We start from the raw sequence: 57671 nt of genomic DNA on the forward strand, positions 1-57671 counted from the left end.
GCGGCACGATCGACGGCCCCGGCACGATCGACGTCGCCGGCGCCAGCACGATCGATGGCGGCGCGACGCTGAGCACGAGCACGGTCACTGTCGGGAACGGCATCGCGCTGACGCTCGATGGCATGACGGTGTCGGGCTCGACGATCAGCGGCGGCGGCAGCGTGGTGCTGAAGGGCACCGTGCAACTGGCTGGCAACGCCAAGATCGAGGACGGCCCGATCACCAACACCGGCACGCTGGAGATTGCCGGCGCGGCGACGCTGCTCAACGACGTCCTCACCAATACCGGCCACACCGTCCATGTCGACGGCGGCAAGACCCTGACGCTGTCCGGTACCGAGATCACAGGCGGCACGATCGACGGCCCCGGCACGATCGACGTCGCCGGCGCCAGCACGATCGATGGCGGCGCGACGCTGAGCACGGCCGCAGTTAGCGCTAATGCCAAGCTGACGCTGGACGGCATCACAGTGTCGGGCTCGACGATCACGGACAATGCCGGCATCGAGCTCGACAACAGCGTCAAGCTCAAGGACGGCGCCACGGTCCAGGGGGCCTCAGCTGCGTCCAAGGGTGCGATCACCAACAACGGCACGTTGGAGATCGCCGGCGCGGCGACGCTGCTCAACGACATCCTGACCAACACCAGCCATACCGTCACGATCGATGATGGACAGACGCTGACGCTGGCCGGCACCGAGATATCAGGCGGCACCATCAACAATTTCAACGGTGCGTCCGGCGGCACGCTCAACGTCGCCGGCGACAGCAAGATCGATGGCAACGCGGCGCTGAACAAGGGCGCCATCACGGTCGAAAACGGCATCACGCTGACGCTCGACGACGCCACGGTGACCGGCAGCGCGATCGCCAACGGCGGCATTGTCAAGGTCGATGCAACCAAGAAGCTAACGCTGGCGGGTGCGACCCTGACCGGCGGCACGCTCACCGTCGTCGGTACGCTTGCTTCCTCCGGCGCCACGACCATCATCGACGCCAATATCTCGAACGGCAATCTGCTCGAGTCGACCCTCGGCGGCCTGCTGGCGCTGGTGGCGACGACTCCCGCTACCACCATCACGAACAGCGGCATGATCCGGGCCAGCAACGCCGAGCTCGACATCAGCGGAGAGGCCGTCACCAACACGGGCACGCTTGCAGCCATCAATAGCGGCACGCTGAAGCTGACCTCGAACACGGTGGTCAACGATGGCGGCATCGTCTCGGTCGAGTCCGGCTCGACACTCGATCTCCAGGGCGCGACCATCGACGGCGGCACGGTGACGATTGCCGGTACGCTGGAATCGACTGGCACGAGCGCGATCAACAACGCCGACATCACCAACACCGGCACGATCACGGTGACCAGCGGTACGCTGACGATAGATCCTGCCATCCTCCACACCATCACCAATCACAATCTGATTCAGGCGAACGGTGGTGAACTCGATATTTCCGGTGACCTGATCGTCAACTCCGCCGATATCATGGCGGTCCATGGCGGCACGCTGAAGCTTGCGAGCGTCATCGTCGCCAATTCCGGCGGGACGATTGCGGTCGACGGCACCTCAAAGCTCTATCTGACCGACGTCTCGATCAACGGCGGCAGCCTGAGCAATGCCGGCAATCTCTACGGCGTATCCGGCTCCAACACCGTTTCGGCGATGGTCACGAACACCGGCACCATCGAGGTGCAGGCCGGCACGCTCAACCTCGCCGGCGGCCTCAGCGGTGTCGGCTCGGTCATCATCGATAAGGGCGCGACACTTGAGCTCGCGGGGGCGACGGCGCAGACCATTGCCTTTGCCGGCGGCGCCGATACGCTCCAGCTCGACAAGGTGGCGGGCCAGAGCTTCACCGGCACCATTGCCGGTCAGTCGACGAAAGCCGGCACGTTCACGATCAAGGGCGCGGCCGATATCACGACATCGAGCGGCGATGCACTCGACTTCACCGCATCGGGCGGCACATCCGCAACGCCCGCCAAGATCGTTCTCACGCCCACCGGTGCACTGACTGGCGCGGCCAACGGCGTCGCCGTCACTCAGAACGGTACCGGCGATATCTCGTTCACGGCGACCGGCGACATCAAGGGCCTCGCCGGCCACGGCATCTGGTTGCGCGACAGCGCGACCGGCGCCGGCGATATCACTGTCAACAATCTCACCGGCCAGGCGACCGGCACCGGCGCGAATTCGGTCGGCGTTCTTGTCGAGAATTTGAACAGCGCCAGCGCCGGCGGCATTTCGATCACCCAGCTCGGCGGCGCTATTGGCGGCGCATACGGCATCGACGCGACCACGCAGGGCAACGGGGACATCGCCGTTGACGCCGGCGGTACCGTCACCGGCAGCTCCGTCTACGGTATCCGCGCGCGCAGCTATGGCAGCGGCAGCGAGACCGTCACGACGGAGGCCGGAAGCGTCGTCACGTCGGGCAGCTCGGCCATCATCGCGGTCAATCGAGCAAATTCGATCGACGCCTCGGACGGCAGCACCATCACCGTCACGACCTACGGCACGATCAATTCCGGCAGCACCCTGAACCAGAGCGGCAACACGCCGGCGGGCATTCAGGCCGGCTACACCGGTGCCACGACCGGATCGAGCGCCAATACCAACGTCAACGGCACCGTCATCATCAGCAATCACGCCAACATCAACGCCGCGGCGGGCTATGGCATCGACGCCTACAATTACGGCAATGGCGACGTCAGGGTGACCAGCTTCGCCGGGACCACGATTTCGGTCTCCGGTACCCAAAGCGTCGGTATCAACGCCTCGGCATTGAGCGGCGGCACTGGCGACGTGACGGTCACGCTTGGCGCAAATGTTACGATCTCGGGTGCGACGAGCTACGGCATCAGGGCTTACAGCATCGATGCGGGCGACGTCAGCGTTACCATGGCGAATGGCGACAGCATCACGTCTGGCAGCACCGGCATCGTGGCGGTCAACTACGCCACCGCGATCGCTGGGGGCATCGGCAGTACGATCTCGGTCGAGGCCCATGGCACGATCCACTCCGGCTCGACCTCGAATAACGACGGCACCACTCCCGGCGGGATCATCGCCGGCTATAAGCCCGGCGGGGCCGGAACGTTCTCGAATGCAGTCAAGGGCGACGTCACCGTCACGAGCGATGCAACGATTATCGCCGATGCGGGCTACGGCATCGAGGCGTTCACCTGGGGTGTCGGCAACCTCACAGTCACGACCGGCGCGACCTCCTCGATTACGGCCGCCGGTACCGCTATCGGCGCCTTCGATCACGGTGGGGGCGACGTCAGCGTCACCAATAATGGCTCCGCCATCGGTGCGGTCGGCGTGTCTGCCATCGCCAACGGCAGCGGCGACGTCACCATCGTCAATCACGGCGGTATCACCAGCACGAGCCTCGCCGGCATCAGTGTGGCGCAGAACGAAGTCGGTGCGACCGGCTCGACCCATATCACCAATACCGGATCGATCGTGGCCCCGAGCGCCCATGCGGCGATCTTCATCCAGGAGAACGCGAGCGGCATCGCGCAGATCGACAATTCCGCCACCGGAACGATCGGACCAGCCGTCGCCTCGACCGTGACCGCTGCGACCTATGCCATCGTCGAGACCGGCGGCGCTATCACGATCAACAATGGCGGCCACATCAACGGCAATATCTCGGTTGCTACCGCGACGTTCAACAACGAGTCCGGCGGCACCTGGACGGTCGCCGGCTCGGGCGTCTTCGGCAACGCGTCGTCCATCGTCAACCACGGTGCCATCGACCTGCATGGCGCGTCGATCTCCGGGACCGGGCTGAGCGTCGAGAATTGCGCGACCATCGACAGCTGGGGCACGGCGTCGATCACGGGTACCATCGCCAATGCCGGCAGCATCGAGGTCCATGACGGGGCGCTGACGCTGTTCGGCTCGGTGTCGGGCTCGGGCTCGGTCACCGTCGACGTCGGCGCGTTGCTGAAGCTCGACGGTACGGTCACCGCCACGCAAACGATCACGCTCGACGGCGACGGCGCCCATCTTCAGATCGATGCGTCGACCTTCGGCGGATCGATCGCGGCGTTGTCCGCGCATGATACGATCGATCTGTCGAGCATTGTTTATGATGACGGCACGTCGGCGACCTATAACGCCGCGACCAGCGAACTCATCGTGAGCGACGCTCACAATCATACGATTACGCTGAAACTCGCGGCCGGCGTCGACTATAGCAATTATCATTTCGCCGGCAGCGACGACGGCCATGGCGGCACGCTGATCACGATCAATCCGAATGACGACAAGCCGGCGTTCGATACGGCAACGGCAACGCTGACCGCGACTGTCCCCGAACGCGAGAACACCACCGGCTCTTCGGCACTCGACCCGACGCCCACGGCCGCGACCGGCTCGATCGATTTCAAGGACGTCGATCTCACCGATCGGCCGACGGCGGAGATCACAGGTCAATCCGTGACCTGGCTCGATACCGACGGCACGACTCCGTTGACGCTGACGGGCCAGGAAGCCGCGCTCGAACACGCCCTGACCCTTCTGCCGCAGATCGGCAAGAACAACGGCACGGTCTCCTGGAGCTATTCGATCGCCGACGGAGCGCTGGACTTCCTCGGCGAGAACCAGAGCGCCAAGGTAGTCTCTACCGTCACCCTTGATGACCATCACGGCAAGACCGATACAGCCGAGGTCACGGTCACGATCATGGGCAAGAACGATGCGCCCGCGATCACGGCGGAAACGGACGACCATTCCGGCGCGGATCTGCTCGAGACGAATACGGAATTGGTGAAGCATGGTACGCTGACGGTTTCGGATGCCGATGCCACCGATCACGTGACGGTCGCGGTCGATCATCTCGATATCTATTTTGACGGTGTGCCCCAGACCGACTACGTCGGCGAGCCCTCGAGCGCGACGCTGCTCAACTATCTGGCCGTGCAGCCCGGGGACATTCTCGATGGCACCGCCACCCACGCCACGTTTACGTGGGACTTCAATTCAGGCAGCGAGACCTTCGACTTCCTTGCCGCCGGCCACACGCTGTCGCTACAATACACGATCGTGCCGGACGACGGCCATACGCCGACCGGAGCCGGTAACAGCGTCATCGTCATCAACATCGCCGGCAGCAACGATGCCCCGACTCTGGGTGACGCGACGCTGGCGTCGGTCAGTGGAGATAACACCGACCCAGGTGGCACCAAGGTCAGCGCTCTCTTCGACGGCAAGTTCGACGACGCCGACGACAGCGCGAGCTTCCAGGCCATCGCGGTTAGCGCGGATAGTGCCACCTCGGATCAGGGCGTCTGGCAGTACGAGCTCGTCGGCACCGATCAATGGGTTGATGTCGGGGCGGTCAGCAACACGAGTGCGCTGGTGCTGAGCCTGGATACGCTGATCCGCTTCGTGCCGGCCGACGGCTTCACCGGGACGCCGGATGCGTTGGGCGTGCATGCCCTCGACGACACCTATATCGGTGCAATCACCGATTCCTCGTCGCCCGCGACGATCGATCTCACGGCGACGGGCACCGGCGGCACGACGCCTGTCTCGCACGACCTCACCACTATCGATACGAAAGTGACGGCGCCTCCCGACAATGGCCCGGTCATCAACACCGATCACTTCCAGGTCTCGCACAGCAACGAGCTCAACACCGACACCATCACCGGTCTCTTGGTCGTCGACACCGATTCCGGTGCTGCGACGGACGACTTCAAGATGACGGCCGTAACCGGGCATGACCCGGACAGCAGTGTCGATCCGGGGGCGGCTTGCGGCAACCTCGACGATATCAACTCGGCCCTCGCAGATGGGGTCACCTACATTCCAGGAGCCACCCCGCCCGCGACCGACCAGATCACACTGACGGTGACGGACAAGACCACGGGCCTGTTCGACACCGTCCACTTCATCTTCAACGAGGCCGGCGACACCAGCGAGGGGATCAGCCTGCAAGGCGCCGGCGGCAAGGACGTCATTTTCGCCACCGATACCAACGACACGCTGACCGGCGGCGGTGGCAAGGATCAGTTCGTGTTCGCGCCGGCTGCGATCGGGTATGACCATAACGGGCATCCCGTCACCGATTTCTCGCACACCATCAACGACTTCACGATCGATCTGGACAAGATCGACCTGCGGCAGTTCTCGGATGTCGGCTCCATGGACGATCTTTCCTTCACGCCGCAGTCCGGCGACACGCTGGTGTCCTGGAGCCACGAAATCGGTCAGCATGAGGGAGAGCCTGTCCTGGAGCAGGAGTCGATCCTGCTGAAGAGCGTGACCGCAAATCTCAAGGCCAGCGATTTTATCTTCCACGTCAATTGACGGCCCGGTACGCAGCTGGCTCATCGGCGACCGCCACGGGTCTTGACCGCAGCAAAAAATCCATACTCCTCCGCATCCAGGGAATGGCCAACCGCGCACGGACGCTCCATTATCGCCGCGCACGGCGCGGTGCGGGTTTGCAGGAAGTCCTACTGAAATGAAACGTCTCAAGATCCTGCGGCGGTGGTTTGCGCGGAAGTTGGGGTTTGCGCGGCTGATGTGCCTTGCGCTGCTCGTCGTATTTGCCGGCGCTCGCCTCTGGGATCCGCCGCCGATCCAGGAACTGCGGTTGCGCACCTTCGACATGTTTCAGTTGATCGATCCGCGCCACAAGGCGGCGCGGCCGGTCACGATCGTCGACATCGACGACAAGAGCCTCGCCAAGCTCGGCCAATGGCCCTGGCCGCGGACGCGGATCGCCGACCTGATCCAGAACCTCACCAGTCACGGCGCGGTCGCAATCGGTTTCGACGTGGTGTTCTCGGAGGCTGATCGGCTCAATCCGGATCTGGTCGCGAGCCAGATGCGGTACCTGGACGACGCCACCCGCGCCAGGCTGCGCGAGCTGCCGAGCAACGACCAGATCCTCTCCGAAGCGATCAAGCGCTCGCGCGTGATCCTGGGCGAGACCGGGCAGCGGGCGATTTCGTCCGAGGTCGACAAGTCGCTGCCCTTCACCGGCGTCGCGACGGTCGGCGAGGAGGGCGCTGAACGCTTCCTGTTCGAATTTCCCGGGCTGTTGCGCAACGTGCCCGAGATCGAGAAGGTCGCGGCCGGCCGCGGCCTGTTCTCGATCAAGACCGAGCGCGACGGCCTGATCCGACGCGTGCCGATGATCATGCGCGCCCAGGGCATGGTCATGCCCTCGCTCAGCCTCGAGATTTTGCGCGTCGTCACGGGCACGCCGACGCTGCTGGTTCGGACCGACAAGACCGGCGTGCGGGCCGTGCGTCTCAAGGGCGTGGAGATCCCAACCGACAGGAACGGTCAGCTCTGGGTGCATTATGCGCGCCAGGATCCCTCGATCTACGTCTCGGCTGCCGACGTGCTCGACAATACCGTGCCGCCGAACAAGATCGCCGGCAAGCTGGTGCTGATCGGCACCTCCGCGGTTGGGCTCAATGACATCAAGACCACGCCGGTGTCCTCAAACATGCCTGGCGTCGAGATCCACGCCCAGGTGCTGGAGAGCGTGCTGAGCGGCGCGGTGATATCCCAGCCGAACTATGCGCTCGGCGTCGAGCTGCTCGCCGCGCTCGTCATCGGCTTGCTCGTCATCATCTTCACGCCGAACCTCGGACCGGTCCGCCTCGTGCTCGCCGGCGCGACCTTCGCCGCGATCCTGATCGGAGTGTCCTGGTTCTTCTATGCGCAGCACCGCTATCTGATCGACTTCACGTATCCGCTGCTCTCGACCACCGCGATCTATCTGACGCTGATCTTCGCGAGCTTCGTGCGCGAGCAGCGGCAGCGCGTGCAGATCCGCGGCATGTTCGCGCAATACATGTCGCCGGTGCTGGTCGAGCAACTCGCGCAGTCACCGGAAAAGCTCGTCCTCGGCGGCGAGGAGCGCGAAATGACGATCATGTTCTCCGACGTGCGCGGCTTCACCACCATATCGGAAACCTACAAGCACGATCCGCAAGGCCTCATCGCGCTGATGAACCGTTTCCTGACTCCGCTGACCGACGTGATCATCGATCAGAAGGGCTATATCGACAAATATATGGGCGACGCCATCATGGCGTTCTGGAACGCGCCGCTCGACGATGCCGAGCACGAGGTCAACGCCTGTGAGGCGGCGATCCAGATGCTGGAGAAGATCGATGCGGTGAACAAGGACCGCGAGCAGGAAGCCATCGATGGCGGCCACGTCTACATCCCGCTCAATGTCGGTATCGGTCTCAACACCGGCATCGGCGTGGTCGGCAACATGGGCTCCGACCTGAAGAAGAACTATTCCGTGCTCGGCGACAGCGTCAACCTGGCGTCGCGCCTCGAAGGCCAGTCGAAGGAGTACGGCTTTCCCATTATCGTCGGCTCGAGGACCGCGCTCGCGGCCAAGGACAAGTTCGCGATTCTCGAGCTCGACTTCATCATGGTCAAGGGCAAGACCGAGCCGGAAGTGATCTACGCCATCGCCGGCCGCGCGGACGTGATGCATTCGGGCGCGTTCCAGCGGCTGCGCAACGTCACCATCGAAATGCTCGCCTGCTACCGCAGCCGCGACTGGCAGGGCGCGCTGGACGCGATCGAACGCGGCCGCAGGAGCGAAGATGCCGACACGCTGGAAAAGCTGTTCAAGCTCTATGAAGTGCGTATCAAGGAATTCCAGGTCAATCCACCGGCGGAAGGCTGGACCGGGGCTTATGCGCTGCTGACGAAGTAGCGGAGCAGATGCGCGGTTTGAAGCTAACCACACCCTCGCTGTCGTCCTGGCGAAGGCCAGGACCCATTACCCCAGGCAGAAGTCGTTACGGCGAGCGGCCAACCACCAAACTTCGCCAAACGAAATTCGGTGGTTATGGGTCCTGGCTTTCGCCAGGACGACAGTGGTGTTTGCGGAAGCGGAGTGCCGACCTTTGGCTCTCACTCCGCCCCGATCGTCGTCAGGTCCTGGAACCAGTGCTGCGCCTGCACGAACTGCTTGACCTTGGGCGACAGCGCGTGCGGGTTGGTGTCGTGCACCACCCATACCAGCGTGGCGTCGTCGACGATCAGCGCGTGCGCCTGCGCCAGCAGCTCGTCCTGCTTGGTGCTGTCGAAGGTCTGCTTGGCCTCGTCGATTAGTGCGTCGACCTTCGGATTTTTATAGCCGCCCCAGTTGACGCCGACCGGCGCGATCTGGCTCGAATGGAAGAAGCGGACGATGGCGTAGAGCGGGTCGGAGGTGACGTAGGCGATGTTGTTGGCGGTAATGCCTGCGTTCATCTCGTCGGCCGCGCCCTTGCGCCAGTGCGTATAGAGTGTCTCGAGCTCAACGACCTTGAAATCGATGTCGATGCCGATCTCCTTGAAGCTCTGCTGCAAGAATTCGTTCATCGGCAGCGACAGCATCTGGCCGGTGCCGCCCTGTGCGATGATGAAGGTGGCCTTCAACGGCTTCGCCTTGGAGTAGCCGGCTTCCTCGACCAGCTTCTTGGCGGCTGCGACATCGTATTTCAGCTCGAAGCTCGGCTTGCCGAACCAGGGGCTCGACGGATCGACCTGTCCCTTTGCGGGTTTCGCAAGGCCATTCATCAGACCCACCACGGCTTCACGATCGATCGCGAGGTTCAGCGCCTTGCGCAGGCGGATGTCGGTCCAGGGCGAACCCGGCAGCACGCTCAGATGATAATTCCAGACATGCGGCGTGACGTTGTCGACGAGCTTCATGCCGGCGGCCTTGAGCTGCGGCACGGCATCCGGCGCCGGCGTTTCGATCAGATCGACTTGCCCGGCCAGCAGCGCATTGGTGCGCGTCAGCGCTTCCGGCATCGGCACCAGCACGAGCTTGTCGACCTTGGGAATGCGCTTCTTGTTCCAGTAATCCGGATTCTTCGTGAGCTCGGCGAGCTCGCGCGGCACCAGTTTTGTCAATTTGAACGGGCCGGTCCCCGAAGGCTGGCTCGCGAACTTGTCCCAGTCCTTGCCGAGCTTCTCGTATTGCGTCGGGCTCGACACCAGGAACCACAGCATCTGATAGGGAAAGAAGGAATCGACCGTCTTGGTGGTGATCTCCACCGTGGAGTCGTCGATCTTGGCGTAGCTCGCGACCGAGGGCAGGCGGGTCTTGACCTGGGCGCTCTGGCGCTTGTCGAATTGCGGCGCCTTGTCGTTGAGCACCTTGTCCAGATTCCAGATCACGGCATCGGCGTTGAACTCGCTGCCGTCGTGAAACTTCACGCCCTTGCGCAAGGTGAAGCGCCATTTGGTCTTGTTCTCGGCATCGACTTTCCACTCGGTGGCCAGTCCCGGCACCAGCTTTCCCGGCCGGTCGGCGACGTCCATTTCCCAGGCCACGAGCGGATCGTAGATGGTGTAGGCCGTGAACTGGTAGGCGCCGGCGCCGCGATCGGGCTGGCCGGTGGTCAGCGGGATGTCCGCCATCGAGATGCCGTAGCGCAGCACCGTCTCGGCGCCCGCGGGAATCGCGGACAACGCCAGCACAAGCACGGCGAAACACGTCGATAGTCGGATACGCATGGGCCAAAACTCCAGGGAAGGCTTCAAGGACAATCGGAGCCAAACCTGCAATCTTGATGCCAGAATAGGCAGCAAGGTGCTTTCACCCAGGCGTCATCACAAGGACTTGTCGTCGCAGGGGCAATTTGCAGAATAAGTTTCCCCATTGGCATAGGCATTGCATACGATTGCATCAAAATTAGTCATCGAAGCCGGAAAAGGATTGAGTCAATGCTTATCAACAAGAACAAGACCCGCGCGGCGCTGATCGCGTTGCTGGCGCTCAGTAGCGCGGCTGCGTGGCCGCGCGCGGCCAGTGCCGAAACCGTGCTGCGCATCGCCATGACTGCTGCCGATATTCCGCGCACGCTGGGCCAGCCCGATCAGGGCTTTGAGGGCAACCGCTTCACCGGCCTCACCATGTATGACGCGCTCACCGGCTGGGACCTGTCCTCGGCCGACAAGGCGAGCGTGGTGATCCCCGGCCTTGCCACCGAGTGGAAGGTCGACGATGCCGACAAGACCAAATGGACTTTCAAGCTACGCCCCGGCGTCACCTTCCATGACGGCTCGCCGTTCAACGCGGACGCCGTGGTGTGGAATGTCGAGAAGGTGCTGAAGCAGGATGCGCCGCAATTCGACGCCAGCCAGGTCGGCGTCACGGCCTCGCGCATGCCGACGCTGGCGTCGGCGAAGAAGATCGACGACATGACGGTCGAGCTCACCACCAAGGAGCCCGACAGCTTCCTGCCGATCAACCTCACCAATCTCTTCATGGCGAGCCCGGCGAAGTGGCAGCATTTCTACGAAAAGGCGGAAGGCGCTGACGCCAAGGCGAAATCGCAGGCCGCGTGGACCGCGTTTGCCAAGGACGCCGCGGGCACCGGCCCGTGGAAGATGGCCGCGTTCACCCCGCGCGAGCGGCTCGAGCTGGTCAAGAATGCGAGCTACTGGAACAAGGACCGCGTGCCCAAGGTCGACAAAATGGTGCTCCTCCCGATGCCGGAAGCAAATGCGCGCACCGCGGCGCTGCTCTCCGGGCAGGTCGATTGGGTCGAGGCACCGGCGCCGGACGCGTTGCCCGAATTAAAGCAGCGCGGCTTCAAGCTCTACGCCAACGAGCAGCCGCATGTCTGGCCGTGGCAGTTCTCGCGCGTCGAGGGCTCGCCATGGAACGACATCCGCGTGCGTAAGGCGGCAAACCTCTGCGTTGATCGCGAAGGCCTCAAGGATGGCCTGCTCGCGGGGCTGATGGTGCCGGCGACCGGCACCTTCGAGCCCGGCCATCCCTGGCGCGGCAAGCCGACCTTCGAGATCAAGTACGACAAGGCTGCTGCGCAGAAGCTGATGCAGGAGGCAGGATTCGGCCCGAACAAGAAGCTGACGGTGAAGACCCAGACCTCGGCGTCCGGCTCGGGACAGATGCAGCCGCTGCCGATGAACGAATATCTGCAGCAGGCGCTGGCCGAATGCTATTTTGATGTGCAGCTCGACGTCATCGAGTGGAATACGCTGTTCACCAATTGGCGCCGCGGCGCCAAGGACCCCAGCGCCAACGGCTCGAACGCGACCAACGTCACCTACGCGGCGATGGATCCGTTCTTCGCGCTGGTGCGCTTCCTGCAATCGGGCATGGCCCCGCCGGTCTCGAACAATTGGGGTTTCATCAACAATCCCAAGTTCGACGAGCTCGTGAAGAAGGCGCGGCAGACCTTCGATCCCGCCGCGCGTGACGCCGCGCTCGCCGAACTGCACGCGGCCTCCGTCGACGACGCAGCCTTCCTCTATGTCGCCCACGACGTCGGCCCCCGTGCCATCAGCCCGAAGGTGACGGGCGTCGTGCAGCCGAAGAGCTGGTTCATCGACTTCTCGCTGGTGTCGATGCAATAGTTCTCTCAGCTTGCTCAGTGCACCCTCTCCCCTTGCGGGAGAGGGTGGCTTCGCGGATAGCGAAGCCGGGTGAGGGGTCTCTCTCCGCGGATGCGGACCTCTCGGCCGATGCAGTATCATTCGCGGAAACAACCCCTCATCCGGCGCTTCGCGCCACCTTCTCCCGCAAGGGGAGAAGGAAAGAAAAGAAACAACGTGCTCGCCTATATCGCCAGACGCATCGTCTACGTCGTTCCGATCGTCATCAGCGTCGCGCTGGTGTGTTTTCTGCTCGTGCACATCACGCCGGGCGATCCGCTGGTGGCCGTGCTGCCGGCCGACGCCTCGCAGGAGCTCGCCGCGCAGCTCCGCACCGCCTACGGTTTCGACCGCCCGCTGCCGGTGCAGTTCGGGCTTTGGCTGCTCCGCGCGCTTCATGGCGATCTCGGCAATTCCATCGCCACGGGCCGCCCGGTGCTGGCCGAGGTCATGCGTGCAGTCAGCAACACCGTCACGCTGGCGATTGCGGCGGCGATCATCGGCTTCACCATGGGCATCCTGCTCGGCCTGATCGCCGGCTATTTCCGCGAAACCTGGGTCGACAAGCTGGCGACGTCGTTTGCCATCGCCGGCGTTTCGGTGCCGCATTATTGGCTCGGTATGGTGCTCGTCATCATCTTCTCGGTCCAGTTGAACTGGCTGCCCGCCGTCGGCGCCGGACCCGGCGGCTCGGCCGCCTGGGCCTGGGACTGGGCGCATTTGCAATATCTCGTGCTGCCGGCGATCACGACCTCGGTGATCCCGATGGGCATCGTCACCCGCACGGTGCGCGCGCTGACCGGCGACATTCTCAGCCAGGATTTCGTCGAGGCGCTGCGTGCAAAAGGCCTGCATGAGCGCGGCGTGTTCCGTCACGTCATCAAGAACGCCGCGCCCACCGCGCTCGCGGTGATGGGACTTCAATTGGGTTACATGCTCGGCGGCTCGATCCTGATCGAGACCGTGTTCTCCTGGCCGGGCTCGGGCTTCCTGCTCAACTCGGCGATCTTCCAGCGCGACCTGCCGCTGCTCCAGGGCACGATCCTGATCCTGGCGCTGTTCTTCGTCTTCCTCAATCTGCTGGTCGATATCGCGCAAGCCGCGATCGACCCGCGCATCAAGCGGGGTTAGCGATGACCGATCTTCCGCTCTCCGTCACCTCCGACGCCGCGCTTCAGTCCGCGCCCGCGACCAAGGCGCGCGGCTATTGGGCGACCGTGGGCCGTCGTATCCGGCGCGACAAGGTCAGCATGGTCTGCGCGCTGGTGCTGCTGCTGATCTTCCTGTCCGCGATCGTTGCGCCGTGGCTCGGTCTGGAAGATCCGTACAAGGGCTCGATGATCCGGCGCCTTCGGCACATCGGCACATCAGGCTACCCGCTCGGCACCGACGAGCTCGGTCGCGACATGCTGGCGCGACTGATCTATGGCGGCCGGCTGTCGCTTCTCATCGGCATTTTGCCCGTGATCCTCGCCTTCTGCATCGGCACGTCGCTCGGCCTCGTTGCCGGCTATGTCGGCGGCAAGCTCAACACCGCGATCATGCGCACGATCGACGTGTTCTATGCCTTTCCGTCCGTGCTGCTGGCGATCGCGATCTCTGGCGCGCTGGGCGCGGGCATCCTCAATTCCATCGTGTCGTTGACGGTCGTGTTCGTGCCGCAGATCACCCGCGTCGCCGAAAGCGTCACGACGGGCGTGCGCAACATGGACTTCGTCGATGCCGCGCGCGCCTCCGGTGCCGGTCCATTCACCATCATGCGCGTGCATATCCTCGGCAATGTGCTCGGTTCGATCTTCGTCTATGCGACCAGCCTCATCTCGGTCTCGATGATCCTCGCGGCAGGCCTGTCCTTCCTGGGTCTCGGCACCAAACCGCCGGAGCCGGAATGGGGCCTGATGTTGAATACCTTGCGGACCGCGATCTATGTCAATCCCTGGGTCGCCGCGCTCCCCGGTGCGATGATCTTCGCGGTCTCGATCTGCTTCAACCTGCTCTCGGACGGCCTGCGCAGCGCCATGGACATCAGGAACTAGCCATGAGCGAAACCAACGCGTCCGTCACGATGCTGGAGCCGATCGAAGACCTCGGCGGCGTCGCCCAACCGCTGCTTCAGGTCAACGGCCTGACCAAGCATTTTCCGGTGCGAGGCGGCCTGTTCGCCGCAAAGCGCACCGTGCGTGCCGTCGACAATGTTTCCTTCTCTGTCGCCAAGGGCGAGACCGTCGGCATCGTCGGCGAGTCCGGTTGCGGCAAATCGACCACCGCGCGGCTGCTCATGCATCTGATGCCGCGCGACACCGGCGACATCATCTATGACGGCATGAGCGTCGGCCAGTCGCTCTCCCTGCGCGAGCTGCGCCGCGGCATGCAGATGGTGTTCCAGGACTCCTACGCCTCGCTCAATCCGCGCCTGACAATTGAGGAATCGATCGCCTTCGGCCCAAAGGTGCACGGTATGGCCGACGGCGCTGCGCGCGTGCTGGCGCGCGAGCTGCTGGGCAAGGTGGGCCTGGTTCCCGCAAACTTCGCCAACCGCTACCCCCATGAGATATCCGGTGGCCAGCGCCAGCGCGTCAACATCGCGCGTGCGTTGGCCCTATCGCCGCGTCTAGTGATTCTCGACGAAGCGGTCTCCGCGCTCGACAAATCTGTCGAGGCGCAGGTGCTCAATTTGCTCGCCGATCTCAAGAGCGAGTTCGGCCTGACCTATCTCTTCATCAGCCACGATCTCAACGTCGTCCGCTACATCAGCGATCGTGTGCTGGTGATGTATCTCGGCGAGGTCGTCGAGCTCGGCCCGGTCGACGAGGTCTGGGACCAGCCGGCACATCCCTATACGCGCGCACTCCTTGCCGCGATGCCGTCTTCGGATCCGGATCGTCGCACCGAGACGCCGCCGATCACGGGCGATCCGCCCAATCCGATCGATCCACCCTCGGGCTGCCGCTTCCATACCCGTTGCCCGTTTGCGGAGCCGCTCTGCGCAAATGCGACACCAAAACTCACCGCGCTGGATAATATGGGCCATGAGGCCGCGTGCTACATGGCGATCCCGGGTTCAGGCCATAGCCGCGCGCCGAAGGAGGAAACCGCATGACGAGACCGACGACAAAAGAGATCAAGGCGACGGCACAGGTCGCAGGTGTTCCCGTCGACGATGAGATTGCGACGCGCATCTCCAATTCCATCGGACCGGCCTTCGAGGGCTTTGCGGCCATTGCCGGCACGTTGCCGTTCGATCTAGAGCCCGCGTTCTATCCGATCGCGCAGACTGCCAAGGTCTCGAAATGAGCACCGAGCCTGCATTGATGACGCTCACCGAGGTCGCGCGCGCAATCGCGATGAAGCAGGTGTCCTCGCATGAGGTGACGCGCGCGCTGCTGCATCGCATCGCGCAATGGCAGCCGCATCTCAACGCTTTCATGTCGATCGAGGCAGAGGCGGCGCTGAAGGCCGCCGATGCCGCCGACGCCGAACTCGCCAAGGGCGAAGTCCGCGGTCCGTTGCACGGCGTGCCGCTCGCGCACAAGGATATGTACTACGACGCAGGGCACATCGCGACCTGCGGCTCGCTGATCCGCCGCGATTTCGTTCCGACCGTCACCTCGACTGCCTTGCAGCGGCTGAAGGACGCCGGCCAGGTTCGGCTCGGCACGTTGCATCTGGCCGAATTCGCCTATGGCCCGACTGGCCACAACGCCCATTACGGTCCGGTGCGCAATCCCTGGAACGTGGCGCACATTACCGGCGGCTCGTCGTCCGGCTCCGGCTCGGCGGTCGCGGGGCGATTGACCTATGCCGCGCTTGGCTCCGACACCGGCGGCTCGATCCGCATGCCCGCGCATTTCTGCGGCGTCACGGGATTGAAGACCACGGTCGGCCGCGTCAGCCGCGCCGGCGCGATGCCGCTGTCGCAGTCGCTCGACACGGTCGGCCCGCTCGCCCGCACCGCCGAGGATTGCGCGCTGCTGCTGGCGCTGATGGCCGGCCCTGATCCCGAGGATTCGACCGCGAGCCGTGAGCCGCTGTCTGACTATGTCGGCGCGACCAAGGGCTCGCTGAAGGGCCTCAAGGTCGGCGTCCCCTCATCCTTCTATGTCGACGATCTCGACGGCGAGGTCGCGCGCGTGCTGGACGAGACCATCGCGGTCCTCAAGCGCGAAGGCGCCGACATTGTCACGGTCGAGCTGCCCGATCAGCGGCAATTGTCCTCGGCAAGCCAGCTCGTGCTTGCAGCCGAAGCCGCCGCCTTCCACAAGCGCTGGATGATCGAGCGGCCGCAGGATTACGGCCCACAGGTATTGATGCGGCTCCAGAACGGGCTCGCGGTCCCCGCCATCACCTATCTCGAGGCAATGCGCTGGCGCGGACCTGCGCTCGCCGCGCACAACGCTGCGACATCGGGTGTCGATGCGATCATCGCGCCGGCGTCCCCGGTGCCGGCGCCGACGATCGAGGAGAGCGACGTCGGCGGCGGGCCGAACGCGCCGGCGCTATTGCAGCGGCTGACGCTGTTCACCCGTCCGGTGAATTACCTCGGCCTGCCGTCGCTCACGGTGCCCTCGGGCTTCACCAAAAGCGGCCTTCCGATCGGCATGCAGCTGATCGGCCGCTCCTTCGATGAGGCGACCTTGCTCACCATCGGTGCCGCATTCCAGCGCGCCACCGACTACCACGACAGGCTGCCGAAACTTCCGTCATGACAAAGCTCGTCGAGATCGCAGGCCTCAACATCCGCTTCACCGGCGAGCGTACGGTCTATGCCGTGAACGATCTCAGCCTCTCGCTCGGCGACGGCGAGGTGCTGGGCCTGCTCGGAGAGTCCGGCTCAGGCAAGAGCGTGACCTTGCGTGCATTGATGCGGCTGTTGCCGAAGAAGCGCACGCAGATCACGGGCAAGGTCAACGTCATGGGCCGCGACGTGCTCGCCATGAACGACGAGCAGCTGTCGTCGTTTCGCGGCCAGACCGTGTCGATGATCTTTCAGGAGCCGGCGCTCGCGCTCGACCCGGTCTACACCATTGGCGCGCAGATCGCCGAAAGCGTGGTGCGTCACGAGGGCAAGTCTTATGCGGAGGGCAGGGCGCGCGCACTCGAAATGCTCGACGTCGTGCGCATTCCTTCCGCAAAACGCCGGCTCGATGCCTATCCGCATGAGATGTCCGGCGGCATGCGTCAGCGCGCCATGATCGCGCTGGCGCTCGCCTGTCGTCCCAAGATATTGCTCGCGGACGAGCCGACCACGGCGCTCGATGCCACCGTGCAGATCCAGATCCTGCTGCTGTTGCGTGAATTGCAGCGCGAGTTCGGCATGTCCGTCATCTTCGTCACCCATGACATCGGGGTCGCCATCGAGATCTGCGACCGGGTCGCGGTGATGTATGCCGGCCAGATCGTGGAGCAGGGCACGCTTCGCGACATCGTCCGGTCGCCGGTGCATCCCTACGCCAAGGGTCTGCTCGCCTCGACCGTCCACGGGGCCAAGCGGGGACAGCGGCTCGAGACCATCCCCGGCACCCCGCCGTCGCTCGGCGAGAAGCCGCACAACTGCTCCTTTGCGCCCCGCTGCGCCGTAGCCCAGCCGCGCTGTCTGGAGCAGCTGCCTGGGAGCGTGGAGGTCGGGCCGGGCCGGGCGGCACGGTGCGTGCTGGCGGAGCCGGTCACCGCGCTGTCGTGATTTTGGACTCCAAGCGGCGAGCGGCGAACAGCATTCAGACCTCGTTCATCCCGGTTCCGCTTCCATGGAACCGTTCACGGAGAGGGACCTCACTTATGTACATTTCCAATGAAGGCCTGCTTGTCATCCTGTTCGTCGGCCTGGTGGCTGGTTGGTTGGCCGGCAAGGTGGTGCGCGGAACCGGGTTCGGCATCATCGGCGACATCGTGGTCGGCATCGCCGGCGCGCTGGTGGCAAGCTTCCTGTTTCCGAAGCTTGGCATTCACATCGGCACCGGACTGATCTCGGAGATCATATATTCCGCGATCGGCGCGGTCATCCTGCTGCTGGTGGTGCGGCTGGTCCGCGGCGGCGGCCGGTTCTAATGGCGCCCGAGTTCAATTGATCGAACTTTTGACCTCTCCCCGCCCGGGGAGAGGTGACATGTCTGCAAGAAAAAGCCGCAAGATCGTGGGATTCCGGACTTGCGTGCAAGGCCGGTCGCGGGTGATGTGGGCTATAGGGGTCCCGGGTGTTCGACTGCGTTGGGCGATGAGCGCAAACGCGATGTTAATCCGGGTCAATTACTCCTGAATTTGCCTTTGAAATCAGGGGCTTTGGCCCCTACCCGAAAGAGATCAGACTGATGGCAGCCGTTCCCGGCGTCCGCCGCTCAGAGCTCGGTGATGCGCTGCGCGCCTGTCGCACGGCGTTTGTCGGCGTCGGCTTGATGAGCTGCATGATCAACCTGCTCTATCTGACCGGGTCGATCTTCATGCTGGAGGTCTACGACCGGGTGCTGCCGAGCCGCAGCATTCCGACCCTGGTCGGCCTGATTGTCCTCGCCAGTTTCCTCTATATGGCGCAGGGCGTGCTGGACATGATCCGCAATCGGATCCTGGGCCGGGTCGGCACCGCGCTGGACGAAGCCCTGAACAAGCGGGTGTTCGACACCATCGTGCGCCTGCCGCTGCTGGTCGGCAGCCGCAACGAGGGGCTTCAGCCGCTGCGCGATCTCGACAATGTCCGCTCCTTTCTTGGCGGCATGGGCCCGAGCGCGTTCTTCGACCTGCCCTGGCTGCCGCTCTATCTCGCCATCTGCTTCGCCTTCCACGTCATGATTGGCGTCACCGCGCTGGTCGGCGCCGTCATCCTGGTCGGGCTGACGCTGGTCACCGAGTTCATGTCCCGCCAGCCGGCGAAAGAGGCGATGGGGCTTGCCGCCCAGCGCAACGATCTCGCCCAGGCCAGCCGCCGCAATGCCGAAGTCATGGTGTCGATGGGCATGGCCGGCCGGATGAACGCGCGCTGGAGCGAGGCCAACGAAAAATATCTCGACGGCAACCAGCGTGCGAGCGACGTCGCCGGCGGTCTCGGCGCGGTCGCAAAAGTTCTGCGCATGATGTTGCAATCGGCCGTGCTCGCGGTCGGCGCCTATCTGGTCATCCACCAGGAAGCGACCGCCGGCATCATCATCGCCGGCTCGATCCTCTCAGCCCGTGCGCTTGCGCCGGTCGACCTCGCGATCGCGCACTGGAAATCCTTTGTCGCGGCACGCCAGAGCTGGCACCGCCTGACCCGCCTTCTGGAGCAGATGCCGGCGCAGACGATGCCGACTCAGTTACAGGCGCCCACCAGCCGCCTCTCGGTCGAAGGCATCGCCATGGTGCCGCCGGGCGACCAGCGTCTCATCGTGCAGGACATCACCTTTGCGCTCGAAGCCGGCAACGGCCTCGGCGTGATCGGACCGAGCGGCTCCGGCAAGTCGTCGCTGATCCGCGCGCTGGTCGGCGTCTGGCAACCGGTCCGCGGAAAGGTACGGCTCGACGGTGCGGCGCTCGACCAGTGGTCGTCGGACGTGCTTGGCCGCCATATCGGCTATCTGCCGCAGGACGTCGAATTATTCGGCGGCACGATCGCGCAGAACATCAGCCGCTTCGATCCCGAGGCCAACTCTGACGGCATCATCGCTGCCGCCAAGGAAGCCGGCGTGCACGAGATGATCATCAAGATGCGCGAGGGCTACAACACCCAGGTCGGAGAGCAGGGCACGGCGCTCTCCGCGGGCCAGGCACAGCGCGTGGCGCTGGCGCGCGCGCTCTATGGCAACCCGTTCCTGATCGTGCTCGACGAGCCCAATTCCAATCTCGATACCGAAGGCGACGAAGCGCTGACCCGCGCCATCCGCGCGGCGCGCGAGCGCGGCGCCATCGTCATCGTGGTGGCGCACCGTCCGATCGGCGTGGAAGCGGTCGACCAGATCCTGGTGCTGCGCGACGGCCGCATGCAGGCCTTCGGGCCGAAGGAGCAGGTGCTCGCCCAGGTGCTTCAGCCGCGCGTGACGCCGCCGGCGCCGATCAAGATCGTTAGCGAAGGCGGAGCCAAGGCATGAGCACGATGGCGCTCGGCGGGGCGAAGCCCGCCGCGAAGCGGACCGTACGGCAGTCGATCCGGTTCCACCTGATGCTCGGGCTTGGGATCGTGCTGGTCCTCCTGGTCGGCCTCGGCGGCTGGGCTTCGACGGTGCAAATTTCCGGCGCGCTGATCGCGCCGGGTCAGATCGTGGTCGAATCCAACGTCAAGAAAGTGCAGCATCCGACCGGCGGCGTCGTCGGCGAGGTGCGTGCTCGCGACGGCGACGTGGTCAAGTCCGGCGACATCGTGGTGCGGCTCGACGACACCGTCACCAAGGCCAATCTCGCCATCGTCACCAAGAATCTCGACGCGGCGCAGGCGCGTGCGGCGCGGCTCCAGGCCGAGCAGCGCGGGATCGACAGGATCGACTACCCGCAAGCGCTGCTCGATCGCGGCAACGATCCCGACGTCAAGGCGCTGCTCTCCGCCGAAACCAAGCTGTTCGACGTCCGCGTCAACGGACGTGCCGGCCAGAAGGCGCAGCTGCGCGAGCGCATCCAGCAGCTCAACGAGGAGATCGAGGGCCTCTCCGCGCAGGAGCGGGCCAAGGACAGGGAAATCTCACTGGTGCAGCAGGAGCTCGTGGGTGTCCGCGATCTCTATGACAAGCACCTGGTGCAGATCTCGCGCCTGACCACGCTCGAACGCGATAGCGCCCGCCTCAACGGCGAGCGCGCGCAATACATCGCCTCGCGCGCGCAGGCCAAGGGCAAGATCACCGAGACCGAGCTCCAGATCATCCAGGTCGACAAGGACATGGTCAGCGAGGTCTCGAAGGACCTGCGCGAGACCAACGACAAGATCGGCGAAATGATCGAGCGCAAGGTCGCCGCCGAGGACCAGCTTCGCCGCGTCGACATCCGCGCGCCGCAGGACGGCATGGTGCTGCAATCGACGGTGCATACCGTTGGTGGTGTCATCACCGCCGGCGACGCCCTCATGCTGATCGTGCCGCAGGCCGACGATCTCCAGGTCGAAGCCAAGGTCAATCCGGTCGATATCGACAAGCTGCAGATCGGTCAGAAGACTCTGCTGCGCCTGTCCGCCTTCAACCAGCGCACTACGCCCGAGCTCAACGGCGTCGTCAGCCGCGTCTCGCCCGACGTCACCACCGATCAGCGCACCGGCCAGAGCTACTACACCATCCGCGTCTCGCTGTCCGCAGAGGAGGTCGCCAAGCTCGGTGATTCCAGGCTGATCCCCGGCATGCCCGCGGAAGCCTTCGTCCAGACCGGCGACCGCACCATGCTGTCCTATCTGATGAAGCCGCTGCACGACCAGTTCATGCGGGCGTTCAGGGAGAAGTGACGCGCGGAAGCGCATCCTCGCCTCCTTTCGTCATTGCGAGCGTATTGAAGCAATCCAGGTTGCCTCCGCGGCGGGATTTCTGGATTGCTTCGCTACGCTCGCAGTGACGGGCGGCTTCTTTTTTGCTTTAGTTTTCTTGCTATAGTTCGATTCAGCCCCAGCAACCCGGCGTCGAACAATGCAATCCATCCAATCCCCACCCTCCGTCGCGACCGAGTCCTTTTCCGAGGCTGGCCTCGCCGTCGCCCGCCTCGAAGAGATCTACGAGCGCAACACGAAGTTCCTGCGTGACCGGTTCGAAGCTTACGTCAACGGCGAGGCAATCACGACGCGGGTGCGGGCCTTCTATCCCTTCGTCCGTGTCACCACCGCGACGCATGCGCGGCTGGATTCGCGTCTCGCCTACGGCTTCGTCGCGCGGCCCGGGGTGCACGAGACCAGCGTCACGCGTCCCGATCTGTTCCGGACCTATCTCACCGAGCAGATCGGGCTGTTGATCCAGAACCACGGCGTCCCGGTCGAAATCGGCGAGTCCAGCGAACCGATCCCCGTTCACTTCGCCTACCGCCGCGACATCAACATCGAAGCCGCCATCACCACCAGCGAGAATTCGTCGGTGACGCGGTCGCTGCGCGATGCGTTCGACGTGCCGGATCTGGCCACCATGGACGATGCCATCGCCGATGGCACTTTCGAGCTTCAGCCCGGCGCGCCCGAGCCGCTGTCCCTGTTTCGGGCAGCCCGCGTCGATTACTCGCTGCGCCGGCTCTACCATTACACGGGCACGGACCCCGAATATTTCCAGAACTTCGTGATCTTCACCAACTACCAGTTCTACGTCGACGCCTTCGCGCAGCTCTGCCAGCAGCGGCTTCAGGCTGGCGAGGCCGGCCTCGACGCTTTCGTTGCTCCAGGCAACGTGATCACGCGCAGCGGCGGCGCGACGACAGGCGTTGCGCCCGCGCGGGCGCCGCAGATGCCGGCCTTTCATCTGGTCGCGCCCGGCTATCGCGGCATCACCCTGATCAACATCGGCACCGGTCCGTCGAACGCGCGCAACGTCACCGACCATGTCGCCGTGCTGCGGCCCCATGCCTGGCTGATGCTCGGCCATTGCGCGGGCCTGCGCAACACGCAGCGGCTCGGCGACTACGTGCTCGCGCATGGCTATGTGCGCGAGGACCATGTGCTCGATCGTGAGTTGCCGCTGTGGGTGCCGATCCCGGCGCTCGCGGAGATGCAGGTGGCGCTCGAGGAGGCCGTCGAGGACGTCACCGGGCTCGAAGGTTTCGAGCTCAAGCGCCTGATGCGTACCGGCACCGTCGCGAGCGTCGACAACCGCAATTGGGAGATCAGCGGGCCCGATGTCATTCGCCGCTTGTCGCAGTCGCGCGCGGTTGCGCTCGACATGGAATCGGCCGCGATTGCCGCCAACGGTTACCGCTTTCGCGTGCCCTACGGCACGCTGCTGTGCGTCTCCGACAAGCCGCTGCACGGCGAGATCAAGCTCGCGGGCATGGCCAGCGAATTCTACCGCCGCCGCGTCGGCCAGCATCTCGAGATCGGTTTGAAGGCGCTGGAACGGCTCAAGCAGCAGGAATCCGAGCGACTGCATTCGCGAAAGCTCCGCAGTTTCGCCGAAGTTGCGTTTCAGTAGGCGATGGATTGCCTTTGCTGCTGACAAGCAGCGGGATTTTCGGCATTTTCGGCGCGGGGGTCGACCGGGACGACTTGATGCCACTCATGCGCGACAGGATCATTGGCCATGATCTCGAACGGCTCGCCTTTCGCTTCACCATGCTGAACGACGGCGAGGTCGTGCAGTGCCAGATCAGCGACGCCGCGATGGACGAGCTTGCGGGCATGCAGGGCACCGAAAGCAGCGCCCGGCAGGCCCAGTTCCTGTCGCTGCGCGCGACCATCGAGCGGCTTGCGTCAGACCTCTACGACGAGGCGCCGCGGGTCAGGGGTCATGTGGTGCGGATCTTTACGCGACATTTACAGCCGTAGTTCCGCCTCCGGCCTCCGCAATCATGCTCCGGGGCAGTTCATCGGTTGGTCAAGATCTAGGGTGCGTACTTAGAAAATCTGGTGCTAAGAGTAGGCGCGCGTGATGTCCGCTTGTCCTCCAACAGCGGCGCGAAAGCGGACGTTGTCGGACTTCCAAGAAGGACCGCTTGCGGACATGCGACTCGTGCAGTTGGCTTTGTATAGACGCGACGAAGCCGGAGAAAAGGCGCTTCCACGTAAACGAAACTGATGATCCCGATCGGAATCATCAGGGTGAAGCAGGCGAATGACCACGCCAATGCGACGTAGAAGTTCGAAATGTCCATGACGTGGCGTTGAACGAACTCCGCTAGTTCGACCACGAAGAACGTATGCAGCAGGTAGATCGAATAGCTATATTCGCCAATCTTCGAGAACGCCCATGAAAGGCCAGCGTTCCTCAGCCTGAAACTGGTGTCATAGTAGGCGACAAGCGACGAGTAAGCGACGGCTTCGGCGGTCGGGAGGATTATCCATAGCGGATTGCGCTCTGTTCCGTAGTAGCCACCGGCAATGTCGAACATCCAGAACCCCACAGTGAACGCTGTGAGTATTCCAATGGCGGAAAGGTGTCTTCCGGTGAAAATGTGTCGATAGCTGAACGCGGTGATGCCCAAAGCGAACTGATCTATGCGGCCAATGATCGTGTAGTACGCGAAATATTCTACTTCGCCGACCAATAGGAAGATGATGGAGCGTAGGGCAATTGCTGCTCCCACGAAGATGAGTGGTGTCCACTTATGGCGCCTGCTCGCGTAGATCAGAAAGGGCAGCGCGATATAGAAATGCATTTCGATGGTGATGGACCACGCGCCATTCGGCCAAGCTGGGACCACGAATCCCTTCGCTAGATCTGCGAGGTATCCACCAAGCCTCTCGCCCTCCGCATGCCTGATGATCCCGATCAGGATGAGGACGAGGACCAGGAGCGGGGCGAGCCGGATCAAACGGTTCCAGAAAAATGCACGGTAGTTTATCGTTTTGCCGTCAAGCAACTTCGCGAACAGATATCCGCTGAGCGTCATGAAAAGCGCCACTCCGGTGTGACCTTCGTCAAACAGGGCCAGCGGAAACACAGCCGGGGCGCCCTCGAAGGTTTCAGGATAAGCACCAGCGGCATGCGTGAAGTGCCAAGCGAAAACCATGAGCACCGCGACTGCCCGAACGTGGTCAAGCCCGATAAAGTGCAAACCTGCTGATGACTTCAATTTTATCCTTCAAGTCTCGAAAGACTTAGACCGTGCGAGGGCCAAATCGCGCCTAGAGATAGATGAGCAAAGCAACCACTGGTTAAAACTCGGTTGCTCACGGAGAAGGAGTTGTTCAGTTTTCAGCAATCGGGCGGCTATGCGATTGCACGCGACTATGGGTAATCCACGATCGAAACGCCGAAAGAACCGCCGTCTCAAATCGTTCGAGCTGGCCTTTCAGCCGAAGAGCGTGTTTCTCGAGGAGGTGCCAGGAGGCGACAGCGACGCCAAAGGCAATCGGCAGGCTGATCAGGACGTTCAGATACCAGTACTGAAGCGACGGGCCCAGCGCTGCAACGCACTGCTGTATGACGAATCCATAGAGGTACATCCCGTAGGAATAGTCGCCGGACGACACGATCCAGATTCGCCGCGGGTTCGTGAGGCCCAGATAACACGCGATATAGGCGGCCGGCACGGCAAAAATCGCGTCGCTGCGTCCGCCGGCCATGCCGATCATGCAAAGTACAAGCGCGAACAGGCCCGTCGCCCGGTTGAACGGTACCTTGTCGCGCCAGAGGTAGAAGCCGACGCCTAGGAGGAAGCAGAACACCAGAATGTGCGGGCGAAGGTGAATGAACAGTTCGTCTGAATGGTAGATATCGTACCAGACGAGGCCGATCTGGGCGAACACCAGGAACCCAAGGTATAGTGCCCTGTTGAAGCAAATCGTGGCCGCGGCAAGAAGCGCCAGGATAGCGTAACACCACAGCTCATACGGCACCGTCCAGAGCTGAGCATTCACCAGATCAGGCACCGGATTGTAAAGAAATACACCCGGGAGTTCGAAGTGGACGTCGCCGAGCATGTTGAGAAAATAGACATGGAATCTCGGGTCCGCGAAGTACTCGGTCAAAGGCATCGCGGTGAAGATCGGGCCGATGATGATGGCTGAAAGCGTCGTCTCAACCACGAGAGCGGGCGCGATGCGAAGCACGCGCAGGCCGATAAACGAAATCAGGCTCTTGCACCTCAACAAGCTGCCCGTCACCAAGAACCCGCTCAAGGCGAAGAAGAGCGCAAGAATCGTTGCGTTCACCATGCGAAAATGGCCTGCTAGCTCCATTGCCCGATCGAGCCCAAGTGTGACGTTCGCGCTGTGCAGGCAGATGATCGCGGCCGCCAGCGCAATCCGCATGTAATCGAAACCTGCAGGCCGATTGCGCGAAAGAGCCAGCTGATCAGCAAGACTGAACATGGTTGTGGTCTTAGCGGGAGGCCACAAAGCCGCACGCCGAAGCGGCGATCAACCAGCAGCACTTCTCGATCCGCCGACGCGTGGCGGGCTCCCAGCGCACTTGAACCCGCGATCCGCATGCCTTTCGACGTTCCAATGCGGGGGAGCGCCCCCATGCGGAGTAGGTCAGTCCGCTGAACATTCCAGATTCCCAATTGCGACAGCAGACGTGAAACTTCGCGCTGCTTCTTGGGGTTCTAGCACGCGCATCGTGAGGTTGTATTTACAATGAGTACTATCGTTTGTGTTGGTGAAGAATTTGTTCCTAAAGTTGACGGCGGCCCTCCAAATATGGAACCGACGGGCGCCCAGTTAAGCCGGAAAGAGAAGCTCCGGATTGAAGACCCAGAAGATGCCATTCAGGACACGACGGTCATTCAACCGTGGCACGCCGCGCGAGTCATCCGGCAGCATCGGCTTAATGGCAAACCTCGTGCTTGATCTTTGGCGCGGCGAACGTGGATTTCGCTTTCCGAGGTTTGCCTGGCTCGGCTTTATCGTGTCGACCGCGGGACTGTTCTCGTACCTGGTCTTCGCAGGGCCCGGTTTGAACATCTCGCCCCTGTACCTGCTCGCCACGGGTCTCGTCACAGCTGCGGCGCTGCTGCTCCTGAAAGAGTCGCGTTGCGACTTGGCCGGCCCGGAGCAGTTGCCTCAATCCTGAGCGCCCTGCCTGATCCGGCCATCAGCTGTCGAACATGATCACGCTGCGCAGCGTCTTGCCGGCCTTCATGTTGGCAAACCCTTCGTTGATCTCGGAGAGCTTGAGCTTGGCCGAGATCCAGTCCTCCAGGTGCAGCCGGCCGCGCAGGTAAAAATCCACCAGCCGCGGCATGTCGACGCGAAAATGGTTCGAGCCCATCGAGGAGCCCTGGATCCTGCGCTCGCGCAGGAAATCGAAGCCATGAAGCTCGATCTTCTGGCCGAACGGAATCATGCCGACGATGGTGGCCGTGCCGCCCGAAGCGAGCATGCCGAAGGCCTGCTCGGCGGTCTCCTTGCGGCCGAGCACCTCGAAGGAATGATGCACGCCGCCATTGGTGAGATCGCGCACCTGCTTCACGACGTCGCCGTCTGCCGGGTTGATGATGTCGGTGGCGCCAAGCTTGGTCGCAAGCTGGAGCTTGGCCGGATTGGTGTCGATGGCGATGATGCGGCCGGCGCCCGCGATCTGCGCGCCGTTGATCGCAGCCATGCCGACACCGCCGCAGCCGATCACGGCCACGGTCTCGCCGGCCGTCACCTTCGCCGTGTTCACGACCGCGCCGTAGCCGGTAATGACGCCGCAGCCGATCAGCGCCGCAAGATCGAGCGGCATCTCCTTGCGGATTTTGACGATGGCATTTTCGTGCACGAGCATCTGCTCGGCGAAGGACGACAGGTTGAGGAACTGATGCAGCTTCTCGGAGCGGGCCCATTGCATCCGGTTGGACGCCCCAGGCAGCAATTTCACCGTGGTGTCGGTGCAGAGCACAGTGCGGCCCGTGGTGCAATTGTCGCAGGTGCCGCAGAACACCGAAAGACAGGTGACGACATGATCACCGGGCTTCACATAAGTCACGTCGGAGCCGACCTGCTCGACGACACCGGCGGACTCGTGCCCGAGCACCGCGGGCAGCGGATGCGGATACAGGCCTTCCATGAAGTGCAGATCGGAGTGGCAGAGACCTGCGACCGAGGTCCGGATCAGGACCTCGCGCGGGCCGGGCTTCGGCAGGCTGACATCCTCGATGATCAGAGGCTTGTTGACTTCATGGAGGACGGCGGCCTTCATCGAGCACTCCCTATCGCCTTTTTTGCTTTGAACGTGGGTGCAGCCTACGCCGCCAGGACCAGTTCGCCAACCTCGCTCATATCAGCTGCGCGGTCGCCGAGCAGCAGCGTGGCGATCTTCTGCTGCGCGGCATTTTCCGTCAGCCGGAACGGATCGCTCGGCGACACCCGGTGGTCGACCACCAGCCGCGACAACAACAGCCTTCGCGCATCGCCACGCATGTCGTGAATACGATGCGCCTCCCAGGCGAGCGCGACGGCGCTGGCGACATGGTAGAGCAGGCTGGTGGCGCGGCGCGCATCGGCTTCGTTTTCGGATTTGGCCGCGACCTCGCGCGCAAAACCGACCGCGCGATCGGTGAGGCCGCGGAGCCGGTCGCGCCAGGCCTGCGGCACCGAGGGGCTGTCATCGAGGCGGGCGTGCAGATCGGCGGCGAGCGCGGATTCGGCGCCGTGGCGGCCGACCGCGCGCCTCAGCGCATCAATCGCGACGATGTTGCCGGTGCCTTCCCAGACCGAACCGAGATGCGCGTCGCGGAGCAGGCGGGCGGTCGCGAACTCCTCGATATAGCCGATGCCGCCGCGCATCTCGAGCGCATCGCCACAGACCTTTCGTGCATCGCGGGTGGCGCGGAATTTCAAGGTCGGCGTCAGGATGCGCAGCAGTGCGGCTGCATCCTGGCTGCCGGCCTCGGCGCGGTCGAGCGCGTCCGCAGTGAGAAAGCTCATCGACAACGCTTGCTCGACCGGCAGCGTGATTTTCAGCATCTGGCGCCGGCCCAGCGGCAGGTCGATGATGCGGTTGCCGAACACCACGCGATTTTTTGCCACCGTCATCGCGTCATGGTAGGCGCGGCGCATCAGTGCGGTGGACTTCACGCCATTTGAAAGCCGCGACGAGTTCACCATCTCGGCCATCTGCACGAAGCCGCGGTCGAGCTTCCCGACCGCGTAGGCGATCGCGCCTTCGAGCTTGATTTCGCCCGAGGCCATCGAGCGCGTGCCGAGCTTGTCCTTCAGACGCACGATCCGGTAGTGGTTCTGCGAACCGTCGTCGAGGAAGCGCGGCATCAGGAACAGGCCGACGCCGCGCGTGCCGGGGCCGGCGCCTTCGGGGCGCGCCAGCAGCATCACGATCTTTGCGTCGGCGTTCGAGCAGAACCATTTTTCGCCGGTGAGGCGCCAATGGTCGCCTTCCTGCACCGCCGTCGTGGTCAGCGTGCCGACGTCGGAGCCGCCTTCCTTCTCGGTCATGAACTGGCCGCCCTGGGTCAGCTTGCTCATGTCGGTCTGGGTCAGGCCGTCGAGATATTTCGCCTTCAGCGCGTCGCTGCCGAAATTCGCGAGCAGCTTGGCGCAGCCGTCGGTGACGTTGATCGGGCAGCCCATGCCGAATTCGGTCTGGTTGAACAGGAACGTGAAGGCGTGCTTGGCGACGACGGGATATTTGTCCGGCCAGCCCATGATGCCCTTGCGGATCGAGAGCGCGTGGATGCCGAACTCGCCGAAGGCTGCCTTCTCCAGCTCGCGATAGGCCGGGTGGTATTCGATCCACTGCACGTCGCGGCCGAACTTGTCGCGATGGTGCAGCACCGGCGTGTGCCGGTCGGCGAGCCGCGCGCAATCGTCGAGATGTCCGCCGGCGAGTTCGCCCAGCCGATCGAGATGTGGCTCGATATGGCGGAATAGCGTCTCCGGCAGATGGATGCGCAGGAGATCGGTGAGTGCCTGATCGGCGCGGTAGAAATTCATGCCGGTGGTGTCGGGCGCCAGCAGTCCGGATGGTGCGGCCGCGACCTGTTTTGGCTGCGCGGGGGCCGGCTGTCGCATGATCGTCCTCTTCGTTTCCGCCTTGCGGCCATTTTGCGCTGATTTGGCGCTTGCCGCTTGAGATGATGTCGATCATGCTCCAGTCGCGAAAGCGGATAAAGCCGCAAATTGTCAGGGAGGCATGATCGCCGCGTGGGAGCAATTCGCCCTGCGGAATTGTGATCGCCCGGCTGGTTGTCCGCGCGGACCGTGCATGGATCAGCGGCTTCCCGTCTTCGAGAGATCACGTCATGGAACACCCGAAATACAAGATCGCCCTCATCGTCGGTGCGGGCGAAGGCCTGAGCGCCTCGCTGGCGCGGCTATTGTCCGCCCAGGGCATCCGCGTTGCGCTGGCCGCGCGAAAAATCGAGAAGCTCGGCGCGCTCTGCAGCGAGACCGGCGCCAAGGCCTATGCCTGCAACGCCATCGAGCCTGATGAGGTCGAGCGCCTGTTCGGCCTCGTCGAACGCGAGATCGGCACGCCCGATTTGGTCGTCTACAACGCCAGCGGCAGGGCGCGCGGGCCGTTCGTCGATCTCGTTCCGGCCGACGTGGCGAACGCCATTGCGGTCAGTGCCTATGGCGCCTTCCTGGTGGCGCAGCAGGCGGCCAGGCGCATGCTGCCGAACCAACACGGCGCGATCCTGTTCACCGGCGCCTCGGCCAGCGTCAAGGGCTACGCGCAATCCGCGCCGTTCGCGATGGGCAAGTTCGCACTGCGCGGGCTCGCGCAGAGCATGGCGCGCGAATTGTCGCCGCAAGGCATCCATGTCGCGCATTTCGTGATCGATGGCGGCATCAGGAGTGCAGCGCGCACGGAAGCGCCGGACAAGCCGGATTCGATGCTCGATCCCGATGCGATTGCGGAGAGCTACTGGAACGTGTTGCAGCAGCCGCGCAGCGCCTGGAGCTGGGAGCTGGAGCTGCGGCCGTGGGTGGAGAAGTTTTGAAGGCAAGCTGCCGTAGGATGGGCAAAGGCGCATAGCGCCGTGCCCACCATCAACGACGAAACAGCAATGGTGGGCACACTTCGCTTTGCCCACCCGACAAGGGCGGGAATCATGACCACGGAAATCACCATCGATACCGGCACCAGTGAACTCCTCTGCGTGATCCGCGATCGCGTCGCATTGATCACGCTGAACCGGCCCGAGGCGCGCAACTCGCTGTCGGACGCGCTGACCCCGGCGCTGCGCACCATGATCCGCTCCTGCGGCGAGAACCCCGATGTCGGCGCGCTGCTGATCACCGGCGCGGGCGAAGCGTTCTGCGCGGGCGGCAACGTCAAGGGCATGGGTGCGCATCGCGACCCCAAGAAGCTGGAGATGTCGCAGGAAGATCGCATCGCCGATCTCCAGGAGCGGCAACGCCTGCTCACCGGCGCACTGGTCTCGGTGCGCAAGCCGACCATCGCGGCATTGCCGGGGCCGGCGGTCGGCGCGGGGCTCGCCATCGCCATGGCCTGCGACATCCGCATTGCCGCGCAATCGGCCTTCGTGGCCACCGGCTATGCGCGCATCGCGCTCAGCGGCGATTATGGCATCGCGTGGCTGTTGACGCGCCTCGTCGGTACCGCGCGGGCGCGCGAGCTGCTGTTCACCGGCGATCGGGTCGATGCTTCCAGGTGCGAGGCCATCGGCCTCGTCAACCGCGTGGTGGCCGACGACAAATTGCAGGCGGAGGCCTTCGCACTGGCTAAATCCCTCGCTGGAGGTCCGCGCCTCGCGCTGCGCTACATGAAGGACAATCTCGACGAGGCCCTGCTGTTCGACTTCGAGACCGCGCGCGATCACGAAGCCGAGCGGCTGGTCCGCCTGACCACGACCGCCGATCACAAGGAAGCGGTGCAAGCCTTCATCGAGAAACGCAAGGCGGTGTTCACGGGGAAGTAGCGGCGAAAAAAAGCCCGGCTCCGTTTGACCAGAGCCGGGCTCGAGTGGTGTCAGGCCGAGGCTGAGGGGCTATCGGCCTGACGGGAAAGAGCGACGAGGCGCCAGCTCGCGCAGGGAATGTCCTTCGGCGCGACGGAAATCTCCTTGTCGAAGCGCACCAGCTTCCAGTCGTCCGGATGATTGACGAAGGCGAAGCTCGATTTGCGCGCGAGCGAGATCATGGCCGCGTTGGAGCGCAGCGTGTCGCCGAACATGTGGTCGGCGCCAAGCGCGGCCGCGCGGCATTCGAGATTCTTCATCAGCGCGGTGGCGATGCCCTGGCCCTGCCGGCGGTCCGCAACCGACAGGCCGAATTCAAGCGTCGCGGTTTCGGCATGCAGTGCGTAGCGCGCTTCGGCGACGATGGTCTCGAAGCCGTCGACCATCATGGTCGCCACCACGGTAAAACGTTCGCGCTCGCCGACCTGAAGGAATTCCTGCAGGAGGCCCTGCGGCAGTTCGCTCATCGCACCGAAGAAGCGGTTGTAGCGGGAGCGCGTCGGGAGCGAGCGAAAATAATACTGGAGCTCCTCGGTGTCGCGCGGCTCGACGAAACGAACGCGCAGCGCCTCGCCGTGCCGCGTGCGCAACGTGTCCGAATATTGCTTCAGATCTTCCAGGCGAAGGGTGCTCATGGCACGCGCCCCAAGGGGACCAAAGGGAAAGGAGACCGCCGGCGCCCCACAGTCAGGCGGCGCCGGCCTGGCGGCCAATCAGGCCCGCCAAAAGGGTTTGTCGGCCTCGTAGGCCACATCGCTCCAGGACAGCCCGACGTCCTGAAGGTCACGCGCGGACCAGTTAGTAAGCTCCCGGCGGGTCCGGTAGCGCTCGTGCCAGACGTGAAGGGTCTCGCCGATCTGGTGGATCAGGCCGGGTGCATGATGATTTGTCATCGAATTCTGGGTCAGAGTAGACATTTTCAGCTCCTTGAGCTAACTTGACCGCTAATATCTGCCTGCTGATGCACTGCGACAAACGACAATTTGTACTCTTTCGCATGAAATAACGTCATGTATCCTGCTGCCAGATGACTGCCAGATTGCCCTCCCTGAACGGATTGCGGGCCTTTGAGGCCGCCGCGCGGCATCTCAGCTTCACGCTGGCCGCGTCCGAGCTGAACGTGACCCAGACCGCGATCAGCCATCAGATCCGCAGGCTTGAGGAGGAGCTCGGCATCCGGCTATTCGTCCGGCAGAACCGCGCGCTGACGCTGACGCCGGAGGCGCGCGACTATTTGCCGGGCGTCCGCGCCGCCTTCAACGACCTTCGCCTCGCCACCGACCGGCTGCTGCGCAAGGACGACGACAAGGTTCTGACGGTCTCGACGCTGGCATCGCTTGCCGCAAAATGGCTGCTGCCGCGGCTGACCGATTTCCAGGAGCACCATCCCGGCATCGACGTCCGCATCACCACCTCGACCGGCCTCGTCGACTTCCAGCGCGACAATGTCGATGCCGCGATCCGCTACGGCCGCGGCCAGTGGGCGGGTCTGCGCGCCGACTGGCTGATGGCAGACGAGCTGTTTCCGGTGTGCAGCCCGTCTCTCTTGCGTGGCGACAAGCCATTGCGCTGTCCTGAAGATCTCAAGAGCCACATGCTGCTGCACACCTCCAACGCCAACAGCGACGACTGGCGGCTGTGGTTGACGGCGGCGGGTCAGCCGGCCGACATCGCCAGGCAGCCCGGCATCACCTTCGACATGATCTTCATGACCATCCAGGCCGCGATCGACGGCATCGGCGTGGCGATGGGGCGGACCTCCTACGTTCAGGACGACATCGCCAAGGGGCGACTCGTGGTCCCTTTCAAGATCGCGCTGCCGGCCGATGCCGGCTTCTATCTGGTCGCGCCGGAGGGTCGCCGCGAAGCGCCGAAGCTCGCCGCATTCCGCGATTGGATGATCGCTGCAACGCAGAACAAAGCCTGAGATCGCCGGCGCGTGCCCGCGCCACCTGCTTCTCGCTACAGCTCCACCACGACGTAGTGGCTCTCGACCGTCACGGGTATCGTCTCGGCGATATACGGCCCCTTCACCACGCTTGCACCCGGCTCGACATGGGCCGGGTAGGCCTTCACGCGGAAGCGGCGGGGGTCGCAGTAGGACTGGCCGGTTCGGATGTCGAACTCCCAGCCATGCCAGGGACAGCGAATGATCTCGCCGAGCTTGGTGTATTCGATCTCGCCCGGGTCCTTCGATTGCGCGAGCCCGATCAAGGGTCCTTCGCACAGCGCCGCGCCCTGATGCGGGCAGCGGTTCATCAGGCCGAAATATTCACCCTTGATGTTGAAGACCGCGATCGGCCGTCCGTCGATCTCCAGAAATTTTCGCGTGCCGGGCGGAAACTCATCGACCGCGGCAATCACATGCCGCGCCATCAAGCGATCCCGTAGAGCTTCTTCGCATTGCCGAGATAGAAGGCCTCGCGGTGATCCTCGCTGACGCCCGGGGGCAGCACGCGCGACGGCTCGTCATAATCCCAGTGCGGGTAGTCGGTCGCGAACAGCAACCGGTCCCAGCCGATCCACTTGATGACGTCGAACAGATCCTCGCGCCGCTCCGGATCCTCCATCGGCTGCGTCGTCCACCACACCTGCTCGCGGATATATTCCGACGGCGGTCGTTTGACATGCGGCACCTCGCTGCGCAGCCGCTGCCAGACCTTGTCGAGCCGCCACGCCAGCGACGGTGCCCAGCCGAAGCCGGCCTCGATCATCACCAGCTTCAATTTCGGGAAGCGCTCGAATACGCCTTCCAGCACGAGACTCGCGAGCGCCGATTGCTGGCACTGCGAGTGGCCGACCATCTCCTCGATGTAATAGGAAGGCCAGCCCGACGGCGTGATCGGGTTGCCGCCGAAGCCGAAGGCGTGGACGCCGACGGGAAGGCCGGCCTCTTCCGCGGCCTGGTAGATCGGCCAGTAGCGGCGCTGGCCGAGCGGCTCGACATTGCGGCTGAGCAGCAGCACCTGCACGAAATTCTTGTCGCCGGCGCGCTCGCGGATTTCGGCGGCGGCCGACAGCCCGTCCTCATTGCCGACGACGATGGACGCCTTCAGCCGCTTGTCCTTGCTGGTCCATTTGTCGATCTGCCAGTCGTTGATCGCCGAGCACAAGGCCGCCGAGAGCTCGTGATTGCGGATGCCTTGCCCGGTGTTGAGGGGATTGAGCACGCCGAGCTGCACGTTGTGGGGGTCGAGCAGCTGCTTCTGCATGAAGGACAGCGAGGAGCCTTGCGGCCCGCCTTCCGGCGGATAGGCGTCGCGGCGCGAGGCGTTGGGCTGGGCCTTCGGATAGGGCGGACCTTCCATCATGCCCTGATAGGCATGGACGCCGTAGACTTCGAGATGATGCTGCCAGCGTTTGGCCAGGTAAGGATAGAGCTCGGCGCGGGTCGCGCGTGCCGGATGGATGTCGCAGTCCGCGATCGCGGTTTTGACGGTCAGTGGGGAAGCGGCTTCGGAGCTTTCGCGGAACTGAATATTCATCGCCTTGCCTCCTTTGGCAGCGGCTAAGTCAGGCGGGGATAGGTCGCATGCGGATTATCGATCATGATCTTGCGCACGAGATCGGGGGTGAGACCTGCGGGCAGCGCCTCCTGGCCGTCGAACTGCCAGTGCGGATAGTCGGTGGAGAATACGACCAATTCGTCCGACTGCATATGATCAAACAGGCGAATTAATGTCGCCTCATCCGGCGGCGCATCGAATGGCTGTAACGAAAAGCGGATGTTGCTGCGCACAATGTCCAGCGGCGCGCGATCGACCCACGGCGTCTCCATCCGCACGCCGCGCCAGAACTTGTGCAGGCGCCAGAGAAATGGCGAGATCCAGGACACCCCGGATTCCAGCATCACCATTTTCAGCAACGGATATTTGGCGAACACGCCCTCGACGATCAGGCTGGTGAGCTGGGTCTGGAACGCCTGGGCCTGACCGGCATAATCCTCGATGTGGTAGGAACCCCACCCCACGGCGGTCGGCGGATTGTGATAGGCGGAACCGGCATGAATGCCGATCGGAAGGTCCAGCCGTTCTGCCGCCTCGTAGATCGGCCATAGCGCGCGCTTGCCGAGCGGCGTGTCGCCCATCACCAGCATCAGCACCTGCACGAAGCGGCGGTCCGCCGCACAGCGCTCGATCTCGGCGACGGCCTTCTCGACGCTTTGGGTGGGGATCACGATGGAGCCGCGCAGCCGCGTATCGCGATCAAGCCATTCCTTCACGAGCCAGTCGTTCAGTGCGCTGCAGAAGGCGGCCTGCAGATCCTCGGAAAACACCATCTGCACGCCATAGAGCGGATTGCAGATGGCATGGGAGAGCTGAAAGGGATCGAGCACATGGCGCTGCATGTCCGCCCGGCTTTCGCCCGGCTTGCCGCTTTCGGGGCGCCAGTCGGGCCGCGCCGTGATCGGCGAGTTCTGCGGGTAGGATTGCGAGATGAGATCGACCATGCCGCGCGTCGTCACCTGATCGCGCCAATAGTCGTTCAGGTACGGCAGCAGGCTGGTCAGATGCGGCACGGCCGGATGCACATCGCAATCCACCCCGCCGGCGATCAGGGACGCCATGACGTGTCCTTCAAGTTTCCTCGTCGCGTCGTCTCGCGGGCGGCGCTTGGTCTTGACTGCCATTCAAGCAGGCCTGCCCGTTGGCTGCAACTCGGCCAACGGCGCTGTCATATGCTAGAAAGGCCGAGCTCGGTTGCGAAGGCATAAGGGGTCAAGGCATGAAAGAGCTCGTCGGCATTGCGGAACAGGTGGCAGCGAAATTGATCGCGCGCAAACAGACCATTGCCGTGGCGGAATCCTCGACCGGCGGCCTGATCTCGGCCAGCCTTCTCGCGGTGCCCGGCGCGTCGGCCTATTTCCTCGGCGGGGCCGTGGTCTACACCCGCGATGCCAGGCGCGTGCTGATGGATATTGCGGACGAAGGAATGAAGGGCTTTCGTTCTTCGTCGGAGCCCTACGCGCAACTGCTGGCCGAGCGGATGCGCAGCCGTTTCAATTGCGATTGGGGCCTGTCCGAGACCGGCGCGGCGGGTCCCACCGGCAATCGCTACGGCGATGCGGCGGGCCACAGCTGCATGGCGGTCGCCGGGCCCGCGGTCGAGGTGATGACGCTGGAGACGGGCAGCAACGACCGCTTCGCCAATATGCAGATATTTGCAGCGACAGCGCTGAAATTGCTGTTGAAGAATCTGGAGCGGTGAGTTCCGGGGCGCGAAATATCGCGCCAGATCCAGTAGTTGTTTTGCCCGTCATTGCGAGCGAAGCGAAGCAATCCAGACTGTTGCCGCGGGCGGATTTTGGATTGCTTCGTCGCAAGTGCTCCTCGCAATGACGCGAAGGGCTAGTCATTGAATAGGGGCGGCGGCACGAACCCGCCGAACTCGCGTTCGATCAGCTCGGCGAGCTTCAGCGGCGTGCGGTCCTCGAGGAAGGGCCCGATGATCTGCACGCCGACCGGCAGCCCGTCCTTCGACAGGCCGAGCGGAACAGCCGTTGCCGGCAGACCCGTCAGCGTGGCGATGCCGGGCCAGGCAAGCTGGTCCGGATAGGGGTGGTCCTTGCCATCGATATTGATCCGGCGCTTTTCCTGCTCCGGCGAATGATCATGCGGATAGGCCGGGGTCGGCATGATCGGGCAGATCACCGCATCGAATGTCCTGAACAATTGCCGCCATTGCGCGCGCAGGCCGGCGCGGGCGCCTTCGTCGAACACCCAGGCCTGATGTGTGCTGGTCATGCCACGCAGCCGCTCGGCAGCAAGACTCTTGTCGTCGGGCGAGAGCTGCGCCGCTCCGGCACGCGCGCCGGCGAGAATGTCCGGCGGAGAGAAGGCGCCCAGAAAGCCCATCAGCATGCGCATATAGAGGCGAGAGGCTTCCGTGAAGTCTGGAAACAGCGGGCTTTCGCGCGTTATGCTCGCGCCGGCGCTCGACAATTGGTTCGCCAGCTTCTCGATGGCGCTGCGAATGTCGGCATTCGCAGGCAGCAGCGGGTGGCTGTCGATCACCAGCACACGGAAATCCTTCAGCGCGCGGTGTCGCGCCTCGGGCAGCGCAAGCTTGTATCCGACGCCCAGATCCAGCGGATCGGGACCTGCCATCACGTCCAGGAGCAGCGGCAGATCGACTGCACTGCGTGCCATCGGACCGATCACCGCCATATCGCGCTCCATCGGGATGGCTGGAAATGGCGGCGGCGTGTGGCCACGCGTTGGACAGAGATTGTAGGTCGGCTTGTGCGCATAAACCCCGCAATGAAAGGCCGGCACGCGCAGCGAGCCGCCGATGTCGGACCCGAGCGAGAGTGGTCCGTAGCCTGCCGCCAGCGCCGCAGACGAGCCGCCCGACGAGCCACCCGGCGTGCGGCCGAGATCGAATGGATTGTTGGTCGTACCGTAGATCTCGTTGTAGCTCTGCCAATCCGCCAACCCCACGGGCACGTTGGTCTTGCCGAGGATGACGCCGCCGGCACCCTTCACCCGCGTGATCGAGAGCGCATCCTCGGGCGGCTTGAAATCTTTCTGCGGCGTCCAGCCCCAGGTCGTGGGCAGGCCGGCGATGTTGAAGGATTCCTTGATCGTCATTGGCAGGCCGAGCAGCGGCTTGTGCTCGCCGCGGGCCAATGCGCCGTCCGCCTCGCGTGCGGCGTCCAGCGCGCGGTCGAAATCCCGCACGCAGATCGCGTTGACCTTGCCGTCGTGCCGTTCGATGCGGTCGATCGCATCCTGCGTGAGCTCGACCGCGGAAACCTTCTTCGCGGCCAACGCGGCCGACAGCGCGACCGCGCTCTTGAAGCTCCATTCGGATTTGGCCATGGGGCATCTCCTGTTCTTATTGTCGAACGATGATGCGCAGTTTGGCCCAGCACCGCAACCGCCGTTTGATCGCGATTGACATGTGAGCAAGACGGAACGCGGTGAGCCAAGCAATCACTCGCAGTCATCGCCCGGCTCGGGCGATCCAGTATTCCACCGGGGCCGATCGGACACGGAGAGGCCGCGGCGTACTGGATGCCCCGCCTTCGCGGGGCATGACACCGAGAGTGAGGCTGTTACGCCGCTCCGATCAATATCCCCACCGCCAGCACGATCGCGCCGCCGAGGACGATCTGGAACACGGCCTGGAGGAACGGTGTATCCATGTAGCGCGCGCGGATGAAGGCGATTGCCCACAATTCGAAGAACACGACAATTCCGGCAATTCCGGTCGCGATCCAGAATGCGTTGGCCCAGCGATCGGGCACGAGATAGGGCAGGGTGTGCCCAAGCCCGCCGAGCGTCGTCATCAAGCCGCAGGTGAGACCGCGCAGCCAGGGCGAACCACGCCCGGTCAGCGAGCCGTCGTCGGACAGCGCTTCCGCAAAACCCATGCTGATGCCGGCGCCGATCGAGGCGGCGAGGCCAACCAGAAACGTTTGCCAGTTCTGATGCGTCGCGAAGGCAGCCGCGAACAGCGGCGCCAGCGTCGAGACCGAGCCGTCCATCAGGCCGGCGAGACCTGGTTGCACATATTGCAACACGAACATGCGCCGGTTGGTGCGGTCTTCCTCGGCGCGCACGTCAGAACTCAGGATCTGGTCCGTCAGCTTCGCCGCCACCTCTTCGTGGCCCTTCTCAGCCTCGGCCAGATCGCCGAGCAGGCGGCGCACGCCGACGTCCTGCGCCTGCTCAGCCGCCTTCACGTAAAAGCGCTCGGCCTGCAATTCCATTGTCTCGACTTCCCTGCGGACGGTGTCGAGCGGCAGGTTCTTGGTGAGCCAGACCGGACGACGGCGCAGGAAGCCTTTGACATCCTCGCGGCGGATCGGGGGCAAATGCGGACCGAAGCGCTGCTCGTACATTTCCAGCAGCATGTGACGATGGCCGCGCTCTTCCTCGGCCATCTGCTCGAAGATCTTGGCGGAGTCCGGATAGCGCTCCTTGAGGTCTTCGGCGAAGCTCATATAGATGCGGCTGTCCTCCTCCTCGGAGGAGATCGCGACCGCAAGCACCTCGCGCTCGGTCAGATCGGCAAAATTCTTCACGGCGGCCCTGTCTGATTAGTTTAGAATAGTTCTAAACTATATAGGGCGCCGAAGTTCCCGGGTCAAATCACGCCGCGGCTCTTCGCCAGGAAATCGAGCAGCAGGCGGCTCACCTCGGCCGGCTGCTCCTGCTGCACCCAGTGACCGGCGCCGTCGACGAGGTGGCAGCCGAGCAGCTTCGTACAGGTTCGCGCCTGCATCGCCTCGAACACGCCGGGACGCTGATAGGTGCCCCAATCCTGCTTGCCCGAGATGAAGCAGGAGGGGACGTCGATGGTGCGGCCGGCCAGCAATTCGAGCTGGCTGTTGAATGCACCCGATGTGCCGCAGCGATACCATTGCAGGCCGCCCTGGAATCCGGTGCGGCCATATTCGGCGCTGTAGTAGGCGAGCTCGCGGTCGGGGAGCCATTGATTGGCCGCGATCGCGGCCGGCGAGGGCATCTCCTTCGCAACCGTCTCGGCCATGGTCTCGTTCAGGTCCATCACATAATAGGTCGGCAGCTTCGCCAACTCGTTCGCCGACCACGATTTCAGCGGATACGGCTTGTTGTCGGTCCAGTCCGCGCTCTTGTGATGATAGTAGGCGCGCAGGAAATCATGCACGCCTTGCGGCGCGCAGTGCATATCGGCATTCGCCGGGCGTGTCGCATAATACCACTGATAGTGCTTGCGTGGACGCGGCAAGGCGGCGAGCTCGCGATGCACGGGGTCTTCGGCCGGGGGCTTTGCCGGCGTGTTGAACGGCAGCGGCGGCGCTCCGCCGAACGGCGCGCTCATCATCGCCACCGAACGGAACACGTCGGGCCGCATCAGCGCGCACCAGGCCGCGACCGGGCTGCCGAAATCGTGGCCGACCACATCGACCTGCCTGTAGCCGAACGCCGACACCAGCCCGAGCGCATCCCGCACCAGGTTGAAGAGCGAAAACGGTGCGAGATCGCCGTCGTACTCCGCGCTCCATCCCGTCGTCCGGCCATAGCCGCGCTGGTCCGGCGCGATCACGTGATAGCCGGCCGCGCTCAGCGCCGGCATCACCTTGCGCCAGGAAAAAGCGAGCTCGGGAAAGCCGTGCAGCAGCAGGATGCAGGGCCGTCCCTTGGTCTCGAAGCCGGCCTCCAGCACGTGCATGCGCAGGCCGTTGATGTCGTCGACATAGCGTGAGCGAATGCCGGCGGGGAGCGGGATCTCGGGGAGGTCGGTCATTGCTTTCTCCACACGGGTGGAATCGTAGGGTGGGCAAAGGCGCGCTTTGCGCGCCATGCCCACCATCATTCTATAACGCGTTTGGCATGGTGGGCAGGCTTCGCTTTGTCCACCCTACGGCATCTCGGCTAGATCACACCGCCGCGCAGACGAAGCCGCTGCCCTTGCGCTTGATCTTCCCCACTGACGGCGACGGGAAATGCGCGGTGCAGCACAGCGTGTCGGTGTCGCAATAGCGTTCCAGGAAGCTGCGGCGCGTCGTTGCCGCCTTGGCCTGATCGAGGTCGAACTTGACCGACAGCTCCGGATAGAGCGTCTGGATCGGCGAGTGCATGAGGTCGCCGGAGAACACGGCGTCGTCCCTGCCGTGGCCCATCGTGATGGCGATATGGCCCGGCGTGTGGCCGGGCGTCGGCAGAATACGAACGTGATCGCCGATCTGGTGATCGTTGCCGACGAGCTCGTGGCGTTTGGCCTCGACCACCGGCAGCACGCTGTCCACGAAGGGGGCCACCTCCGCCTTCGCGTTCTGCTCGGTCCAGTGATCGAATTCCTGCTTGGCGAACACGTAGCGCGCTTTCGGGAAGGTCGGCACCCAGCGGCCATTCTCCAGCCGCGTGTTCCAGCCGACGTGATCGACATGCAGATGCGTGCACATCACGAAATCGATGTCGTCGGGAGAGAATCCGGCAGCGTTGAGTCCGCTCAGATAGGTGTTGTCGGTCTTCATGTTCCATTTCGGACGCTGCGGCCGCCGCTTGTCGTTGCCGATGCAGCTGTCGACCAGAATGGTGTGCTGCGGCGTCTTGATCACATAGGACTGGAAGCACAGCATCAATGTGTCGCTGTCATCCAGGGCTTTCGCCTCCCTCATCCATACGCGGTTCTCGGCCAGCAGCTCCGGTGTCAGCCCCGGCAACATCTCCAGTGCCGGCACGAACGAGGTTTCCTGCTCGATGATGCGATGGATGGTGAGATCGCCGACCGCGTATTTGAGGCTCATGAGAACTCCGAAGAGTTAAGCCGCGGGCGGCACCGAGATATTCACGGAGGGCCGCTCCAGCATCTTCTGGTGGAAGGCGTCGAGCTTCGGATAGGCCTTGCGCCAGCCGCAATCGGCGAAGCGGAAGTCGGCATAGCCGAGCACGCAGACGAGGCCGATCTGCGAGATATCGAACGGGCCGTTCAGCACTTCAGGCATGTTCTCGAAGCGCGCCATGCCGGTCCAGGCCCGGTTCCAGTGGTCGTCCGACCACGCCTGCCATTGCAGGCCCTGCGGCCGCACCATCTTCTCGTAGCGGCACAGCAGCATGGAATCGAGCATGCCGTTGATCAGGGCATGATTGGTCTTGGCCTTCCAGCGCCGCGGACCGTAATCGGGGATCAGGCTGCCGCCGGCCATCTCGTTGAGATATTCGACGATGACGTAGGAGTCCAAAATAACATCGCCGTCATTGGTGATCAGCACCGGCAGCTTCTTCAGCGGCGTGATCTTCGAATAGTCCTCGTTGGCCGTGCCGGGCGCGACGGTCGCCGGCGTGAACTCGATCTTGTCGATCAGCCCGAGTTCGATCGCGGCGATGCGCACCTTGCGGGCAAAGGGCGAGGCGGGGGAGAAGGTGAGCTTCATGGGACAATTCCCTGCGATCGGTCTTGAGCAAACGGTGTCTCCTCCGTCATGGCCGCGCTTGACCCGGCCATCCACGCGCTTCCGCGTGGTTAGACTGTGAGACGTGGATGCCCGGGACAAGCCCGGGAATGACGACGAGTGTTGCGCTGGCCGCGGCTTACGCCGCGACGATCTCCTGGCGCTGCTCGCCGAGACCCTCGATGCCGAGCGTGATGACGTCGCCGACATTGAGGAAGGTCGGCGGCTTCATGCCGAGGCCGACGCCGGGCGGGGTGCCTGTCGTGATGATGTCGCCGGGCAGCAGCGTCATGAACTGCGCGACATAGGAGATGCACTTGGCCATCGAGAAGATCATGGTCTTGGTCGAGCCGGTCTGGCGGCGCTGACCGTTGACGTCGAGCCACATCGGCAGGTTCTGCACGTCCTTGATCTCGTCCTTGGTGGCGAGCCAGGGGCCGAGCGGGCCGAACGTGTCGTGCGACTTGCCTTTGGTCCACTGACCCAGGCGCTCGATCTGGAAGGCACGCTCGGAGACGTCGTTGCAGACGCAGTAGCCGGCGACGTGGTTGAGCGCGTCGGCTTCCGAGACGTATTTGGCGCGCGTGCCGATGATCGCGGCGATCTCGACTTCCCAGTCGAGCTTGGTCGAGCCGCGCGGCTTCTCGACGGCGTCGTTCGGGCCGGACAACGAGGTGTTGGCCTTCATGAAAATGATCGGCTCGCTCGGGATCTCCGCGCCGGTCTCCTTGGCGTGGTCGCTGTAGTTGAGGCCGATCGCGACGAATTTCGACATGCCGGTGACGGGGGCGCCGAACCGCGGCTTGCCGGAGACGGCGGGCAGCGAGGCCGGATCGAGCGCCGCCAGTTTCTTCAGGCTCTCGGGCGAATAGGCCTCGCCGGTCAGGTCCTTCACATGCGCCGACAGGTCCCGCAACTGGCCGGATTTGTCGATCAGGCCGGGCTTCTCCGCACCCTTCTCGCCATAACGAACAAGCTTCATTCTCGTTTCTCCCTGGAATGGACCGATCGGTTGAACAGCTTCATGGAACAGGGCGGCGGGAAATTCAACCGCTCAAAGAGGGGCGCATTGCAGCCCTCTCGATTCGGGAGGTTGGTCCGGGGCACGAGACCTAGGCCAGCGCCTCGAACCTGAATGCGTCCCCGTCCCGCTTGATGTGCCCGGCCGAAAAATGCCCGCCGATTACCAGCGTCGGGGTGTCGGCAAACCGGCCGAACAATTCGCGCCGCGTCGCGGCAGATTGGCTCTGATCGGAATCCGCGGTCGAGGACCAGCCGAGATGCGCCATCTGGCAGGGATGATGGGCGACGTCGCCCGTCAGCAGTCCCTGCTCGCCGTCCGACTGGATCAGAATGCTCATATGCCCGGGGCTGTGGCCGGGGGTCGGGATCATGCTGATCTCGTCGCTGAGCCGGTGGTCGCTCGGGATCAACTCGGCCCGGCCGGCATCGACGATCGGCTTCACGGAATCGCCAAAAACGGCCCGCTTGTCCGGCTCGCTGGAATGGTCGCGCCAATGCTCATACTCGGTCCTGCCGAAGACATAGCGCGCGTTGGGGAAGGTCGGCAGCCATTTGCCGTCGACCCACTTCGTGTTCCAGCCGACATGATCGACATGAAGATGCGTGCACAGCACGGTATCGATGCTCTCAGGCGGAAAGCCCGCCGCAATCATCGTCTCCAGGAACGGCGTGGTGCGATTGTTCCAGGTCGGGACGTTGCGGCCCTGCTTGTCGTTGCCAAGGCCGGTATCGACCACGATGCGGCGCGTCGGCGTCTCCACCACCAGCGAATGGATCGACATTTTCAGCCGGCCTTCTTCCGTGGCGAAATGCGGGATCAGCCAAGGCAGCTTCTGGATTTCTGCATTGCTCGCCAAGGGCAAAATGAAGCGGGTCGACCCGACCGTCTCCAATTCCACGACCTTGGTTATTTTGACCCTGCCGACCTTCCACTGCATCCGGCGCATCCTCATGTTCTTGCTTTGGCGGGGAACATGCGCAGTTTCGCCGTCAGGCGCAATGGATCATCTGACGCGGTGCGGCGTTATCGCGGGAACCCAGGGAAAGACAAAGGGCCAGCCATGCCAGAGCTTGCGATTTCCGCGGAGAAGGTCGCCTTCATCATCGAAAAGGCGCGTGAATTCGACGTCAAGCAGGCGGATTCCGATCCGGATTCCGGCTCGAATGCGACGGATGACGATGCGGTCGACGTCCTCGAGGATGACGGCTCCGATCCGGTCGTCAACGAACTCGGAAGTTTCATCGTGGCCATGAACGAGGACGAGCAGATCGATCTCGTCGCGCTGACTTGGCTCGGCCGCGGCGACGGCACGATCGACGATTGGGACGATTTGCGCGCACGCGCGGTGGAGGCGCGCGCGGAGTATCGCAGTCCCCGGCGCGAAACGGCGCATTATCTGCTGGGTGAGCCGATGCTGGGCGATCTGCTCGCCGACGGGCTCGACGAATTCGGCGTCGACTGGACCGACGGAAACCCAGTCGCCGATTCATCCAGTCCGAGCCAGCGGGACGAAGACGAGCCCACCAAGCAACAGCGGTGATCCCGGCCGATATCAGCGCGCGCAGTCGACGACTACGGTGCCGAGCTTGTCGCCTTTCTCGACGGCGGCGTGGGCCTGCGCCGTCTCCGACAGCGCAAACTGCGCCGCGACATTGTGGATTCGCGGCCCCGCCGCCAGCCATTTCGAGATGTCGGCCTGCGCCGCCGCAAGCAACGCGGGCGGCAGCGCGAACAAGACGAGCGAGCGGAGCGTGATGCACTTCTCCATCAGCTCGCGCATCGGCACGGTCGGCGTGCGGTTGCCGTTCGTGGCGTAGACCGCGATTGTCGAGTTCATTGCCATCAACTTCAGGGTCGTCGCGATGTTGCCGCCGAAATCGACATCGACCAATCGGTCGACCCCGCGTCCGTCGGTGAAGGCCATCGCCTTGGCAACGACATCTTCGTCCCTGTAATTGACCACGAGGTCGGCACCGGCCTGTCGCGCCTGCTCGCCTTTCATCGCCGAGCTGACGGTCGCGATCACCTGCGCGCCGCCCCATTTCGCGAGTTGCACGGCGTAATGCCCGACTGCACCCGCGCCGCCGGTGACCAGCACCGACTTGCCGACGATCGGCCCGTCCGCGAACAGCGAGCACCACGCCGTCATGGCGGGAATGCCCAGCGTCGCGCCTTGCGCAAAAGAGAGATTGTCCGGCAGCGGCGTCACCAGATGCTCGGCAAGCGCGATATGCTCGGCCGCGGTGCCAAAGGCGCGGCCGTTGCGCTGGCCGTTGAACAGCCAGACCCTGTCGCCGATCTTGAACCGCGTCGCGCCATCGCCGATCTGGTCGATAAACCCCGCGCCATCGCTGTTCGGAATGACGCGCGAAAACTCCTTGGCGCGATAGCTGCCCCCGCGCCGGCCGACATCGGCCGGATTGACGCCGGAGGCTTCCAGGCGAATACGAACTTCGCCTGGACCTGCGACCGGCGTCGCCATCTCACCATAGGTGAGGACGTCCGCCGCCGGTCCTGTCTCCTCGTACCAGACCGCCCTCACAGCGTTCCCGGGAAGGCACCGCCATCGAGCAGAAGGTTCTGCCCGGTGATGAAGCCCGCCTTGGCGCCGCACAGGAATGCGCAGGCATAGCCGAACTCCTCGGGATCGCCGAAGCGGCCTGCGGGATTGAGCTTGGCGCGCTCGGCCAGAACCTGGTCCGGCGTGATGCCGCGCTTCTCGGATTCCCCCTTCGCGGTGCTGCGCAGACGGTCGGTTTCGAACGGGCCCGGCAGCAGGCCGTTGATGGTGACGTTGTTGATCACGGTCTTGCGCGACAGGCCGGCGATGAAGCCGGTGAGGCCGGCGCGCGCGCCGTTGGAGAGACCGAGGATGTCGATCGGCGCCTTCACCGCGGCCGAGGTGATGTTGACGATGCGGCCGAATTTGCGCGCCATCATGCCGTCTACGGTCGATTTGATCAGCTCGATCGGCGTCAGCATGTTGGCGTCGATCGCCTTGATCCAGTCGTCGCGGGTCCAGTTGCGGAAATCGCCGGGCGGAGGTCCGCCGGCATTGTTGATCAGGATATCCGGCTCGGGGCAGGCCTTCAGCACGGCCTCGCGGCCCGCCGGCGTCGTGATGTCGCCGACGATCTCGGTCACGGTCACATCAGGATAGGCCTTGCGGATGTCGTCGGCCGTCTTCTTCAGGGCCTCGGCGCCGCGCGCGGTCAGCGTGACGTGTACGCCGGCCTCGGCCAGCGAGATGGCGCAGGCGCGTCCGAGGCCTTTGCTGGATGCGCAGACGATGGCGCGGCGACCTTTGATCCCAAGATCCACTGTTTCACTCCCGTAATGTCATGCAGGTTTTTAAGAAGCCGCCATTCTAGCCAACCTTGGCGCCGCTGATAAGGGATTGGCTCGCATCAAAATGCATGCACGCCTGCGCGGCGATGCAAATGCGCCTGATCAGATGCGCCGCTCCTGCTTGAGACGGTCGATCGCGGAGGCCGCCTCCGGCGGCAGCGACTTGAAGCCCATCCGGCCCACCGTCGAGAACAGCGGCCTCAGGTGCGAGCCGGCGAGGAACGGCGGCTGGCGGTTGGCCGGCACGATCTGGTCGAACACCAGCACCAGGGTCGTGGCGACGAGGCCGACCCTGATGGCGCCGAGCGCTGCGCCGCCGAGCCGGTCGCCGATGCCGGCCTGCCGTATCGTGTCGCTCAGCGCCAGGCGGCCGAGATATCCAAACAGCATGCCGACCACCACGAAGATTCCGAAGAACCAGATCCAGTTCTGCAGCAGCGGCGCATTCGGATTGCCTGCGATTTGCGGGACGATCAGCGGCATCAGCGCGACGGCGATGGGGGCGGCGAGGAGATAGGCCAGGATCGTCATGGCGCTGCCGAGCAGGCCGGTCCTGAAACCGAAGCCGATCGCGACTGCGAGCGCCGCATAGACGGCGAGATCGAAACTGTTCATGCGCGTGACCCTGCCATGGAACGAATGAACGCAGAACCGATCATTCCGGTTTCAGATCGTTAAAATCGTCTGTATTGATGGCCCCAAAGCTCAGGGAAAGCGTCATGTCAGACCTATTCGACGTCAGTCAAGAAACCATCCTCGTCACAGGTGCGAGCCAGGGCTTGGGGCGGCAATTTGCCCGGGTGCTGGCGGCGCATGGCGCGGCCGTCGCGCTCGCGGCGCGGCAGACCGACAAGCTGAAGAGCCTGGAAGACGAGATCCGCGGCAAGGGCGGCCGTGCCGCCGCCGTCGCGCTCGACGTCACCGACACCGCATCGATCGCCAGGGCCGTCGATGCCGCGGAAGCCGCGCTCGGCCGGGTCACGGTGCTGATCAACAATGCCGGCATCGCCATCGAAAAGCTCGCGACCGAGCAGACCGAGGCCGATTGGGACGCGGTGATCGGCGCCAATCTCAAGGGCGCCTATTTCCTCGCGACCGAGATCGCGCGCCGCATGGTCGCGCGCAAGCAGGCAGGCAACATCGTCAACATCGCGTCCGTGCTCGGCACCGGCGTGCTGAAGGCGCTGTCGCCTTACGCGATCTCCAAGGCCGGCATCATCCAGGCGACGAAAGCGATGGCGCTGGAGCTCGCGGGGCAGAACATTCGCATCAACGCGCTCGCGCCCGGCTACATCGACACCGAGATGAACCACGCGTTCTGGTCAACGCCGCCGGGCGAGCGCCTGACCAAGCGCATTCCGCAGCGCCGCATCGGCGCCGAATCCGATCTCGACGGCGCGATCCTGCTGCTGGCCTCGAAGGCCTCGCGGTACATGACGGGCAGCGTGGTGACGGTGGACGGCGGATTCTTGCTGAATTGATTACCGTCGTCCCGGACAAGCGAGTTCACTCAGGCGTCGTCCCGGACAAGCGCAGCGAAGCGGAGCGCAGATCCGGGACCCATAACCACAGGGAGAAGTTTGGCGAAGACTCGTGGTTACCATCTCGTGCCACGACTACTCCCTGGGGTAATGGGTCCCGGCCTTCGCCGGGACGACAATGGAGCGAGAGTGTGCTTCAATACCCCCGCATCTCGCCCCTGATCATATCCGCCGCCTTCTCCCCGATCATGATGGTCGGCGCATTGGTGTTGCCGCCGATCAGCGTCGGCATGATCGAGGCGTCGACGACGCGCAGGCCTTCCATGCCGTGCACCTTCAGCGCCGGATCGACCACGGCCATCGCGTCAGTGCCCATCTTGCAGGTGCCGATGGGATGATAGACGGTGTCGACACGCGCGCGCAGGATGGCGCGGATGTCGTCGTCCGTTCTCACGTCGGACGTGAACATGTCCTTCTTCTGCAACGCGCGCATGGCGGGCGTCTCCATCAGCCGTCGCGTGGTCTTGAAGCCCGCGACCATCGTCTCGAGATCCTCTGCCTCGCCCAAGAAATTCGGATCGATCATCGGCGCCGCCAGCGGATCGGCGCTTTTCAGCCAGACGCTGCCACGGCTCTTCGGTCGCAGCAGGCAGACATGGCAGGAAAAACCCGCTTCCTTGTGCTTCTTGCGGCCGTGATCGTCGAGCATCGCGATGATGAAGTGCAGCTGGATGTCGGGCACATCGAGGTCGGCTCGGGTCTTCAGGAAGCCGCCGCATTCGGCGAAATTGGTGGTCATCAGGCCGCGCCGCTCCCGGCGGTATCGCTGGATGGCGCGGAGCAGGGATGGCAGCCGACCGAGCGATGAGTGGACGAAGTGCGGATAGTCGGAGGCGTAGACGAACACGAAATCCGGATGGTCCTGCAGATTGCGTCCGACGCCCGGCAAATGATGCGCGACGTCGATCCCGTGCGCGGCAAGCGCCTCGCCGTCGCCTATGCCCGACAGCATCAAGAGCTGCGGTGACTGGAATGCCCCTGAGGCGAGGATCACCTCGCGGCGGGCGCGCAGCTGCTTTGTCTGCTTGCCCTGGATGTATTCGATGCCGACCGCGCGCCCGCCTTCGAACAGGATGCGCGTGGCATGCGCCTGCGTCTCGACACGCAGATTGGCGCGCTTGCCCATGTGCGGATTCACATAGGCGCGCGCCGCGCTCCAGCGCTCGCCATTGTGCTGCGTCACCTGGTAGCTGCCGAGCCCTTCGTGGTCGTCTTCATTGAAGTCCGCGCGGATGCGGAACTGCGCCTCGCGGGCCGCCTGATGGAAGATGTCGTGGATCGGATTGTCCGCGCGCAGCCGGTTGACATGCAGCGGGCCGCCCTTGCCATGATACGCGCCGTCGAAATCGGCGTTGTTCTCCGAACGCTTGAAATAGGGCAGCACGTCCGCATACGACCAGCCGGCATTGCCGAGCGAGGCCCAGTGGTCGTAGTCCCATTTGTTGCCGCGGATATAGACCATGGCATTGATCGCCGAGGACCCGCCGAGCCCCTTGCCGCGCGGTTGATAGCCTATCCGGCCGTTCAATCCCTTCTGCGGCACGGTATCGAAGCCCCAGTTCGCCGTCTTGTACGGCAGGGCGAGCCCGAACGGCGTGGTGATCCGCCAATTGTCGTTCGGACCGCCGGCATCGAGCAGCGCCACGGATGTCCCCGCATCCTCCGACAGCCGCCCCGCCACCGCGCAGCCGCCGGAGCCCGCGCCCACGACGACGAAATCCAATGTGTCAGTCACTGATGTTCCCCCGTTATCGTCATTCCGGGGCGATGCGGAGCATCGAACCCGGAATCTCGAGGTTCCGGGTTCGCTTCGCGCCCCGGAACGACCATCCCTAAGACATGAACCGCATCATCTTCTCCAGCCGCGCGATCTTGCCGCCATAGGGCGGATAGAGGTCGGCGAGGCGGTTGAATTTCGAGCGATAGAACACCGGCTTCAGCTTGCTGAACGTGCGAAAGCCCCATTCGCCGTGATAGGCGCCGGTGCCGGATGCGCCGACGCCGCCCATCGGCTGGTTGATTTGCGCGAAGTGGAACAGGCAGTCGTTGATGGTGACGCCGCCGGAGACGGTGCGCGCCAGCACCTCGTCGCGCGCAATGCGGTCCTTGCCGAACCAGTACAGCGCCAGCGGCCGGTCGCGGGCGTTGACGAAGGCGATGGCGTCGGCCGGTTCGCGATAGCCGAGCACAGGAAGCACGGGTCCGAAAATCTCCTCCTGCATCACGGCCATGTCTTCGGTCGCGCCGACGATCAGCGTCGGCGGGAATTTGCGGTGCGCCTTCCAGTTGGGATCGTCCGCCTTCGCCGGCTGCAGGATCTTTGCGCCCCGACGTGCTGCATCCGCGACGAGATTTTCCAGCCGGGCATAATGCCGGTCGGAGATCACGGAGGTGTAGTCCTTGTTGGCGGGATCGGTGCCGAACATGCGCCGCATCTGCGCGCGGACTTTTTCGGCAAAGGCCTGCAACGCGCGCTCGGGCACCAGCACATAGTCGGGCGCGATGCAGGTCTGCCCGGCATTGAGCAGCTTGCCGTAGGCGATGCGCTCGGCGGCCTCGTCGAGGTCGGCCGAGGCGTCGATGATAACAGGCGACTTGCCGCCGAGCTCGAGCGTGACGGGCGTGAGGTTACGCCCCGCGGCCTCCGCCACCAGCCGCCCGACCCGGGTCGAGCCGGTGAACACCAGATGATCGAGCGGCAGGTGTGCGAAGGCCTTTGCGATCTCGTCCTCGACGCTGGTGACGAGCAGCTCCGCAGCATCGAACCGCGCGGCCACCGCCTCCTTCAGCAGCGCTGAGAAATGCGGGACGTGTTCGCTCGGCTTGATGATGACACGGTTGCCGGCGGCGAGCGCGCCGATCGCGGGCGCGAGCGTCAGCTGCAGCGGATAATTCCAGGGCGCGATGATGCCGACCACGCCGAGCGCCTGCGGCATCAGCCGGTTGCGCGCGGGCAGGAATTGCAGCGCCGTCGAAATGCGCTGCGGCGCCATCCAGCTCTTGAGGTGCTTGGTGGCATGACGGATCTCGGAGAACACCATCATGGCCTCGGCGATGGTGGTCTCGACCGCGCAGCGGTGGCCGAAATCGGCCGAGATCGCCTGCCGGAAACGCTCCTCGTTGTCGGCGACGACGGCGCGCAGCCGCGCCAGCCGGTCGAGCCGCTCGGCAAGGCCAGGCGCCGGCTCGGCCCGCGACCGCGCGACCATGGCATGGAAGGCGTCTTCGAGGGCCCGAAGCGGGGCGCTCGGCGGGGGGCGGTCCGAGGGGCGATCGGAGGGACGTTCCAAGGCGTGGTCCATGGCGTTCTCCCCTTTTAAGTGGCGTTTCCGCCTGGTTTTGTTGCCGCAAGCTGGCCCCTTGTGGAACTTCTGGCAAGGGCGGCCCAGACAGGCCGCAAATTCGTCCACCGCGCCGTCACAAAGTCGAAAAAAACGTCCCCGCAGCCCTTTCCAAAGCCACCCCGGGTTGGTACATACCGCCCGCACCCAACGGGCTTTGCCCGGGGTTGCCTTCCAAGGAAGCCTTTGGGACGGACGAAGCAAGCCACGCGAACAGCGCCGGCCCTTCATTCACCGTCCCCGGCACTTTCACGAAGGCAAAGCAACGGTTAACGCGGGGTGGAGCAGCCCGGTAGCTCGTCAGGCTCATAACCTGAAGGTCATAGGTTCAAATCCTATCCCCGCAACCAAGTTCGGACCTGACCGGTCCCGATCCGAAAATGGCCCGCGCTGAGCGGGCCATTTTTGTTTTGGGAGGCGCTGCGGCGGAAACGTTGGCCGCACCTTGCGCAAGAGTGGGGGAAGCCCTCACTCCGGATAGCTAAGGATCATCTTCAGCAGCTTCGGGAACCGCGCATTGATGTCCTCCTCGCGCAGGACGTTGCGGTGCTGGACGCCTTGCTTGGAGGTCCGGATCAGGCCGGCCTCGCGCAGGATACGAAAATGGTTCGACAGGGTCGACTTCGCCATGTCAGGGCAAGGCGCCGCCTCGGTGCACGACATGCAATCGTTCTGCGCGGCCAGGCTCTTGACGATCCGCAGCCGCATAGGGTCCGCGAGCGCTCCCAGCACCCCAGCCAGTGAAATCTCGCTCCGCGATGGGTGGACGAACTGCACCATGCATAAAATATAGCACCTCCCTTGAACTCATTCAATAGTTCACTAGTATTGAACTATTGAATATCGGCGTCGTGCCGGATGGTGGAGAATGTGATGACCAAGAGACTCGAAGGAAAAGTTGCGCTCGTGACCGGCGCATCCAAAGGCATCGGTGCCGAAATCGCGGCCCGGCTGGCGGCCGAGGGCGCGGCGGTCGCCGTCAACTACAGCTCCAGCAAGCAGGCCGCCGACCGCGTGGTCGCCGCCATCGTCGCCAAGGGTGGCAAAGCCGTCGCGGTCCACGGCAATCTGGCCGACGCCAAGGACGTGACAAGCGTGGTCGCAGAGACCGTAAAGGCGTTCGGCGCGATCGATATCCTTGTCAACAACGCGGGCATTTACGAATTCGCCCCGCTCGAGGCCATCACGCCTGAGCATTTCCATAGGCAGTTCGACCTCAATGTGCTTGGCCTGCTGCTGGTCTCGGGCGAAGCTTCGAAGCACTTCAACGCCAATGGCGGAAGCATCATCAACATCAGCTCCGGCGTATCGACCATCGCGCCGGCAAACACCGCTGTCTACACCGCGACGAAAGCCTCGGTGGATGCGATCTCCGCCGTGCTGGCGAAGGAACTGGCGCCGCGCAAGATCCGCGTCAACGCCGTCAACCCGGGCATGATCGCCACCGAAGGCGTCGTCTCGGCGGGCCTGCACGAAGGTGACATGCGCAACTGGATCGAATCCACCACCCCGCTTGGCCGCATCGGCAAGGTCGAGGAGATCGCTGCCGCAGTGGCCTTCTTCGCTTCGGACGACGCGTCGTACGTCACGGGCGAGACGCTGCATGTGACAGGCGGCCTGCGCTGACGGAGCGCGAAGCTTAAGGGTTTCTAAGAGGAGATGGCCCGCGTCGTGCGGGCCATCTTTATCGCGCGTCTCTCAAAACCCCGTAATCGCCCTCCCGTCCGCCCCGACCAGCATCGACGGTGCCTCGCCGAACACAAGTCCCTCCGGCTGAAACTTGATCGTCTTTCCGCCCTCGACGAACTCCGCAAAATTGCGCGGTGTCGCCGAGTGCACGCCGTTCTCCAGGAAGTCGTCGATCTCGTAGCAGGTGTCGGGCTTGCCACCGGAGCCTTCGCCCAAGAATTTCTGGAAATTCTGGCTCGTCACTTTTGCCTTCTTGCGCGCCGACCAATTGGCGTAGCGGCGGTAGAGCTTTGGCATGATCACCGGGCCCTTGTCGGTCGCGAGCACGTCGGTCTCGTTTGTTTTGGGTTCGCGCAGGTCGAAGTCGAAGGCGGGAATCGTCCTGGCGAGGTGCTTCCAGACCGGCAGCTTCCTCGTTCGCGCGGTCTTGGCTAGCGCGAGGAAAGCTTTGATTTCGTCGTCGTTCATCGAGGAGTAGAACGTCGGATAGGCGAAGCCCTGCTCGACCAGCCAATGGTTGACGTCGACCTTGTGGCCGCCGACCGTGACCTCGATGTCGCCGACCAGCCGTCCATAGGTGTCGAACACCTCGTTCGGGGCATCGACATGCGTGAACACCCGGCACGCCAGCGTCGGCTCGCCGCTGCTGCCGATAAAATCATGCAGCGCCTTGCTCGTCGTTGCGCCGAGAAATTGCCGATAGGGATGCGTGACCTCGTGATAGGGCTGTCGCCTGGCGTCGGTCAGCCCCTTCTTCTCCGCGGGCGAGAGCGGCGAGGGCTGGTAGTGCAGCTCCGGCGCGTCAATGCCCTGCAGGCGAATGGTAAGCTTGCCGTTCTTGATCGGTGCCGTGTTGGTGCGGCCCTTGACCTTGGCGTCGTCGAAGGCGTGGGTCGGGTGGAACGGCGCGGTATCGTTCTTGCGGAAGCGGATCGCGTCCGGCGCGACATTCACCACGACCTTGGTGGTGTCGGCGTCCGACCGCCCCTCCGGCCAGAACTGGCCGACATCAATGCTGCCTTCGACCTCCAGCAGTCCAACGGGCATCGGCCGCTCCTGTCATGGTTCAGGAGGCAGCGAATCATTTTCGTACGACAAGCCCGTGACGGAAGATGCGACAGGCATGACACCTCAAGGACGCGCCGGAGGTTCTAACCCGCGCGCTTGTAGCGCGCGGGCGGAGATGATTTTCTGAACGAAGCAGGATGTATCCGGCAGCTCAGGATCTGTGCGGACAGACCATCGTCAGGTTGAGCAGCGTCGGCTTGTCCGAGCCCTTCTTGTAGTCCCACTCCAGCCGGATCTCGTGCCTGTGCGCGAATGCGTCGCTGGCTTCGTGGGTGATGATCTTCGTCTTCATCGGGATCGGCGGCTCGGAGTTGAAGCATTTCCGGACGCAGGCATCGAGCAGATCGCATCGCGTCAGGGGAATGACGCCCGGCTCGTCTCTGGACAGGGGAACCGTGTTCGGCTGGGTGCTGAGGTCGACGCGGGCCCGGCCTTTTTCCTTGTGCCAGTACTTGGCGCTTCCCTGCGGCCAGTTCGATGCCGGGTTCAAAATCAAATGGTACTGGCCGTATTCCAAGGTCGGCAGGTCGATGTCGTCGGACTCTTTGAGCTTCGCGACGCTCTTCTTCATGTTCGCCAAAGGATAGTAATTGCTGTTCATCAAGTCTCGAAATGCCTTGCCGCTATATACCAGTCCGGCCATCGCCTCTTTCCTTCGTATGTCTGTTTGTCAAAATCTCTCGTGCGGTGGCCGAAAATACGCGTCACCCTACGGCCGATCACGCTGTTTGTTGTGCGCAGTCAACGCTACCACTCAGGAATGTATTTCGTCCAGAGAGCCTCCATCTCGCAACGTCGCATGTCGCAAGGCCGATTGCCACGCACTTTCCTATAGGTATTGTCAGGTTGAACGCCTGGCAGGGGTTGGGGTGAGACTGCCAAGGCAGTGGTTGAAGGCGCTGGAATGCATTGTTTCGCGTGTCAGTCGGCGATTGGTCCGGGCGACAGCTGGTGCTCCAAATGCGGGGCGGCGGTGCGCAAGCACGTCGATCCCGACAGCGAACGACGGTTTGTGACGATTTTGCGCGCCGACGTCGTCGACTCCACGGGTCTTGTGGCCGAGCTGGAGCCGGAGGCGGCGGTATCGCGCCTCGAACCGGCTCTTGCGGCGATGAGAGGCGCGGTGCGCCAGTTCGGCGGCATCGTCAGCAAGGAGTTGGGGGACGGGTTGGCCGCCGTCTTCGGCGCCCCGATCGCCGACGACAACCACGCCCCCCTGGCCTGCCACGCGGCCATTGAGCTGGTCCGGCGCGTTGGCAGTCTGGGCGATCCAGGACTTCAGGTCCGGGTCGGCCTCCACTCGGGTCATGTGGTGGCCTATATGATCGCGAGCGAATTTTCCAAGGTCTACGAGATTGGCGGCGCAGCCCAGCACTTGGCGGCGCGGCTGGAGGCGGCAGCCGAGGCGAACCAGATCTACGTCTCCGAAGCCTGCCAGGAGCTGGCGGACGGACACGTCCGCTTTGAATTCCTGGGCCGCAAGGCGCTCCGTGGTTTCGGGGAGCCCCTGCCTGTCTACCGGGTCATGGGGGCGAGCGATCTGTCGAGCTGGCGGGTCCGACGGGCGCGCAGCGTTTCCAGATTCGTCGACCGCACGACAGAGCGGGCCTTGTTGTGGCGCGCTGCGGACAGGGTTGCTGCCGGCCGGCAGACGGTTCTGCTGATGGGTGACGCCGGCATTGGCAAGTCGCGACTTGCGCATGAATTCGCGCAGGATCTTCGGGCTGGCGGCTGGCGGCTGATCGATGTCGAGTGCAGCCCGAATCTCCAGGGTGCGCCGTACAGCGCGCTCAAGCGCCTGTTGCTGTCGATTCTTGATACGGCTGCGAGAGATCAGACCAGGACGGATGATCCGAGAGACGCGTTGCCGGTGGTGCAACAGCGAGCCGTCGACGCGATCCTGGATTTGCCGGTTTCCGATCCGCAATGGGATGAATTGGAGCCTCACGCGCGCGGTCGCGCGATTTCAGACGCAAGCTGCGCAATCGTCGAGAGCGTCGCCCGTCGTCAGCGTACGGTTCTTTTGATCGAAGACCTGCACTGGATGGATCGGGCCAGCGATGCCGTCGTCGCCACCCTGTCGGGGCTGCAATGCCCTGATTTGCTTGTGCTGCTGACGACGCGGCCCAATGGGATGCCGGTGTGGATCGCGAGCTGCCGCGCGGAAATCGTGGCAATGCGGCCTCTCGATGACGATTCGGGCCTGGCCATGCTCGCGGACATGCTTGGTCCCGCCACGACCAACGAAGACCTGAAGAACCGGATCATCTCGCATACCGCCAACGTTCCGCTGTTCATCGAGGAAGTCTGCCGCAGCCTGAAGGACAGCGGCATGCTTCTTGGTCAGTGGGGCGACCTTACCCTCGCGCGTCCTGTGGATGAGCTCGGCATCCCCAGCAGCATTCAGGGTGTGATCGCGGCGCGGCTGGATCGTGTGTCACGACAGGAACGGTCGCTTCTCCAGATCGCCGCGGCGCTTGGACCCCGGGCCGACCAGGCCACTCTGCGAAGAGTGGCGGCCTTGCCGGAAGACGTCCTGCAGGATTGCCTCACCGCGCTCGACCGGGCCGAGCTGCTCGTCAGGATCGACAGTGAGTTGGAGGATTCGCTCGAATTCCGGCACGAGATGGTCAGGCAGGTGACCTACGATTCGATGGTCGAGAAGGTGCGGGAAAGCATCCATGCCAGCATTCTGGCGGCTCTCGAAACCGACGAGGCATGGACCGACGGTCCGGATACGCTCTGCTATCACGCGACCAGAGCGAAGGATTGGAGGAAGGCTTTTCAGCATGGCAGGAGCGCGGCTCGAAAATGTCTGGTGCGCTCGGCCTTTGCCGACGCGGTCGACTATTTCGAGATCGCGATGGGGTCTCTCGACAAGACCCCGGTGACGCACGCGCGCGAAACGGACGCCATTGACCTCCGGATGGAGGCGCGGTTGGCCTT

General features: G+C 63.8%; 48 protein-coding genes and 1 tRNA gene (1 of these 49 running past the window's edge). 24 read left to right on the plus strand and 25 right to left on the minus strand.

Annotation, left to right across the window (positions count from 1 at the left end; translation table 11 throughout):
• The first annotated feature begins 122 nt into the window (after positions 1-122).
• Positions 123-6326 (plus strand): beta strand repeat-containing protein, encoded by a 6204-nt coding sequence (locus AC0L3C_RS19385; protein ID WP_473408711.1) that lies wholly within the window; start codon positions 123-125, stop codon positions 6324-6326.
• Between the two features lie 157 nt (positions 6327-6483).
• The gene (locus tag AC0L3C_RS19390; protein WP_473408712.1) at positions 6484-8715 is read left to right on the plus strand and encodes a CHASE2 domain-containing protein; all 2232 of its coding nucleotides are present in this window, start codon (positions 6484-6486) and stop codon (positions 8713-8715) included.
• Positions 8716-8915: 200 nt separating this feature from the next.
• Here AC0L3C_RS19390 and AC0L3C_RS19395 read toward each other — a convergent pair whose 3' ends face one another.
• On the minus strand, positions 8916-10511 hold the full coding sequence (locus tag AC0L3C_RS19395; RefSeq protein WP_473260957.1) for an ABC transporter substrate-binding protein: 1596 nt from the start codon (positions 10509-10511) through the stop codon (positions 8916-8918).
• Positions 10512-10721: 210 nt separating this feature from the next.
• Between AC0L3C_RS19395 and AC0L3C_RS19400 the strand changes: the two genes are divergently transcribed.
• From AC0L3C_RS19400 to AC0L3C_RS19455, 12 genes are all read left to right on the plus strand, one after another.
• Positions 10722-12380: an ABC transporter substrate-binding protein gene (locus AC0L3C_RS19400; RefSeq protein WP_473408713.1), complete on the plus strand. Its 1659-nt coding sequence runs from the start codon at positions 10722-10724 to the stop codon at positions 12378-12380.
• Positions 12381-12575: 195 nt separating this feature from the next.
• Positions 12576-13529, plus strand: a complete 954-nt coding sequence (locus AC0L3C_RS19405; RefSeq protein WP_473408714.1) for an ABC transporter permease — start codon at positions 12576-12578, stop codon at positions 13527-13529.
• Positions 13530-13531: 2 nt separating this feature from the next.
• The gene (locus AC0L3C_RS19410) at positions 13532-14434 is read left to right on the plus strand and encodes an ABC transporter permease (protein WP_473408715.1); all 903 of its coding nucleotides are present in this window, start codon (positions 13532-13534) and stop codon (positions 14432-14434) included.
• Between the two features lie 2 nt (positions 14435-14436).
• Positions 14437-15498: an ABC transporter ATP-binding protein gene (locus AC0L3C_RS19415; RefSeq protein WP_473260949.1), complete on the plus strand. Its 1062-nt coding sequence runs from the start codon at positions 14437-14439 to the stop codon at positions 15496-15498.
• Complete coding sequence (locus AC0L3C_RS19420; RefSeq protein WP_473260946.1) at positions 15495-15692, plus strand: hypothetical protein; 198 nt, start codon at positions 15495-15497, stop codon at positions 15690-15692. Before AC0L3C_RS19415 ends, AC0L3C_RS19420 begins: the two co-directional genes overlap by 4 nt.
• Entirely contained in the window at positions 15689-17104 is a 1416-nt protein-coding gene (locus tag AC0L3C_RS19425) for an amidase (RefSeq protein ID WP_473408716.1), read from the plus strand. The genes AC0L3C_RS19420 and AC0L3C_RS19425 overlap by 4 nt, the downstream gene beginning before the upstream one ends.
• Positions 17101-18078, plus strand: a complete 978-nt coding sequence (locus AC0L3C_RS19430; protein ID WP_473408717.1) for an ABC transporter ATP-binding protein — start codon at positions 17101-17103, stop codon at positions 18076-18078. The genes AC0L3C_RS19425 and AC0L3C_RS19430 overlap by 4 nt, the downstream gene beginning before the upstream one ends.
• 95 nt (positions 18079-18173) lie before the next feature.
• The gene (locus AC0L3C_RS19435; RefSeq protein WP_007605178.1) at positions 18174-18443 is read left to right on the plus strand and encodes a GlsB/YeaQ/YmgE family stress response membrane protein; all 270 of its coding nucleotides are present in this window, start codon (positions 18174-18176) and stop codon (positions 18441-18443) included.
• A 260-nt stretch (positions 18444-18703) separates the two neighbouring features.
• On the plus strand, positions 18704-20449 hold the full coding sequence (locus AC0L3C_RS19440) for a type I secretion system permease/ATPase (protein ID WP_473408718.1): 1746 nt from the start codon (positions 18704-18706) through the stop codon (positions 20447-20449).
• Positions 20446-21780 (plus strand): HlyD family type I secretion periplasmic adaptor subunit, encoded by a 1335-nt coding sequence (locus AC0L3C_RS19445; RefSeq protein ID WP_473408719.1) that lies wholly within the window; start codon positions 20446-20448, stop codon positions 21778-21780. Before AC0L3C_RS19440 ends, AC0L3C_RS19445 begins: the two co-directional genes overlap by 4 nt.
• Positions 21781-21958: 178 nt before the next feature.
• Entirely contained in the window at positions 21959-23437 is a 1479-nt protein-coding gene (locus AC0L3C_RS19450; protein ID WP_473260935.1) for an AMP nucleosidase, read from the plus strand.
• 77 nt (positions 23438-23514) lie between these two features.
• Entirely contained in the window at positions 23515-23790 is a 276-nt protein-coding gene (locus tag AC0L3C_RS19455; RefSeq protein WP_473408720.1) for a DUF1488 family protein, read from the plus strand.
• A 56-nt stretch (positions 23791-23846) separates the two neighbouring features.
• Here AC0L3C_RS19455 and AC0L3C_RS19460 read toward each other — a convergent pair whose 3' ends face one another.
• Complete coding sequence (locus AC0L3C_RS19460) at positions 23847-25037, minus strand: acyltransferase family protein (RefSeq protein WP_473408721.1); 1191 nt, start codon at positions 25035-25037, stop codon at positions 23847-23849.
• Between the two features lie 115 nt (positions 25038-25152).
• Positions 25153-26277 (minus strand): acyltransferase family protein, encoded by a 1125-nt coding sequence (locus tag AC0L3C_RS19465; RefSeq protein ID WP_473408722.1) that lies wholly within the window; start codon positions 26275-26277, stop codon positions 25153-25155.
• Positions 26278-26653: 376 nt separating this feature from the next.
• Between AC0L3C_RS19465 and AC0L3C_RS19470 the strand changes: the two genes are divergently transcribed.
• On the plus strand, positions 26654-26980 hold the full coding sequence (locus AC0L3C_RS19470) for a hypothetical protein (protein WP_473408747.1): 327 nt from the start codon (positions 26654-26656) through the stop codon (positions 26978-26980).
• Between the two features lie 21 nt (positions 26981-27001).
• Here AC0L3C_RS19470 and AC0L3C_RS19475 read toward each other — a convergent pair whose 3' ends face one another.
• The gene (locus AC0L3C_RS19475; RefSeq protein ID WP_473408723.1) at positions 27002-28090 is read right to left on the minus strand and encodes a Zn-dependent alcohol dehydrogenase; all 1089 of its coding nucleotides are present in this window, start codon (positions 28088-28090) and stop codon (positions 27002-27004) included.
• Between the two features lie 44 nt (positions 28091-28134).
• The gene (locus AC0L3C_RS19480; RefSeq protein WP_473408724.1) at positions 28135-29919 is read right to left on the minus strand and encodes an acyl-CoA dehydrogenase family protein; all 1785 of its coding nucleotides are present in this window, start codon (positions 29917-29919) and stop codon (positions 28135-28137) included.
• A 230-nt stretch (positions 29920-30149) separates the two neighbouring features.
• Here AC0L3C_RS19480 and AC0L3C_RS19485 point away from each other — a divergent pair, with 230 nt between their 5' ends.
• Both AC0L3C_RS19485 and AC0L3C_RS19490 read left to right on the plus strand, forming a co-directional pair.
• Positions 30150-30851 carry an SDR family NAD(P)-dependent oxidoreductase gene (locus AC0L3C_RS19485; protein WP_473279457.1) on the plus strand — a complete coding sequence of 234 codons (702 nt, stop codon included), beginning with the start codon at positions 30150-30152 and terminating at the stop codon, positions 30849-30851.
• A gap of 111 nt (positions 30852-30962) precedes the next feature.
• Positions 30963-31793, plus strand: coding sequence for an enoyl-CoA hydratase (locus AC0L3C_RS19490; RefSeq protein WP_473408725.1), 831 nt, complete (start codon positions 30963-30965; stop codon positions 31791-31793).
• A 50-nt stretch (positions 31794-31843) separates the two neighbouring features.
• Here AC0L3C_RS19490 and AC0L3C_RS19495 read toward each other — a convergent pair whose 3' ends face one another.
• Complete coding sequence (locus AC0L3C_RS19495; RefSeq protein ID WP_473279455.1) at positions 31844-32467, minus strand: GNAT family N-acetyltransferase; 624 nt, start codon at positions 32465-32467, stop codon at positions 31844-31846.
• Positions 32468-32545: 78 nt separating this feature from the next.
• A complete protein-coding gene (locus tag AC0L3C_RS19500) occupies positions 32546-32749 on the minus strand; it encodes a DUF1127 domain-containing protein (protein ID WP_007599575.1) in 204 nt (67 codons plus the stop codon).
• Between the two features lie 110 nt (positions 32750-32859).
• On the opposite strand from AC0L3C_RS19500, the gene AC0L3C_RS19505 reads away from it, so the two are divergent.
• A complete protein-coding gene (locus AC0L3C_RS19505) occupies positions 32860-33759 on the plus strand; it encodes a transcriptional regulator GcvA (protein ID WP_473408726.1) in 900 nt (299 codons plus the stop codon).
• Positions 33760-33794: 35 nt separating this feature from the next.
• Here AC0L3C_RS19505 and AC0L3C_RS19510 read toward each other — a convergent pair whose 3' ends face one another.
• Genes AC0L3C_RS19510 through AC0L3C_RS19520 form a run of 3 tightly spaced genes read right to left on the minus strand, consistent with a single transcriptional unit; the run spans position 33795 to position 36399 of the window.
• Positions 33795-34208 (minus strand): Rieske (2Fe-2S) protein, encoded by a 414-nt coding sequence (locus AC0L3C_RS19510; protein WP_473408727.1) that lies wholly within the window; start codon positions 34206-34208, stop codon positions 33795-33797.
• Complete coding sequence (locus AC0L3C_RS19515; RefSeq protein ID WP_473408728.1) at positions 34208-35317, minus strand: amidohydrolase family protein; 1110 nt, start codon at positions 35315-35317, stop codon at positions 34208-34210. The genes AC0L3C_RS19510 and AC0L3C_RS19515 overlap by 1 nt, the downstream gene beginning before the upstream one ends.
• Positions 35318-35340: 23 nt before the next feature.
• The gene (locus tag AC0L3C_RS19520; protein WP_473279453.1) at positions 35341-36399 is read right to left on the minus strand and encodes an amidohydrolase family protein; all 1059 of its coding nucleotides are present in this window, start codon (positions 36397-36399) and stop codon (positions 35341-35343) included.
• 158 nt (positions 36400-36557) lie between these two features.
• On the opposite strand from AC0L3C_RS19520, the gene AC0L3C_RS19525 reads away from it, so the two are divergent.
• Positions 36558-37040 carry a CinA family protein gene (locus AC0L3C_RS19525; protein WP_473408729.1) on the plus strand — a complete coding sequence of 161 codons (483 nt, stop codon included), beginning with the start codon at positions 36558-36560 and terminating at the stop codon, positions 37038-37040.
• 140 nt (positions 37041-37180) lie between these two features.
• Here AC0L3C_RS19525 and AC0L3C_RS19530 read toward each other — a convergent pair whose 3' ends face one another.
• From AC0L3C_RS19530 to AC0L3C_RS19560, 7 genes are all read right to left on the minus strand, one after another.
• On the minus strand, positions 37181-38653 hold the full coding sequence (locus AC0L3C_RS19530) for an amidase (RefSeq protein WP_473408730.1): 1473 nt from the start codon (positions 38651-38653) through the stop codon (positions 37181-37183).
• A gap of 236 nt (positions 38654-38889) precedes the next feature.
• Positions 38890-39861 (minus strand): iron exporter MbfA, encoded by a 972-nt coding sequence (gene mbfA, locus AC0L3C_RS19535; protein ID WP_007605213.1) that lies wholly within the window; start codon positions 39859-39861, stop codon positions 38890-38892.
• Between the two features lie 62 nt (positions 39862-39923).
• Positions 39924-41066, minus strand: coding sequence for an alpha/beta hydrolase (locus AC0L3C_RS19540; RefSeq protein WP_473408731.1), 1143 nt, complete (start codon positions 41064-41066; stop codon positions 39924-39926).
• Between the two features lie 133 nt (positions 41067-41199).
• Positions 41200-42069: an MBL fold metallo-hydrolase gene (locus AC0L3C_RS19545; protein WP_473408732.1), complete on the minus strand. Its 870-nt coding sequence runs from the start codon at positions 42067-42069 to the stop codon at positions 41200-41202.
• 15 nt (positions 42070-42084) lie between these two features.
• Positions 42085-42696, minus strand: a complete 612-nt coding sequence (locus tag AC0L3C_RS19550; protein WP_473408733.1) for a glutathione S-transferase family protein — start codon at positions 42694-42696, stop codon at positions 42085-42087.
• Positions 42697-42853: 157 nt separating this feature from the next.
• Positions 42854-43696: a fumarylacetoacetate hydrolase family protein gene (locus AC0L3C_RS19555; protein WP_473408734.1), complete on the minus strand. Its 843-nt coding sequence runs from the start codon at positions 43694-43696 to the stop codon at positions 42854-42856.
• 130 nt (positions 43697-43826) lie between these two features.
• Positions 43827-44675 carry an MBL fold metallo-hydrolase gene (locus AC0L3C_RS19560; protein WP_473408735.1) on the minus strand — a complete coding sequence of 283 codons (849 nt, stop codon included), beginning with the start codon at positions 44673-44675 and terminating at the stop codon, positions 43827-43829.
• Between the two features lie 123 nt (positions 44676-44798).
• Between AC0L3C_RS19560 and AC0L3C_RS19565 the strand changes: the two genes are divergently transcribed.
• Positions 44799-45278 (plus strand): DUF3775 domain-containing protein, encoded by a 480-nt coding sequence (locus AC0L3C_RS19565; protein WP_027515358.1) that lies wholly within the window; start codon positions 44799-44801, stop codon positions 45276-45278.
• Between the two features lie 12 nt (positions 45279-45290).
• Here AC0L3C_RS19565 and AC0L3C_RS19570 read toward each other — a convergent pair whose 3' ends face one another.
• The 3 genes from AC0L3C_RS19570 to AC0L3C_RS19580 all read right to left on the minus strand — a co-directional run bounded on the left by AC0L3C_RS19570 (position 45291) and on the right by AC0L3C_RS19580 (position 47701).
• Positions 45291-46280, minus strand: a complete 990-nt coding sequence (locus AC0L3C_RS19570) for an NADPH:quinone reductase (protein WP_473408736.1) — start codon at positions 46278-46280, stop codon at positions 45291-45293.
• Positions 46277-47059: an SDR family oxidoreductase gene (locus tag AC0L3C_RS19575; protein WP_007605221.1), complete on the minus strand. Its 783-nt coding sequence runs from the start codon at positions 47057-47059 to the stop codon at positions 46277-46279. Before AC0L3C_RS19575 ends, AC0L3C_RS19570 begins: the two co-directional genes overlap by 4 nt.
• Positions 47060-47188: 129 nt before the next feature.
• Entirely contained in the window at positions 47189-47701 is a 513-nt protein-coding gene (locus AC0L3C_RS19580) for a CvpA family protein (RefSeq protein WP_473408737.1), read from the minus strand.
• Positions 47702-47805: 104 nt separating this feature from the next.
• On the opposite strand from AC0L3C_RS19580, the gene AC0L3C_RS19585 reads away from it, so the two are divergent.
• Positions 47806-48567, plus strand: coding sequence for an SDR family oxidoreductase (locus tag AC0L3C_RS19585; RefSeq protein ID WP_473408738.1), 762 nt, complete (start codon positions 47806-47808; stop codon positions 48565-48567).
• 196 nt (positions 48568-48763) lie between these two features.
• Here the strand turns inward: AC0L3C_RS19585 and AC0L3C_RS19590 are convergent, their stop codons facing one another.
• Positions 48764-50362, minus strand: coding sequence for a GMC family oxidoreductase (locus AC0L3C_RS19590; protein ID WP_473408739.1), 1599 nt, complete (start codon positions 50360-50362; stop codon positions 48764-48766).
• 97 nt (positions 50363-50459) lie between these two features.
• The gene (locus tag AC0L3C_RS19595; protein ID WP_473408740.1) at positions 50460-51929 is read right to left on the minus strand and encodes a coniferyl aldehyde dehydrogenase; all 1470 of its coding nucleotides are present in this window, start codon (positions 51927-51929) and stop codon (positions 50460-50462) included.
• A gap of 312 nt (positions 51930-52241) precedes the next feature.
• Here AC0L3C_RS19595 and AC0L3C_RS19600 point away from each other — a divergent pair.
• A tRNA-Met gene (locus tag AC0L3C_RS19600) sits at positions 52242-52318 on the plus strand.
• Between the two features lie 118 nt (positions 52319-52436).
• On the opposite strand, the gene AC0L3C_RS19605 is transcribed toward AC0L3C_RS19600, so the two are convergent.
• Positions 52437-52748 (minus strand): ArsR/SmtB family transcription factor, encoded by a 312-nt coding sequence (locus tag AC0L3C_RS19605; RefSeq protein ID WP_473260691.1) that lies wholly within the window; start codon positions 52746-52748, stop codon positions 52437-52439.
• A 93-nt stretch (positions 52749-52841) separates the two neighbouring features.
• On the opposite strand from AC0L3C_RS19605, the gene AC0L3C_RS19610 reads away from it, so the two are divergent.
• Entirely contained in the window at positions 52842-53594 is a 753-nt protein-coding gene (locus AC0L3C_RS19610; RefSeq protein WP_106942175.1) for an SDR family NAD(P)-dependent oxidoreductase, read from the plus strand.
• A 72-nt stretch (positions 53595-53666) separates the two neighbouring features.
• Here the strand turns inward: AC0L3C_RS19610 and AC0L3C_RS19615 are convergent, their stop codons facing one another.
• Positions 53667-54704: a thermonuclease family protein gene (locus AC0L3C_RS19615; protein WP_473408741.1), complete on the minus strand. Its 1038-nt coding sequence runs from the start codon at positions 54702-54704 to the stop codon at positions 53667-53669.
• Positions 54705-54876: 172 nt separating this feature from the next.
• Positions 54877-55368 carry a hypothetical protein gene (locus AC0L3C_RS19620; protein ID WP_354207743.1) on the minus strand — a complete coding sequence of 164 codons (492 nt, stop codon included), beginning with the start codon at positions 55366-55368 and terminating at the stop codon, positions 54877-54879.
• A 261-nt stretch (positions 55369-55629) separates the two neighbouring features.
• On the opposite strand from AC0L3C_RS19620, the gene AC0L3C_RS19625 reads away from it, so the two are divergent.
• Positions 55630-57671 carry the 5' portion of an ATP-binding protein gene (locus AC0L3C_RS19625; protein WP_473408746.1) on the plus strand. The gene runs 1015 nt beyond the window's last position, so only the first 2042 of its 3057 coding nucleotides appear in the window; the start codon lies at positions 55630-55632; the stop codon falls past the right edge of the window.

It is taken from the genome of Bradyrhizobium sp. WSM4872 (assembly GCF_055811715.1).

Coding starts and splice junctions, on each gene's coding strand:
- AC0L3C_RS19385 (WP_473408711.1), top strand. CDS start 123: ATGACGGTGTCGGGCTCGACGATCAGCGGCGGCGGCAGCGTGGTGCTG.
- AC0L3C_RS19390 (WP_473408712.1), top strand. CDS start 6,484: ATGAAACGTCTCAAGATCCTGCGGCGGTGGTTTGCGCGGAAGTTGGGG.
- AC0L3C_RS19395 (WP_473260957.1), bottom strand. CDS start 10,511: ATGCGTATCCGACTATCGACGTGTTTCGCCGTGCTTGTGCTGGCGTTG.
- AC0L3C_RS19400 (WP_473408713.1), top strand. CDS start 10,722: ATGCTTATCAACAAGAACAAGACCCGCGCGGCGCTGATCGCGTTGCTG.
- AC0L3C_RS19410 (WP_473408715.1), top strand. CDS start 13,532: ATGACCGATCTTCCGCTCTCCGTCACCTCCGACGCCGCGCTTCAGTCC.
- AC0L3C_RS19415 (WP_473260949.1), top strand. CDS start 14,437: ATGAGCGAAACCAACGCGTCCGTCACGATGCTGGAGCCGATCGAAGAC.
- AC0L3C_RS19420 (WP_473260946.1), top strand. CDS start 15,495: ATGACGAGACCGACGACAAAAGAGATCAAGGCGACGGCACAGGTCGCA.
- AC0L3C_RS19425 (WP_473408716.1), top strand. CDS start 15,689: ATGAGCACCGAGCCTGCATTGATGACGCTCACCGAGGTCGCGCGCGCA.
- AC0L3C_RS19430 (WP_473408717.1), top strand. CDS start 17,101: ATGACAAAGCTCGTCGAGATCGCAGGCCTCAACATCCGCTTCACCGGC.
- AC0L3C_RS19435 (WP_007605178.1), top strand. CDS start 18,174: ATGTACATTTCCAATGAAGGCCTGCTTGTCATCCTGTTCGTCGGCCTG.
- AC0L3C_RS19440 (WP_473408718.1), top strand. CDS start 18,704: ATGGCAGCCGTTCCCGGCGTCCGCCGCTCAGAGCTCGGTGATGCGCTG.
- AC0L3C_RS19445 (WP_473408719.1), top strand. CDS start 20,446: ATGAGCACGATGGCGCTCGGCGGGGCGAAGCCCGCCGCGAAGCGGACC.
- AC0L3C_RS19450 (WP_473260935.1), top strand. CDS start 21,959: ATGCAATCCATCCAATCCCCACCCTCCGTCGCGACCGAGTCCTTTTCC.
- AC0L3C_RS19455 (WP_473408720.1), top strand. CDS start 23,515: ATGCCACTCATGCGCGACAGGATCATTGGCCATGATCTCGAACGGCTC.
- AC0L3C_RS19465 (WP_473408722.1), bottom strand. CDS start 26,277: ATGTTCAGTCTTGCTGATCAGCTGGCTCTTTCGCGCAATCGGCCTGCA.
- AC0L3C_RS19475 (WP_473408723.1), bottom strand. CDS start 28,090: ATGAAGGCCGCCGTCCTCCATGAAGTCAACAAGCCTCTGATCATCGAG.
- AC0L3C_RS19480 (WP_473408724.1), bottom strand. CDS start 29,919: ATGCGACAGCCGGCCCCCGCGCAGCCAAAACAGGTCGCGGCCGCACCA.
- AC0L3C_RS19485 (WP_473279457.1), top strand. CDS start 30,150: ATGGAACACCCGAAATACAAGATCGCCCTCATCGTCGGTGCGGGCGAA.
- AC0L3C_RS19490 (WP_473408725.1), top strand. CDS start 30,963: ATGACCACGGAAATCACCATCGATACCGGCACCAGTGAACTCCTCTGC.
- AC0L3C_RS19495 (WP_473279455.1), bottom strand. CDS start 32,467: ATGAGCACCCTTCGCCTGGAAGATCTGAAGCAATATTCGGACACGTTG.
- AC0L3C_RS19500 (WP_007599575.1), bottom strand. CDS start 32,749: ATGTCTACTCTGACCCAGAATTCGATGACAAATCATCATGCACCCGGC.
- AC0L3C_RS19505 (WP_473408726.1), top strand. CDS start 32,860: ATGACTGCCAGATTGCCCTCCCTGAACGGATTGCGGGCCTTTGAGGCC.
- AC0L3C_RS19510 (WP_473408727.1), bottom strand. CDS start 34,208: ATGGCGCGGCATGTGATTGCCGCGGTCGATGAGTTTCCGCCCGGCACG.
- AC0L3C_RS19515 (WP_473408728.1), bottom strand. CDS start 35,317: ATGAATATTCAGTTCCGCGAAAGCTCCGAAGCCGCTTCCCCACTGACC.
- AC0L3C_RS19520 (WP_473279453.1), bottom strand. CDS start 36,399: ATGGCGTCCCTGATCGCCGGCGGGGTGGATTGCGATGTGCATCCGGCC.
- AC0L3C_RS19525 (WP_473408729.1), top strand. CDS start 36,558: ATGAAAGAGCTCGTCGGCATTGCGGAACAGGTGGCAGCGAAATTGATC.
- AC0L3C_RS19530 (WP_473408730.1), bottom strand. CDS start 38,653: ATGGCCAAATCCGAATGGAGCTTCAAGAGCGCGGTCGCGCTGTCGGCC.
- AC0L3C_RS19540 (WP_473408731.1), bottom strand. CDS start 41,066: ATGACCGACCTCCCCGAGATCCCGCTCCCCGCCGGCATTCGCTCACGC.
- AC0L3C_RS19545 (WP_473408732.1), bottom strand. CDS start 42,069: ATGAGCCTCAAATACGCGGTCGGCGATCTCACCATCCATCGCATCATC.
- AC0L3C_RS19550 (WP_473408733.1), bottom strand. CDS start 42,696: ATGAAGCTCACCTTCTCCCCCGCCTCGCCCTTTGCCCGCAAGGTGCGC.
- AC0L3C_RS19555 (WP_473408734.1), bottom strand. CDS start 43,696: ATGAAGCTTGTTCGTTATGGCGAGAAGGGTGCGGAGAAGCCCGGCCTG.
- AC0L3C_RS19560 (WP_473408735.1), bottom strand. CDS start 44,675: ATGCAGTGGAAGGTCGGCAGGGTCAAAATAACCAAGGTCGTGGAATTG.
- AC0L3C_RS19565 (WP_027515358.1), top strand. CDS start 44,799: ATGCCAGAGCTTGCGATTTCCGCGGAGAAGGTCGCCTTCATCATCGAA.
- AC0L3C_RS19580 (WP_473408737.1), bottom strand. CDS start 47,701: ATGAACAGTTTCGATCTCGCCGTCTATGCGGCGCTCGCAGTCGCGATC.
- AC0L3C_RS19585 (WP_473408738.1), top strand. CDS start 47,806: ATGTCAGACCTATTCGACGTCAGTCAAGAAACCATCCTCGTCACAGGT.
- AC0L3C_RS19595 (WP_473408740.1), bottom strand. CDS start 51,929: ATGGACCACGCCTTGGAACGTCCCTCCGATCGCCCCTCGGACCGCCCC.
- AC0L3C_RS19605 (WP_473260691.1), bottom strand. CDS start 52,748: ATGGTGCAGTTCGTCCACCCATCGCGGAGCGAGATTTCACTGGCTGGG.
- AC0L3C_RS19610 (WP_106942175.1), top strand. CDS start 52,842: ATGACCAAGAGACTCGAAGGAAAAGTTGCGCTCGTGACCGGCGCATCC.
- AC0L3C_RS19615 (WP_473408741.1), bottom strand. CDS start 54,704: ATGCCCGTTGGACTGCTGGAGGTCGAAGGCAGCATTGATGTCGGCCAG.
- AC0L3C_RS19620 (WP_354207743.1), bottom strand. CDS start 55,368: ATGGCCGGACTGGTATATAGCGGCAAGGCATTTCGAGACTTGATGAAC.